Annotated in this window: 53 protein-coding genes (2 of these 53 running past the window's edge); 26 read left to right on the plus strand and 27 right to left on the minus strand. The window is 64.5% G+C overall.

Features of this window, described 5'->3' with window-relative positions:
* From ACM62G_RS21920 to ACM62G_RS21950, 7 genes are all read right to left on the minus strand, one after another.
* Window positions 1-370, minus strand: partial view of an acetyl/propionyl/methylcrotonyl-CoA carboxylase subunit alpha gene (locus ACM62G_RS21920; protein WP_419735547.1) — the 5' end (the start) only. It extends 1,574 nt beyond the left edge of the window; 370 of the gene's 1,944 nt are visible here — the first part of the coding sequence; it begins with the start codon at window positions 368-370; the stop codon falls past the left edge of the window.
* Window positions 370-1,182, minus strand: a complete 813-nt coding sequence (locus ACM62G_RS21925) for a gamma-carboxygeranoyl-CoA hydratase (RefSeq protein ID WP_054060331.1) — start codon at window positions 1,180-1,182, stop codon at window positions 370-372. The genes ACM62G_RS21920 and ACM62G_RS21925 overlap by 1 nt, the downstream gene beginning before the upstream one ends.
* A gap of 185 nt (window positions 1,183-1,367) precedes the next feature.
* The gene (locus tag ACM62G_RS21930) at window positions 1,368-2,975 is read right to left on the minus strand and encodes a carboxyl transferase domain-containing protein (protein WP_054060330.1); all 1,608 of its coding nucleotides are present in this window, start codon (window positions 2,973-2,975) and stop codon (window positions 1,368-1,370) included.
* A gap of 11 nt (window positions 2,976-2,986) precedes the next feature.
* Window positions 2,987-4,150: an isovaleryl-CoA dehydrogenase gene (locus ACM62G_RS21935; protein ID WP_054060329.1), complete on the minus strand. Its 1,164-nt coding sequence runs from the start codon at window positions 4,148-4,150 to the stop codon at window positions 2,987-2,989.
* A gap of 671 nt (window positions 4,151-4,821) precedes the next feature.
* Window positions 4,822-5,721 carry a hydroxymethylglutaryl-CoA lyase gene (locus tag ACM62G_RS21940; protein WP_054060328.1) on the minus strand — a complete coding sequence of 300 codons (900 nt, stop codon included), beginning with the start codon at window positions 5,719-5,721 and terminating at the stop codon, window positions 4,822-4,824.
* Between the two features lie 56 nt (window positions 5,722-5,777).
* Window positions 5,778-6,161, minus strand: a complete 384-nt coding sequence (locus tag ACM62G_RS21945; RefSeq protein WP_419735548.1) for a MerR family transcriptional regulator — start codon at window positions 6,159-6,161, stop codon at window positions 5,778-5,780.
* A 117-nt stretch (window positions 6,162-6,278) separates the two neighbouring features.
* Window positions 6,279-7,208: a LysR family transcriptional regulator gene (locus tag ACM62G_RS21950; RefSeq protein WP_054060326.1), complete on the minus strand. Its 930-nt coding sequence runs from the start codon at window positions 7,206-7,208 to the stop codon at window positions 6,279-6,281.
* Between the two features lie 152 nt (window positions 7,209-7,360).
* On the opposite strand from ACM62G_RS21950, the gene ACM62G_RS21955 reads away from it, so the two are divergent.
* The gene (locus ACM62G_RS21955; RefSeq protein ID WP_054060325.1) at window positions 7,361-8,590 is read left to right on the plus strand and encodes an acyl-CoA dehydrogenase; all 1,230 of its coding nucleotides are present in this window, start codon (window positions 7,361-7,363) and stop codon (window positions 8,588-8,590) included.
* 94 nt (window positions 8,591-8,684) lie between these two features.
* Here the strand turns inward: ACM62G_RS21955 and ACM62G_RS21960 are convergent, their stop codons facing one another.
* Both ACM62G_RS21960 and xthA read right to left on the minus strand, forming a co-directional pair.
* A complete protein-coding gene (locus tag ACM62G_RS21960; protein WP_054062822.1) occupies window positions 8,685-10,019 on the minus strand; it encodes a substrate-binding domain-containing protein in 1,335 nt (444 codons plus the stop codon).
* A gap of 135 nt (window positions 10,020-10,154) precedes the next feature.
* Window positions 10,155-10,967 carry an exodeoxyribonuclease III gene (gene xthA, locus ACM62G_RS21965; RefSeq protein WP_419735549.1) on the minus strand — a complete coding sequence of 271 codons (813 nt, stop codon included), beginning with the start codon at window positions 10,965-10,967 and terminating at the stop codon, window positions 10,155-10,157.
* Between the two features lie 192 nt (window positions 10,968-11,159).
* Here xthA and ACM62G_RS21970 point away from each other — a divergent pair, with 192 nt between their 5' ends.
* The 3 genes from ACM62G_RS21970 (at window position 11,160) to ACM62G_RS21980 (ending at window position 17,278) form a co-directional block, all read left to right on the plus strand.
* Entirely contained in the window at window positions 11,160-11,810 is a 651-nt protein-coding gene (locus ACM62G_RS21970; RefSeq protein ID WP_054060322.1) for a GNAT family N-acetyltransferase, read from the plus strand.
* Between the two features lie 66 nt (window positions 11,811-11,876).
* Window positions 11,877-13,604 carry an autotransporter assembly complex protein TamA gene (locus ACM62G_RS21975; RefSeq protein WP_419735550.1) on the plus strand — a complete coding sequence of 576 codons (1,728 nt, stop codon included), beginning with the start codon at window positions 11,877-11,879 and terminating at the stop codon, window positions 13,602-13,604.
* Window positions 13,601-17,278: a translocation/assembly module TamB domain-containing protein gene (locus ACM62G_RS21980; protein WP_419735551.1), complete on the plus strand. Its 3,678-nt coding sequence runs from the start codon at window positions 13,601-13,603 to the stop codon at window positions 17,276-17,278. Before ACM62G_RS21975 ends, ACM62G_RS21980 begins: the two co-directional genes overlap by 4 nt.
* Window positions 17,279-17,426: 148 nt before the next feature.
* Here the strand turns inward: ACM62G_RS21980 and ACM62G_RS21985 are convergent, their stop codons facing one another.
* A complete protein-coding gene (locus ACM62G_RS21985) occupies window positions 17,427-18,431 on the minus strand; it encodes an aldo/keto reductase (RefSeq protein ID WP_419735552.1) in 1,005 nt (334 codons plus the stop codon).
* Window positions 18,432-18,555: 124 nt separating this feature from the next.
* Between ACM62G_RS21985 and ACM62G_RS21990 the strand changes: the two genes are divergently transcribed.
* A complete protein-coding gene (locus tag ACM62G_RS21990; RefSeq protein ID WP_419735553.1) occupies window positions 18,556-19,467 on the plus strand; it encodes a LysR family transcriptional regulator in 912 nt (303 codons plus the stop codon).
* 54 nt (window positions 19,468-19,521) lie between these two features.
* Here ACM62G_RS21990 and ACM62G_RS21995 read toward each other — a convergent pair whose 3' ends face one another.
* Window positions 19,522-19,677 (minus strand): hypothetical protein, encoded by a 156-nt coding sequence (locus ACM62G_RS21995; protein ID WP_192842770.1) that lies wholly within the window; start codon window positions 19,675-19,677, stop codon window positions 19,522-19,524.
* Between the two features lie 177 nt (window positions 19,678-19,854).
* Between ACM62G_RS21995 and ACM62G_RS22000 the strand changes: the two genes are divergently transcribed.
* On the plus strand, window positions 19,855-20,043 hold the full coding sequence (locus ACM62G_RS22000) for a hypothetical protein (protein ID WP_054060316.1): 189 nt from the start codon (window positions 19,855-19,857) through the stop codon (window positions 20,041-20,043).
* A gap of 83 nt (window positions 20,044-20,126) precedes the next feature.
* Here the strand turns inward: ACM62G_RS22000 and ACM62G_RS22005 are convergent, their stop codons facing one another.
* Window positions 20,127-20,504, minus strand: a complete 378-nt coding sequence (locus ACM62G_RS22005; RefSeq protein ID WP_054060315.1) for a fe2+ zn2+ uptake regulation protein — start codon at window positions 20,502-20,504, stop codon at window positions 20,127-20,129.
* Window positions 20,505-20,805: 301 nt separating this feature from the next.
* Between ACM62G_RS22005 and ACM62G_RS22010 the strand changes: the two genes are divergently transcribed.
* The gene (locus tag ACM62G_RS22010; RefSeq protein ID WP_419735554.1) at window positions 20,806-23,133 is read left to right on the plus strand and encodes an acylase; all 2,328 of its coding nucleotides are present in this window, start codon (window positions 20,806-20,808) and stop codon (window positions 23,131-23,133) included.
* A 52-nt stretch (window positions 23,134-23,185) separates the two neighbouring features.
* Here ACM62G_RS22010 and ACM62G_RS22015 read toward each other — a convergent pair whose 3' ends face one another.
* Entirely contained in the window at window positions 23,186-24,181 is a 996-nt protein-coding gene (locus ACM62G_RS22015) for a FecR family protein (RefSeq protein WP_054060313.1), read from the minus strand.
* Between the two features lie 140 nt (window positions 24,182-24,321).
* Window positions 24,322-25,236 (minus strand): LysR family transcriptional regulator, encoded by a 915-nt coding sequence (locus ACM62G_RS22020; protein WP_419735555.1) that lies wholly within the window; start codon window positions 25,234-25,236, stop codon window positions 24,322-24,324.
* Between the two features lie 86 nt (window positions 25,237-25,322).
* Here ACM62G_RS22020 and ACM62G_RS22025 point away from each other — a divergent pair, with 86 nt between their 5' ends.
* A complete protein-coding gene (locus ACM62G_RS22025) occupies window positions 25,323-26,249 on the plus strand; it encodes a carbon-nitrogen hydrolase family protein (RefSeq protein WP_054060311.1) in 927 nt (308 codons plus the stop codon).
* Here ACM62G_RS22025 and ACM62G_RS22030 read toward each other — a convergent pair.
* Both ACM62G_RS22030 and ACM62G_RS22035 read right to left on the minus strand, forming a co-directional pair.
* Window positions 26,240-26,797, minus strand: a complete 558-nt coding sequence (locus ACM62G_RS22030; RefSeq protein WP_054060310.1) for a GNAT family N-acetyltransferase — start codon at window positions 26,795-26,797, stop codon at window positions 26,240-26,242. The genes ACM62G_RS22025 and ACM62G_RS22030 overlap by 10 nt on opposite strands.
* A gap of 72 nt (window positions 26,798-26,869) precedes the next feature.
* Window positions 26,870-27,337, minus strand: coding sequence for an LEA type 2 family protein (locus tag ACM62G_RS22035; RefSeq protein ID WP_054060309.1), 468 nt, complete (start codon window positions 27,335-27,337; stop codon window positions 26,870-26,872).
* Window positions 27,338-27,465: 128 nt separating this feature from the next.
* Between ACM62G_RS22035 and ACM62G_RS22040 the strand changes: the two genes are divergently transcribed.
* The 4 genes from ACM62G_RS22040 (at window position 27,466) to ACM62G_RS22055 (ending at window position 30,322) form a co-directional block, all read left to right on the plus strand.
* Complete coding sequence (locus tag ACM62G_RS22040) at window positions 27,466-28,206, plus strand: helix-turn-helix transcriptional regulator (protein ID WP_419735556.1); 741 nt, start codon at window positions 27,466-27,468, stop codon at window positions 28,204-28,206.
* A gap of 31 nt (window positions 28,207-28,237) precedes the next feature.
* A complete protein-coding gene (locus tag ACM62G_RS22045) occupies window positions 28,238-28,573 on the plus strand; it encodes a nuclear transport factor 2 family protein (RefSeq protein WP_054060307.1) in 336 nt (111 codons plus the stop codon).
* Window positions 28,574-28,619: 46 nt separating this feature from the next.
* The gene (gene zapE / locus ACM62G_RS22050; RefSeq protein WP_054062814.1) at window positions 28,620-29,729 is read left to right on the plus strand and encodes a cell division protein ZapE; all 1,110 of its coding nucleotides are present in this window, start codon (window positions 28,620-28,622) and stop codon (window positions 29,727-29,729) included.
* Between the two features lie 101 nt (window positions 29,730-29,830).
* Window positions 29,831-30,322 (plus strand): GNAT family N-acetyltransferase, encoded by a 492-nt coding sequence (locus ACM62G_RS22055; RefSeq protein WP_054060337.1) that lies wholly within the window; start codon window positions 29,831-29,833, stop codon window positions 30,320-30,322.
* Between the two features lie 157 nt (window positions 30,323-30,479).
* Here ACM62G_RS22055 and ACM62G_RS22060 read toward each other — a convergent pair whose 3' ends face one another.
* The 3 genes from ACM62G_RS22060 to ACM62G_RS22070 all read right to left on the minus strand — a co-directional run bounded on the left by ACM62G_RS22060 (window position 30,480) and on the right by ACM62G_RS22070 (window position 33,112).
* Window positions 30,480-30,704, minus strand: coding sequence for a hypothetical protein (locus tag ACM62G_RS22060; RefSeq protein ID WP_273822478.1), 225 nt, complete (start codon window positions 30,702-30,704; stop codon window positions 30,480-30,482).
* A 303-nt stretch (window positions 30,705-31,007) separates the two neighbouring features.
* Window positions 31,008-32,744 (minus strand): phosphoethanolamine transferase CptA, encoded by a 1,737-nt coding sequence (locus tag ACM62G_RS22065; RefSeq protein WP_054060304.1) that lies wholly within the window; start codon window positions 32,742-32,744, stop codon window positions 31,008-31,010.
* Between the two features lie 188 nt (window positions 32,745-32,932).
* Window positions 32,933-33,112: a DUF6026 family protein gene (locus ACM62G_RS22070; RefSeq protein ID WP_054060303.1), complete on the minus strand. Its 180-nt coding sequence runs from the start codon at window positions 33,110-33,112 to the stop codon at window positions 32,933-32,935.
* Window positions 33,113-33,409: 297 nt separating this feature from the next.
* Here ACM62G_RS22070 and gnd point away from each other — a divergent pair, with 297 nt between their 5' ends.
* From gnd to nudC, 5 genes are all read left to right on the plus strand, one after another.
* Complete coding sequence (gene gnd, locus ACM62G_RS22075) at window positions 33,410-34,393, plus strand: phosphogluconate dehydrogenase (NAD(+)-dependent, decarboxylating) (RefSeq protein ID WP_273822476.1); 984 nt, start codon at window positions 33,410-33,412, stop codon at window positions 34,391-34,393.
* Complete coding sequence (zwf, locus tag ACM62G_RS22080) at window positions 34,390-35,913, plus strand: glucose-6-phosphate dehydrogenase (protein WP_054060301.1); 1,524 nt, start codon at window positions 34,390-34,392, stop codon at window positions 35,911-35,913. Before gnd ends, zwf begins: the two co-directional genes overlap by 4 nt.
* Window positions 35,910-36,734: a Cof-type HAD-IIB family hydrolase gene (locus tag ACM62G_RS22085; RefSeq protein WP_054060300.1), complete on the plus strand. Its 825-nt coding sequence runs from the start codon at window positions 35,910-35,912 to the stop codon at window positions 36,732-36,734. Before zwf ends, ACM62G_RS22085 begins: the two co-directional genes overlap by 4 nt.
* 237 nt (window positions 36,735-36,971) lie before the next feature.
* Entirely contained in the window at window positions 36,972-37,784 is an 813-nt protein-coding gene (locus ACM62G_RS22090) for a crotonase/enoyl-CoA hydratase family protein (protein WP_419735557.1), read from the plus strand.
* 31 nt (window positions 37,785-37,815) lie between these two features.
* Window positions 37,816-38,646: an NAD(+) diphosphatase gene (gene nudC / locus ACM62G_RS22095; protein WP_054060298.1), complete on the plus strand. Its 831-nt coding sequence runs from the start codon at window positions 37,816-37,818 to the stop codon at window positions 38,644-38,646.
* Here nudC and ACM62G_RS22100 read toward each other — a convergent pair.
* A complete protein-coding gene (locus ACM62G_RS22100; RefSeq protein WP_054062810.1) occupies window positions 38,614-39,393 on the minus strand; it encodes a TSUP family transporter in 780 nt (259 codons plus the stop codon). The two genes, nudC and ACM62G_RS22100, sit on opposite strands and share 33 nt — an antisense overlap.
* 224 nt (window positions 39,394-39,617) lie before the next feature.
* Window positions 39,618-40,856, minus strand: a complete 1,239-nt coding sequence (locus ACM62G_RS22105; protein ID WP_419735558.1) for an acyl-CoA dehydrogenase family protein — start codon at window positions 40,854-40,856, stop codon at window positions 39,618-39,620.
* 356 nt (window positions 40,857-41,212) lie between these two features.
* Here ACM62G_RS22105 and sfnG point away from each other — a divergent pair, with 356 nt between their 5' ends.
* From sfnG to ACM62G_RS22125, 4 genes are all read left to right on the plus strand, one after another.
* Window positions 41,213-42,313 (plus strand): dimethylsulfone monooxygenase SfnG, encoded by a 1,101-nt coding sequence (gene sfnG / locus ACM62G_RS22110; protein WP_054059916.1) that lies wholly within the window; start codon window positions 41,213-41,215, stop codon window positions 42,311-42,313.
* Between the two features lie 274 nt (window positions 42,314-42,587).
* Window positions 42,588-43,811, plus strand: a complete 1,224-nt coding sequence (locus ACM62G_RS22115) for an SfnB family sulfur acquisition oxidoreductase (RefSeq protein ID WP_054059915.1) — start codon at window positions 42,588-42,590, stop codon at window positions 43,809-43,811.
* 4 nt (window positions 43,812-43,815) lie between these two features.
* The gene (locus tag ACM62G_RS22120) at window positions 43,816-44,481 is read left to right on the plus strand and encodes a methionine ABC transporter permease (RefSeq protein ID WP_273826412.1); all 666 of its coding nucleotides are present in this window, start codon (window positions 43,816-43,818) and stop codon (window positions 44,479-44,481) included.
* Between the two features lie 79 nt (window positions 44,482-44,560).
* Window positions 44,561-45,331, plus strand: coding sequence for a MetQ/NlpA family ABC transporter substrate-binding protein (locus ACM62G_RS22125; protein ID WP_273826411.1), 771 nt, complete (start codon window positions 44,561-44,563; stop codon window positions 45,329-45,331).
* 20 nt (window positions 45,332-45,351) lie between these two features.
* Here the strand turns inward: ACM62G_RS22125 and soxR are convergent, their stop codons facing one another.
* Window positions 45,352-45,816: a redox-sensitive transcriptional activator SoxR gene (soxR, locus tag ACM62G_RS22130; protein ID WP_054064819.1), complete on the minus strand. Its 465-nt coding sequence runs from the start codon at window positions 45,814-45,816 to the stop codon at window positions 45,352-45,354.
* A gap of 92 nt (window positions 45,817-45,908) precedes the next feature.
* Between soxR and ACM62G_RS22135 the strand changes: the two genes are divergently transcribed.
* Window positions 45,909-46,274 carry an antibiotic biosynthesis monooxygenase gene (locus ACM62G_RS22135; protein WP_273826410.1) on the plus strand — a complete coding sequence of 122 codons (366 nt, stop codon included), beginning with the start codon at window positions 45,909-45,911 and terminating at the stop codon, window positions 46,272-46,274.
* 159 nt (window positions 46,275-46,433) lie between these two features.
* On the opposite strand, the gene ACM62G_RS22140 is transcribed toward ACM62G_RS22135, so the two are convergent.
* The 4 genes from ACM62G_RS22140 to msuE all read right to left on the minus strand — a co-directional run bounded on the left by ACM62G_RS22140 (window position 46,434) and on the right by msuE (window position 50,637).
* Window positions 46,434-47,537: a sigma-54 interaction domain-containing protein gene (locus ACM62G_RS22140; RefSeq protein ID WP_273826409.1), complete on the minus strand. Its 1,104-nt coding sequence runs from the start codon at window positions 47,535-47,537 to the stop codon at window positions 46,434-46,436.
* Between the two features lie 8 nt (window positions 47,538-47,545).
* Window positions 47,546-48,733, minus strand: coding sequence for an acyl-CoA dehydrogenase family protein (locus tag ACM62G_RS22145; protein WP_054059909.1), 1,188 nt, complete (start codon window positions 48,731-48,733; stop codon window positions 47,546-47,548).
* Window positions 48,734-48,918: 185 nt separating this feature from the next.
* Entirely contained in the window at window positions 48,919-50,064 is a 1,146-nt protein-coding gene (ssuD, locus tag ACM62G_RS22150) for an FMNH2-dependent alkanesulfonate monooxygenase (RefSeq protein WP_416769761.1), read from the minus strand.
* A gap of 9 nt (window positions 50,065-50,073) precedes the next feature.
* On the minus strand, window positions 50,074-50,637 hold the full coding sequence (msuE, locus tag ACM62G_RS22155; RefSeq protein WP_054056394.1) for an FMN reductase: 564 nt from the start codon (window positions 50,635-50,637) through the stop codon (window positions 50,074-50,076).
* 415 nt (window positions 50,638-51,052) lie between these two features.
* Between msuE and ACM62G_RS22160 the strand changes: the two genes are divergently transcribed.
* The 4 genes from ACM62G_RS22160 to ACM62G_RS22175 all read left to right on the plus strand — a co-directional run bounded on the left by ACM62G_RS22160 (window position 51,053) and on the right by ACM62G_RS22175 (window position 55,291).
* Complete coding sequence (locus ACM62G_RS22160) at window positions 51,053-51,322, plus strand: hypothetical protein (protein WP_054056393.1); 270 nt, start codon at window positions 51,053-51,055, stop codon at window positions 51,320-51,322.
* A gap of 105 nt (window positions 51,323-51,427) precedes the next feature.
* The gene (locus tag ACM62G_RS22165; RefSeq protein ID WP_416769758.1) at window positions 51,428-52,054 is read left to right on the plus strand and encodes a LysE family translocator; all 627 of its coding nucleotides are present in this window, start codon (window positions 51,428-51,430) and stop codon (window positions 52,052-52,054) included.
* Window positions 52,055-52,254: 200 nt separating this feature from the next.
* Complete coding sequence (locus ACM62G_RS22170) at window positions 52,255-53,424, plus strand: aminotransferase class V-fold PLP-dependent enzyme (RefSeq protein WP_419735559.1); 1,170 nt, start codon at window positions 52,255-52,257, stop codon at window positions 53,422-53,424.
* 58 nt (window positions 53,425-53,482) lie between these two features.
* Window positions 53,483-55,291, plus strand: coding sequence for an aminopeptidase P family protein (locus tag ACM62G_RS22175; RefSeq protein WP_419735560.1), 1,809 nt, complete (start codon window positions 53,483-53,485; stop codon window positions 55,289-55,291).
* A 149-nt stretch (window positions 55,292-55,440) separates the two neighbouring features.
* On the opposite strand, the gene ACM62G_RS22180 is transcribed toward ACM62G_RS22175, so the two are convergent.
* A protein-coding gene (locus tag ACM62G_RS22180; RefSeq protein WP_273826405.1) for a 2-hydroxychromene-2-carboxylate isomerase crosses the window boundary here: on the minus strand, window positions 55,441-55,529 show its end. Its footprint extends 502 nt past the window's final position; only the last 89 of its 591 coding nucleotides appear in the window; the start codon falls outside the window, past its right edge; it ends in the stop codon at window positions 55,441-55,443.

Here is a 55,529-nt window from a genome sequence, read left to right on the forward strand (position 1 = left end):
TGGCGGCGGACTTGCTGCCCATGGCGTCGATGGCCGTGGCAGGGGGGCCGAGCAAGACCAGCCCGGCGGCTTCGACGGCGCGGGCGAAGTCGGCGTTTTCCGAGAGGAAACCATAGCCGGGGTGAATCGCCTGGGCACCACTGGCCTGGGCGGCGGCGATCAACTTGTCGATCCGCAGGTAGCTTTCGGCGGCCTTGCTGCCGCCCAGGTCGACGCGGATATCGGCTTCGCGGCTGTGGCGGGCGTCACGGTCGATGGCACTGTGCACGGCGACGGTGGTCAGGCCCATGGCCTTGGCGGTACGCATCACCCGGCAGGCGATTTCGCCCCGGTTGGCGACCAGCAGGGTGGTGATCACGGGGGCACTCATCAATTGGACTCCTTGGTAGATCCGCTCTGCCAGGCCGGCGGGCGCTTTTGCAGAAAGGCGCGCAGGCCCTCCTGGCCCTCGGGGCTGACGCGGATGCGGGCAATCGCATTTTCGCAGTAGCGGCGCAGGGACGGGGTGAGGGCACCACTGCCGACTTCGCGCAGCAGGTCCTTGCTCACCCGCATCGCCTGCGGGCTGTTTTGCAGCAGGTTGTCGACCCAGGTCCCGACCTGCTGGTCCAGTTCGCCAGCCGGATAGCATTCGGCCAACAGACCGAGTTCGCGGGCGCGCAGGCCACTGAAGCGTTCGGCGGTGAGGGCGTAGCGGCGGGTGGCGCGTTCGCCGATGGCCTGGACCACGAACGGGCTGATCACCGCCGGGGCCAGGCCGATGCGCACTTCCGACAGGCAGAACTGCGCATCCTCGGCACCGATGGCCATGTCACAGCAACTGATCAGGCCCAGGGCGCCGCCATAGGCCGCGCCCTGCACCACGGCAAGGGTGGGGATTTTCAGGCGGGCGAGGTTGTACATCAGTTCCGCCAGTTCGCGGGCATCGTCGAGGTTGGTGTGGTAGTCCAGCTCGGCCGATTGCTGCATCCAGGCCAGGTCCGCGCCGGCGCTGAAGTGCCGACCGCGGGCCCGCAGCAGCAGGAAGCGCAGGCTGGCGTTGGCCTGGACCTGGTCCAGGGCGAGGATCAGTTCGCGGATCATTTCGGCGTTGAACGCATTGTTCCTGGCTTCGCGGTTGAGCCAGAGGGTGGCGAAGCCGCGGGGGTCGGTGTGCAGTTCCAGGGTGTTGAAGTCGGTCATGGTGATGGGTCCTGTGCTGCGTGGCTGCAGCCTTGTTTAGGGGGCGACTGCCGTCACACGCTTTTGTAGGAGCCGGGCTTGCCCGCGAATAGGCCCGGGAGATCGCTAAAAGCTTCGCGGGTAAGCCCGGCTCCTACCGGGTTGTGTCAAGTCTCCGGACATGTAGGGTTCGGAGGCATTCAGGCCTACATGCGGAACACACCGAACCGGCTCGGCTCGATCGGTGCATTGAGCGCCGCCGAGAGGGCCAGGCCGAGGATGTCGCGGGTCTGTGCCGGATCGATCACGCCGTCATCCCACAGGCGGGCGCTGGAGTAGTAGGGGTGGCCCTGGTGCTCGTACTGGTCGAGGATCGGTTGCCTGATCTCGGCCTCCTGCTGCGCCGTGAAGGCCTGGCCGCTGCGCTCGCTCTGTTCGCGCTTGACCTGTACCAGCACGCCCGCCGCCTGTTCGGCACCCATCACGCCGATTCGCGCGTTCGGCCACATCCACAGAAAGCGTGGGTCGTAGGCCCGGCCGCACATGCCATAGTTGCCGGCGCCGAAGCTGCCGCCGATGATCACGGTGAACTTCGGCACCCTGGCGCAGGCCACCGCGGTGACCAGCTTGGCGCCGTGCTTGGCGATGCCGCCGGCCTCGTATTTCTGGCCGACCATGAAGCCGGTGATGTTCTGCAGGAACAGCAGCGGGATGCCGCGCTGGCAGGCCAGTTCGATGAAGTGCGCGCCTTTCTGCGCGGCTTCGGCGAAGAGGATGCCGTTGTTCGCCAGGATCGCCACCGGGTAGCCGTGCAGGTGGGCGAAGCCGCAGACCAGGGTGGTGCCGAACAGCGCCTTGAACTCGTCGAGCACCGAGCCGTCCACCAGCCGGGCGATCACCTCGCGCACGTCGAACGGTTGCTTGGCATCGGCCGGAATCACCCCGTACAGCTCGTCGGCCGGGTAGTTCGGCGCGATCGGCGCGCGCTGCTGCAGTTCGCCGAGCTTGCGCCAGTTGAGGTTGGCGACGCTGCGCCGGGCCAGGGCCAGGGCATGTTCGTCGCTGTCGGCATAGTGGTCGGCCACACCGGAGACCTTGCAGTGCACGTCGGCGCCGCCAAGGTCCTCGGCGCTCACCACCTCACCGGTGGCGGCCTTCACCAGTGGCGGGCCGGCGAGAAAGATGGTCGCCTGCTGGCGGACCATGATGGTTTCGTCCGCCATCGCTGGCACGTAGGCGCCGCCGGCGGTGCAGGAACCCATGACCACGGCGATCTGCGGGATGCCCAGGGCACTCATGTTGGCCTGGTTGAAGAAGATTCGCCCGAAGTGTTCGCGGTCCGGGAACACTTCGTCCTGGCGTGGCAGGTTGGCACCGCCGGAGTCCACCAGGTAGATGCATGGCAGACGGTTCTGCTGGGCGATGGCCTGGGCACGCAGGTGTTTCTTCACCGTCAGCGGGTAATAGGAGCCGCCTTTGACCGTGGCATCGTTGGCCACGATCATGCACTCTACCCCTTCGACACGGCCGATGCCGGCGATCACTCCGGCGGCCGGGACGTCTTCGCCATACACCTCGTGGGCCGCCAGTTGGCTGATTTCCAGAAACGGCGAGCCGGGGTCGAGCAGGCGGTTGATCCGCTCGCGGGGCAGCAGTTTGCCGCGTGAGGTGTGCCGTTCCTGGGCCTTCGGCCCGCCACCCTGGCGGACCTGGGCGAGTAGCGTGCGCAGGGCGTCGACCTGTTCGAGCATGACCGCGCGGTTATCGGCGAACTCGGCCGAGCGCGGGTTGAGTTGCGTGTGCAGGATTGCCATGTGCGCGCCCCTCAGCGGGTTTCGTTGAACAGTTCGCGGCCGATCAGCATCCGGCGGATTTCGCTGGTGCCGGCGCCGATTTCATAGAGTTTGGCGTCACGCAGCAGGCGGCCGGCAGGGAATTCGTTGATGTAGCCGTTGCCACCGAGGATCTGGATCGCCTCGAGGGCCATCTGGGTTGCCCGTTCGGCGGTGTAGAGGATCACCCCGGCGGCGTCCTTGCGTGCGGTCTCGCCGCGCTCGCAGGCGCGGGCCACGGCATACAGGTAGGCGCGGCTGGCATTGAGCTGGGTGTACATGTCGGCGACCTTGCCCTGGATCAGCTGGAACTCACCGATGCTCTGGCCGAACTGCTTGCGGTCGTGGATGTAGGGCAGCACCAGGTCCATGCAGGCCTGCATGATCCCGGTCGGGCCGCCGGCCAGTACCACGCGCTCGTAGTCCAGGCCGCTCATCAGCACCTTCACGCCGCCGTTGAGGGTACCGAGGATGTTTTCCTCGGGGACTTCGACATCATCGAAGAACAGCTCGCAGGTGTTGGAGCCACGCATGCCCAGCTTGTCGAACTTGTTGCTGCGGCTGAAGCCCTTCCAGTCGCGTTCGACGATGAACGCGGTGATGCCGTGGGGACCCTTTTCCAGGTCGGTCTTGGCGTAGATCACGTAGGTGTTGGCGTCGGGACCGTTGGTGATCCAGGTCTTGCTGCCGTTGAGCACGAAATGGTCGCCGCGCCTGTCGGCGCGCAGTTTCATCGATACCACGTCGGAACCGGCGTTGGGCTCGCTCATGGCCAGGGCGCCGACATGTTCGCCGCTGATCAGCTTGGGCAGGTACCTGGTTTTCTGCGCGTGATTGCCGTTGCGGTTGATCTGGTTGACACACAGGTTGGAGTGGGCGCCGTAGGAGAGGGCGACCGAGGCCGAACCGCGGCTGATTTCTTCCATCGCCACCACGTGGGCCAGGTAACCCAGGCCGGCACCGCCGTATTCCTCTGCTACGGTGATACCCAGCAGCCCCATATCGCCGAACTTGCGCCACATGTCGACGGGAAACAGGTTGTCCGTGTCGATCTGCGCGGCCCGCGGCGCCAGTTCCTGGGCGACGAAGCCCTGCACCTGATCACGGAGCATGTCGAGGGTTTCGCCGAGGTCGAAGTTCAGGGTCGGATAGCTCATGGGGTCGCCTTTTGTTATGGGGAGTTGTGCGTTTTGCTTACCTTTACGTTAACGTAAACCTGATGGCGTTGACTGTCAATCGAGCCAGGATGACGAGCGGGGAGTGGGCAGGCGGGAGTGGGTTGCGGGCAGGGGGGGCAAATGGCAGAAACACGAAGGGGAGCCGAAGCTCCCCTTGAATGCGTTTGCGTGCTCTTTTCTTGTTATTGAGGGGCGGCCTGTTGTTGTTTTTGTCGACCGTGGCCCTGGACCGCTGTTTTTGGCGACCCCCATCCGGGGTCAAAGAGCAAACATATTTTTTTGAGCGCTGATCTGCCTTATCAGGAGATCCAACCAGTTCGGGCGCTACCTTGAGGTAGTTTTATTGTTCTCTGCCCGGTTGCGGGTGACCCGGAGGTTCCCTGAAAGCACACCGACTTCAAAAGAATCTGTTAGCTGCGTCTCTGCCGTGTTGTTCTTGTTATGTCAGAGCCGATACGTCTTATTTTTATGGGTTCGCTGCTTTTTTGTTCTTGTTGTGCCAGAGATATAGCAGGTGGCGTGCCAACTTTTTAAAATCCTTTAAAATCAATGGTTTGATTGTTTTGTAGGACAATCGTCCGTCGGCAAAATCGCCGAATCTGTTTCCGTGTTACTCGTTTGTGTTTCCAGCCGGTAACACCCAGACACACTCAGCCCGCCTGCCGCGCCCTGGCGACCCGCGAACCGGTCGCACGGCCCAGTACCGCGCAGATCTCCTGGCCGGCCAGCAGCAGCCGGTCGAGGTCGACCCCGGTGCCGATACCCAGGCCGTCGAGCATGTAGAGCACGTCTTCGGTGGCGACGTTACCGCTGGCGCCTTTGGCATAGGGGCAACCGCCGAGGCCGGCGATGGAGCTGTCGAACACCTGGATGCCTTCGAGCAGGCTGGCGTAGAGGTTGGCCATGGCCTGACCGTAGGTGTCGTGGAAATGTCCGGCGAGCTTTTCCCGCGGGACGCTGGCGGACACCACTTCGAACATCCGTCGGGTCGCGCCGGGTGTGCCGGTGCCGATGGTGTCGCCCAGGGACACTTCGTAGCAGCCCATGGCATACAGCTCGCGGGCGACCGCGGCGACCTGCTCGGCGGCCACCGCGCCTTCGTACGGGCAGCCCAGCACGCAGGAGACGTAGCCGCGCACGGTCACGCCGTGCTGGCGGGCGGCGTCCATGATCGGCGTGAAGCGCTCAAGGCTTTCGCTGATGGAGCAGTTGATGTTGCGCTGGGAGAAGGCCTCGGATGCGGCGGCGAACACGGCCACCTCTTTGACCCCGGCGGCCACGGCATCCTCGAAACCGCGCAGGTTCGGCGCCAGGGCGGCATAGGTGACGCCGGGCTTGCGCTGGATGCCGGCGAAGACCTCGGCGGAGCCGGCCATCTGTGGTACCCATTTGGGCGAGACGAAACTGCCGACTTCGATGTAGTCCAGGCCGGCATCGGTGAGGCGGTCGACCAGGCGCACCTTGTCGGCGACGCTGATGGGCTGGGCTTCGTTCTGCAGGCCGTCGCGGGGACCGACTTCGACCAGGCGTACGTGGGTGGGTAGGGACATGGGCGGGTACCTTCTGGAATGTGGTGGGCCGGTGCCCCCACAGGGTAGGGGGCGATCTATTCGACGGTCTGGACCAGCGCCTGGATGCAGCGTTCTTCGGCGGTGTCGAGCTCCAGTTGCATCTGTTCGATGTCCAGCAGTTGCTGTTCCAGTTGCGCGCGGCGTTCGGCGATTTTCGCCAGCATGCTGTTGAGCTGTTTCTGGTTGCCGCCGCAAGGGTCGTACAACTCGATCAGTTCGCGGCACTCGGCGAGGGAAAAGCCGATGCGCTTGCCGCGCAGGATCAGTTTCAGGGTCACCTTGTCACGGGCCGAGTAGACGCGCTCCAGGCCGCGGCGCTCGGGGGCGAGCATGCCCTGTTCCTCGTAGAAGCGGATGGCCCGGGTGGTGATGTCGAGCTCGCGGGCGAGGTCGGAGATGCTGTAGGTCTGGCTGCTCATGAAAGCGCTCGGAGAAGATCATGTGGCCCTAAGCTAAAGGCGGCTTGACGTATACGTCAAGCTGAAGGCGGGCAAGCCCGTTCGCCATGGGCCTGCCCGTCGCGCGGCGATGGTCGCTCAGGCCTTGTCGAGCTTCTTCTCGTGGGCGGTGACCTGCTGGCAGAGTTCGATGATCTGCTCGCGCATCCAGCGGTTGGCCGGGTCCTGGTCGGTGCTTTCGTGCCAGTAGAGGTGGGTTTCCACCGGTGGCACGTCGTTGACCGGCAGCGTGAAGTAGTGCAGTTCGTGTCGGCGGGCGAAACGCTCCGGCACGGTCATGACCATGTCGGTCTGCTGCAGGACCTGCGAGGCCATCAGGTAATGCTGCGAGCGCAGGGCGATCTTGCGCTGGATGCCCATCTTGCCCAGGGCCAGGTCGACGTAGCCGAGGCCGTTGCGGCGGCTGGAAATATGGATGTGGGTCAGCCCCAGGTAATCGTCCAGGGCCAGCCTGTCCTTGCCCGCCAGCGGGTGGCCCTTGCGCATGGCGCACACGTAGTGGTCTTCCATCAGGCGTACGTGACGCACCTGCGGGTCGGTGTTGAGCGGGGCGTCGACGGCGAAGTCGATGCGGCCGGCGGCCAGTTCCTTGGTGGTCTCGCGGCGCTTGGACAGGAAACTCTCGATCGCCACGGTCGGCGCCAGGCGGCGCAGGCGCTGGAACAGCGGCGGCAGGATCACCGCCTCGGTGAGGTCGGTCATGCTGATGCGGTAGGTCTTGTTCGCCTGCAGCGGGTTGAAGATGCGGCTTTCCTGGACCGACGTGCGCAGCAGCGACAGGGCGTTGCGGACCGGACCGATGATGTTCTGTGCCATCGGCGTGGGCACCATGCCCTGGGCGGTACGCACGAACAGCGGATCGTTGAAGGTTTCCCGCAGGCGCGCCAGGGCGTTGGACACCGCCGGCTGGGTGATGCCGACGATCTGCCCGGCACGGGTCAGGTTGGCTTCGGTGTAGATGGCGTCGAAGACGATGAAAAGATTGAGGTCGACCTTGCTCAGATTCATTTCGCGGCGCTCTTATTGTCAGTATTCGATCAGCCGATCATATATCGGTGATGAATGTTAATACACGCCGAGAATAGCTTTGGTAAATTTTCGTAGCCGGTACTAGCATCGATCCCATGTCTCCAACCACCTGTTCAAGAAGGTAGCTGCCCATGGATTTCGCCTATTCGCCCAAGGTCCAGGAACTGCGTGAGCGTGTCACCGCGTTCATGGACACCTATGTCTATCCGGCCGAACCGGTGTTCGAGCGTCAGGTCGCCGAGGGCGATCGCTGGCAGCCTACCGCGATCATGGAGGAGCTCAAGGCCAAGGCCCGTGCCGAGGGCCTGTGGAACCTGTTCCTGCCGGAGTCCGAACTGGGCGCGGGGCTGACCAACCTGGAGTACGCGCCGCTGGCGGAAATCATGGGCCGCTCGCTCCTGGGGCCGGAGCCGTTCAACTGCTCGGCGCCGGATACCGGCAACATGGAAGTGTTGGTGCGTTACGCCAATGAGGAGCAGAAGCAGCGCTGGCTGGAGCCGCTGCTGCGGGGCGAGATCCGCTCGGCGTTCGCCATGACCGAACCCGACGTGGCTTCCTCCGATGCCACCAACATGGCCGCCCGTGCGGTACGCGACGGCGACCAATGGGTGATCAACGGCAAGAAATGGTGGACGTCGGGTGCCTGCGACCCGCGCTGCAAGATTTTGATCTTCATGGGCCTGAGCAACCCGGATGCGCCGCGCCATCAGCAGCATTCGATGATTCTGGTGCCGGTCGATACCCCCGGCGTGAAGATTGTCCGGCCGCTGCCGGTGTTCGGTTACGACGATGCGCCGCATGGCCATGCCGAAGTGCTGTTCGAGAATGTGCGGGTGCCTTACGAAAACGTGCTGCTGGGTGAGGGCCGTGGCTTCGAGATTGCCCAGGGGCGCCTGGGCCCGGGGCGGATTCACCACTGCATGCGTTCGATCGGCATGGCCGAGCGCGCGCTGGAGCTGATGTGCAGGCGTTCGGTCAACCGTACCGCGTTCGGCAAACCGCTGGCGCGACTGGGCGGCAATATCGACAAGATCGCCGATTCGCGGATGGAGATCGACATGGCCCGCCTGCTGACCCTGAAGGCGGCGTACATGATGGATACCGTGGGCAACAAGGTGGCGAAAAGCGAGATTGCCCAGATCAAGGTGGTGGCGCCGAACGTGGCCTTGAAGGTCATCGACCGGGCGATCCAGATCCATGGCGGGGCGGGGGTCTCGAATGATTTCCCGCTGGCCTACATGTATGCGATGCAGCGCACCCTGCGCCTGGCCGACGGGCCGGATGAGGTGCACCGGGCGGCGATAGGCAAGTATGAGATCGGCAAGTATGTGCCGCGGGAGATGATGCGCAGCGGGCATTGAGACCGCGTCGCCTTTTTCGCGGATGAGTCCGGCTCTCCAGGGGACGCGTTGCGCCCAGGTGCAGGATTGATCCGCGAACCGGGCCCCGAGGTCTTCAGTAGACCCACACCTCCACCCGGCGGTTCTTGATCCGGCCTTCATCGGCGGTATTGGCCGCCACCGGCATCTGTTCGCCGAAGCCGAGGATGTCGCGCAACACCACGCCACCCTTGAGCAGTTCCCGGCGCACCGCCATTGCCCGCAGCCTTGAGAGCAGTTGTGCCCGCTGCGGGTCGCTCTTGGCGTCGCCGAATCCCACCAGGGTCACCCGGTCGTTCAACTTGCCGCGCTCGCGCAGGTAATCGAGTACCCGCTGCAGATCCTGGCGGGCCTTGTTGTCCAGGCTGGCGCTGCCCTCCTCGAAGCGAAAATTCACCGACAGGCGCTGGGCCCGTTTCGCCAGCGCCTGGTAGTCGGCGGGCATCTGCGCGCCGGCCTGCACTGACATGGCCTGTACCTTCTGCGCGATGAAACCGTTGCGGGCGACGATCGCCTGGCCGGCCCGGCTCTGGGCGAATTGCACCAGCGACTGGGCCCAGGGATTGGCGCTGTCCGGCGGCAGGTAGAAGAACAGTCGGCGCGACAGCGGATAGTCCTCGGTAGCGATCAGGCTGGCCAGCGGCAGCATCGGCTGCGAGTCGCCATCCACGATCGCCACGGCCTTGGCCTGGCGCACATAGGGCAGGCCGATGAAACCGATGCCGGCACGGTCCTGGCTCACCGCATCGGACAACTGCTCGCTGGACTCGAAGCGCCTGGCCGCACTGGCCAGGGCCTTGCCGTGTCGCGCCAGGACCAGTTCGCGGAAGGTGTCCCAGGTACCTGACCGGTCATCGCGGACATACAGATGAATCGGGCCGCCGATGCCGCCCAGTTCCTCCCAGGTTTTCACTTCGCCGCTGAAGATCCGCGCCAGCGTCGCGGTATCGAGCCGGGTCAGCGGGTTCTGCGGGTGCAGGATGATTGCCACGCCATCGATGGCGATCACCTGTTCGGCGTCTGGGCTTTTCAGGTCGCCGAGGTTTTCCAGGGCCTGGCGTTCGCTGTCCTTGATCGGCCGGGACGACGCGACAAGGTCGGCGGTGCCGGCCTTGAGGGCGGCAAAACCGGTGCTGGAACCATGGGCGGCGACTTCCACGCGCACCCGTCGCCCCTGCTCGGTGGTGGCCAGGACCCGCTGTTCGTTGTCCTTGCCGGTGGCGGCGTCATGCACGCCGTGCAGGCCCTGTTCCAGCAGCCAGCCCTTGACCAGAGCGGGGCCGAGGCTGGCGCCGATGGTGTTGGAGCCCTGGATGCGCAGCACCAGACCGTCCTCGGGGGGCGCGGGGAGGGTGGCCTGGGCCAGGGGCGCCAGGGTCCAGAGAAGCAGCAGGGAGAGCGCACGCAACATGGCGGCGGCACCTTCAGAAAACACAAGTGCGGCAAGAATGAGTCAGGGAGGTTGCAGAAAGATGACGAAGCGGTTGGCGCGCTGCGGGAGCCAGGCTTGCCCGCGCGCGGACAAGCCCGTGCTGGAAGGAGCGGATCAGCTCAGTTCCAGCCAGATCGGCGCATGATCGGACGGCTTTTCCATGCCGCGCAGTTCATAGTCGACCCCGCCGGCCTTGACCCGCGACAGCAGACCGTTGGAGGCCAGGATCACGTCGATGCGCAGCCCGCGCTTGGGCTCGTCCTCGAAGCCGCGGCTGCGGTAGTCGAACCAGCTGAAGCGGTCGTTCACCTCGGGGTGCAGGTGGCGGAAGCTGTCCACCAGCCCCCAGTTCTTCAGGCGCCCCAGCCATTCGCGTTCTTCCGGCAGGAAGCTGCACTTGCCGGTCTTCAGCCAGCGCTTGGCATTGTCGGCACCGATGCCGATGTCGCTGTCCTCGGGGGAAATGTTGATGTCGCCCATCACCACCAGCGGCGCGTCGTTGCGGAAGCGGCTCTCCAGCAACTGTTGCAGGTCCTGGTAGAACTTGGCCTTGGCCGGGAACTTGGTCGGGTGGTCGCGGCTTTCGCCCTGGGGGAAGTAGCCGTTCATGATGGTCACCGGGTTGCCGTTCTCGTCGGCGAAGGTGCCCCAGATGAAGCGGCGCTGGGCTTGCTCGTCGTCGCTCTCGAAGCCCTTGTGCAGGCTCAGTGGCGCCTGGCGCGAGAGCAGGGCGACGCCGTAATGGCCCTTCTGCCCGTGGAAGCTGACGTGGTAGCCCAGGGCCTCGATTTCCGCCTGGGGAAACTGGTCGTCGGAGACCTTGGTTTCCTGCAGGCCGATCACGTCCGGCTGGTACTTTTCGATCAGCGCCGCCAGCTGATGGGGTCGGGCGCGCAGGCCGTTGATGTTGAACGAGACGATCTTCATGGGCGGCAGTCCTGGCAAAACAGCGATGCTAGCCGACAAGTCGGATCCGGGCCAGCGTGGCGGCAGGACAAATGCGCTGCTAACGTTTTCTATCAAGCATGGCCGGTTAGGTGATTTGAACTGTCGGACGGCTTCAGCATTCGTAAACGACAGCAAGCCATGCCCACGCAGCGTCCAGGGAGAGTGACCCCAATGCCCGACATTCCAGAAACCACGGCCGCCATTCACCTGCTCGACAGCGGTTATTCGCGCGAAGCCCGCTCCTTGCTGTATCACGCCTATCGCCACGAACCGACCTTCGGCTACCTGTTCGAGTCCGAGCGCGCCGGTTACGAACAGCGCGTGCGGGCCACCGTGCGGGAGCTGGTCAAGCAGCATTTTTTCCAGGAACTGCCGGCTATCGGCCTGCTGGTCAACGACCGGCTGATCGGTATCGCCCTGATCGCGCCGCCGCTACGGCGCCTGGGCATTACCGAAAGCTGGGCCTGGCGCATGCGCATGCTGCTCAGCACCGGTTTCAAGTGCACCCGGCGGTACCTGGACTATCACCAGGCGGTGCTGGCCTGCATCCCTTCGACGGCTGTGCACGTGCTGCCGCTGCTGGGGATTCATCCGCAGTTCCAGGGTCAGCACTATGGCGAGCAACTGTTGACGGCGGTGCACAACTGGTGCGCCGAGGACGAGCATTCCCAGGGGGTGGTCCTCGATACGGGCAACCCGCGTTATCTGGCGTTCTACAAGCGCCAGGGTTATGAGGAAATTGGCGAGGTCGCTGTAGGACCTATCCTTGAGCACGTGTTCTATCACGCCAATCCACAGGTGTTACAAACAGCAACGGCTTGAGTGTCGAACTTTTAAACGCTGTCGGGGTTCTATGACGGTCCCCAGCCCGTGGTAGCATCCGCGCCTATGACGTTTTCAGGAAGAGTTACCAGCGGCCTGCTCCTGCTTCTGTGCAGTATGGCAGCGCTGGCACAGAGTGAACTCGATGTTCGGGTCAAACCGGCCAACGATGAGTTGAAGTCCAATGTGGAAGGTTACATCGGCAGCCTCGGCGATCGTGGCGAGCGTGCGCTCGAACGCTTCAGCCGGGGGGCCGAGGAGCAGGCGCGCAAAGCGGCCCAGGCCCTCGGCTACTACCAGCCGCGCATAGACAGCGAGGTCGAGGGTGGCAAGACGCCGCGGTTGATCCTCAACATCGATCCCGGCGAGCCAGTGCACCTGCGCAATGTCACGGTGCGGATCGACGGGCCCGCCGCCAGTCTCAAGGCCTTCCGTGTTCCCAAAAGCGATGCGCTGCGTCCTGGCGCCGTGCTCAATCACGGTCATTACGAGGACGCCAAGCGGCTGATCCAGAACCAGGCCTCGCGCTACGGTTTCTTCAGCGGGCGTTTCACCTCGCAGAAACTGCTGGTGGACCCGCAGGCCGGCGTAGCCGATATCGAGCTGGTCTACGACAGCGGCCCGCGTTATGTCCTGGGCAAGGTGCAGTTCTCCGGCGACACGCCGTTCGACGAGGACCTGCTGCAACGCATGGTGCCGTTCAAGCCCAATACCCCGTACGACTCCGAGCTGATCGCCGAACTCAACCAGGCCCTGCAATCGAGCGGCTACTTCGAGGGCGTGCGGGTCGACGCCGTGCCGACCGCCGCCACTGCCCAGGTGATTCCGGTGGATGTCCACCTGGACACCCGCAAGCCACGCACGCTCGGCCTCGGCCTCGGCTTCTCGACCGACGTCGGACCGCGCGGCAAGGCCAACTGGACGCGGCACTGGGTCAACGGCGAAGGCGACAGCTACGGCATCGAAAGCGAGATTTCCGCGCCGCGGCAGAACATCGGCGTGTGGTACGACCATCCGCTGGACCCGCCGCTGACCGACAAGCTGCGCTGGGCGGCCGGTTACCAGTATGAAGAGCTGGCCAACACCGACAGCCTGAGCAAGCTGCTCACCGTCGGCCCGGAGTGGCACAGCAAGCTGCCCAACGGCTGGCAGCGGGTGATCTCGTTGAAATGGCAGCGCGAGGAATATCGCCTGGGCGACGACTCGGGCCTCAGTACCCTGCTGATGCCCGGCGTCAGCTACTCGTACCTGCGCAGTGACAACCGTATCGACCCGCACAACGGCTACCGCCTGCAGTTCGATGCCAAGGTTGCCAAGGAAGGGCTGGGTTCGGACAACAATCTGTTGTACGGCACCGCCTTGCTCAAGGGCCTGACCACGGTCTGGGACAGGCACCGGTTTCTCGGTCGGGTGCAGTTCGGCGGCAGTGCCACCAACGGCTACAAGTCGGTGCCGCCGTCATTGCGCTTCTTCGCCGGTGGCGACCAGAGCGTACGTGGCTACGAGTACCAGACCCTGTCCCCGGAGAACTCCGAGGGTGACCGGATCGGTGGTCGCTACATGGTCGCCGGCAGCCTCGAGTATCAGTACTCGATTGCCGACAAGTGGCGGGTCGCAACCTTCGTCGACCAGGGCAACTCGTTCAACACCCTGGACTTTCCCAGCCTGAAGACCGGCGTCGGTATCGGCGTGCGCTGGGTTTCGCCGGTCGGGCCGATCCGCCTCGACCTGGCCCATGCCCTGGATGATCCGGGCGGTATTCGTCTGCACTTTTCCATGGGGCCTGAGTTGTGACGCGTGGTTTGAAAATCTTCGGCCTGGTGCTGCTTGCGCTGGTCCTGCTCATGGTCGTGAGTGTGACGACCCTGTTGGGCACCCAGGGTGGCAGCCGTTGGCTGCTGGCGCAGGTGCCGGGGCTTACGGTGGACAACTTCCAGGGGCGCCTGGGCGGCCAGTGGAGTGCCGATCGGTTGCGCTGGGAGCAGGACGGCAGTCGCGTCGAACTGAGCCAGCCACGCTTCGACTGGTCGCTGCCGTGCCTGGCGCAACTGAGCCTGTGTATCGATCAACTGGAGGTCGAGCGGGTCGAGCTGCAGTTTCCACCGGGCGGGCAGGCGGCCGATAGCGGGCCGCTGACCCTGCCGGATCTGCACCTGCCGCTGAGCGTCCGTCTCGGCCAGATACGGGTCGGCAGCCTGCTGCTCGATGGCAGCGAGCAGTTCCGTGAGCTGCAACTGGCGGCCCACTGGACCGCGGCCGGCCTGCAGATCGACACCCTGCATGTACGCCGCGACGATCTGAGCCTGGAACTGTCCGGCTTGCTGCAACCGGTGGCCCAGTGGCCGCTGACGTTGCAGGGCCGGCTGATATTGCCGGCACCCGGCGATACGCCCTGGGCGCTGGCCCTGGCTATCCAGGGCGACCTGCTCAAGACCCTGAACCTCAAGGCCGACAGCAGCGGCTATCTGCAGGGGCAATTGACCGGCCAGTTGCAGGCCCTGGCGCAGAACCTGCCGGCCCAGGTGAAGATCACCGCCGACGGCTTCAAGGCCAGTGTCGACCTGCCGGATACCCTGCAACTCAACCAGTTGGAACTGACCGGTAATGGCGACCTGAAGAACGGCTACCAGTTGCAGGGCAAGGCCAGCCTGCCGGCCGAGCAGGGGGCGGTCGGCCTGCTGCTGAACGGCCGGGTCGATGCCAAGGGCGCGCAGATCGATGCACTGGAGCTGGATGCCGGCGCCGACCAGCACCTGAAGGTCAGCGGGCAACTGGACTGGCAGAAGGGCTTCAGCGCCGATGGCACGGTCGACTGGCTGGACTTTCCCTGGCATCGCCTCTATCCGCTGGTCGACGAACCGGCGGTCAAGGCGCGGACCTTCGTCGGCGAGGTGCACTACACCGATGGCAACTACCTGGGCAACTTCAAGGCCGACCTCGATGGCCCGGCCGGGCGTTTCAGCCTGCTCAGCCCGTTCAGTGGCGACCTGCAGCAGATCGCCCTGCCCCAGCTCGAACTGACGGCGGGGCAGGGCAAGGCCAGCGGCTCGCTCAAGCTGCAGTTTGCCGACGGGGTGGCCTGGGACACGGCGCTGGACCTCAGCGCGCTCAACCCCGCCTACTGGGTGGCGCAGTTGCCCGGTAGCCTGGCCGGCCCATTGCGCAGCAAGGGCGAGTTCAGGAATGAACGGCTCGAGCTGAGCGCCGATATCGACCTCAAGGGCAAGTTGCGCGGGCAGCCGGCGGTGCTCCAGGCCAAGGCTGGCGGCAGCGGCGAACAATGGACCCTCGGTGCCCTGGATGTTCGCCTGGGGGACAACCGCATCACCGGCAATGGCCGCCTGCAGCAGCAACTGGCCGGCCAGCTCGACCTCAATCTGCCGCGTCTGGGCCAGCTGTGGCCGCAACTGCGGGGCCAGCTCAAGGGCCGCGTCGACCTCGCCGGCAGCCTCAAGGCGCCCCAGGGCAAGCTCAGCCTGCAGGGGCAGCAACTGGCATTCGCCGATAACCGCCTGCAGAGCCTCAGCCTCGATGCCAACCTCGACCAGGCCCAGCGCGCCCGCCTTGAGCTCAAGGGCAACGCGATCCAGCTCGGCGAAACCGATTTGGGAAACCTGCACGTCAGCGGCAACGGTGATCTCAAGCGCCAGCAGGTGCAACTGGACCTGCAAGGCCCCCTGTTGAAGTTGGCGCTGGGTGTCGACGGTACGCTGGACCGGGGCAACTGGCGCGGGCGGCTGGCTTCGGGCGATATCCGCACCGGCGGGCAGGATTGGACGTTGCAGGGGCCGGCGAAGCTTGAGCGCCTGGCCGACGGTCGCCTGACATTCGGTGCCCACTGCTGGGCCTCCGGCGAAGCCAGCCTGTGTGGCGAGGACCAGCGACTGCTGCCCGAACCCAGGTTGCGCATGCACCTCAAGCAGTTCCCGCTGGAAAGCCTGGCGCAGTGGATGCCTCGGGATTTCGCCTGGCAGGGCCGGCTCAATGCCGACCTGCAACTGGACCTGCCGGCCAGCGGCCCGAAAGGCCGGATCCTGGTCGATGCCAGCGGCGGCACCTTGCGCGTGCGCGAGAAGCGTCGCCAGTGGCTGGAGTTCCCTTATGAAACCCTCAGGCTGACCAGCGACCTGGCGCCACGGCGGGTCGACACCAGCCTGGATTTTCGCGGTGGCAGGCTGGGCGAACTGACCCTGCAGGCGCAGATCAATCCGCTGGCGAGGAACAAACCGTTGAGCGGCGATTTTCGTCTCAGCGGCCTCGATATCGCGGTGATCCGGCCGTTCGTGCCGATGGTCGAGAAGCTGGCCGGGCGCCTGGATGGCAGCGGGCGGCTGTCCGGCGGGCTGCTGGCGCCGCAGGTCAACGGCAACCTGCTGCTCAGCGATGGCGCGGTGTCGGGGCCGGAGTTGCCGACCACCCTCAGCGACCTGCGGGTCCAGGCGCAGATCGCCGGGGAAAATGTCCAGCTCAACGGTAGCTGGAAGGGCGGCGAGTCGGGCCAGGGCAGCCTGAACGGGCATATCGGCTGGGCCGAGGCCCTGGCGGTGGACATCGCGCTCAAGGGCGAGCAGTTGCCGGTGAACGTCGAGCCCTACGCGGCGTTGCAGGTGGCGCCGGACCTGCGCATCACGATGCACGGCGACAGGTTGGCGGTGGTCGGCAAGGTGCTGGTGCCCAAGGGCGAGATCACTGTACGCGAGCTGCCGCCATCGACGGTGAAGGTCTCGGACGACACGGTGATCGTCGGGCACCAGACCGAGGAGGGCAAGCCGCCACTGGCGATCGCCATGGACATCGATGTCGTGGTGGGCCAGGACAAGCTCAGTTTCAGCGGCTTCGGCCTGACCGCGACCTTGCAGGGGCAGGTGCACATCGGTGACAACCTCGACACCCGTGGCGAGCTGCGCCTGAACGATGGGCGGTACCGCGCCTACGGGCAGAAGCTGAGCATTCGCCGTGCGCGCCTCCTGTTCGCCGGCCCGGTCGACCAGCCGTACCTGGATATCGAGGCGATCCGCCAGACTGGCGACGTCATTGCCGGGATTCGCCTGAGCGGCAGCGCCGAGCAGCCGACCACGCAGGTCTTCTCGGAGCCGGCGATGAGCCAGGAACAGGCGCTGTCCTACCTGGTGCTGGGACGGCCGTTGAGCACCACCGGCGAAGACAACAACATGCTCGCCCAGGCGGCACTGGGGCTGGGGTTGATGGGCAGTTCGTCGGTGACCTCGGACTTGGCGAACAAACTTGGCGTGCAGGATTTCGAGCTGGATACCCAGGGCAGCGGCAACAAGACGGCGGTGGTGGCCAGCGGCAAGATCACCGAGAAGCTGAGCCTGCGCTACGGGGTCGGGGTGTTCGAACCGGCCAACACCATTGCCTTGCGTTACCTGTTGAGCAAGCGGGTGTACCTGGAGGCGGCGAGTGGCGTGGCCAGCTCGCTGGATATCTTCTACAAGCGCGATTTCTAGTGTTTGGCTGGGGGCCCATGTTGGATGCTTCGCGGGCAAGCCCTGCTCCTACAGCGGCGAGTCGCAAACAAACCTTGCGCACGCCTGCGCCCTGTAGGAGCCGGGCTTGCCCGCGAACGCGACCCCAGGACCGCATGCTGCTCCAGGCCTAGCGATTGAGCCCCTGCATCACCGCCTCCGCATAACGGCTACCGGCCGCCGCATCCACAGGAAACACTTCGTCCAGCGCCCGCAACTCGTCAGCGCTCAGCCGTACTTGCAGCGCCGCGACATTCTCTTCCAGGTACTTGCGCTGCCGGGTCCCGGGAATCGGAATCAGGTAGTCACCCTGGGCCAGCACCCAGGCCAGCGCCAACTGACCGGTCGTGACGCCTTTTTCTGCCGCCAACGCGCGGACCTGCTCGACCAGTTGCAGGTTTTTGGCGAAGTTATCGCCCTGGAAACGCGGGTTGTCGCGGCGGAAGTCGTCGGCGGCAAAGTCCTCCGGAGTTTTCAGCGCCCCGGTCAGAAAACCACGCCCCAGCGGGCTGTAGGGCACGAACGCGATTCCCAGCCGTTGGCAGGCCCGCAGGCAGCCGTTGTGCTCCGGATCGCGGCTCCATAACGAGTACTCGCTTTGCAGGGCGCTGATCGGATGGACCTTGTGCGCCCGCTCCAGGGTGCTCGCCGAGGCTTCGCTCAAGCCCAGATAGCGCACCTTGCCGGCCTTGACCAGCTCGGCCATGGCGCCGACGGTTTCCTCGATGGCCACCTGCGGGTCGACCCGGTGCAGGTAATACAGATCCAGGGTGTCGATCCCCAGACGCTGCAAGGTACCGTCGATGGAGCTGCGCACATACTCCGGCCGCCCGTTGACCCCGCGCAGCGCGGGGTTGGCCGGGTCGCGCAGGATGCCGAACTTGCTCGCCAGGAACACCTGGTCGCGCTTGCCGGCCATGGCCCGGCCGATCAGTTCCTCGTTGCGGTAGGGGCCGTACATGTCGGCGGTATCGAACAGGGTCACGCCCAGTTCGAGTGCCCGGTGCAGGGTGGCGATGGCTTCGCGGTTGTCGTTGTCAGTGTTGCCGGTGGTGTAGAAATCGCTCATGCCCATGCAGCCCAGGCCAATGGCGGAAATCTGTGGGCCGTTCTTGCCCAGTTGGCGAGTTTGCATCGCTGACGCTCCGTTGAGGTGAGGGTGGCCCATTCTGGTCCTCGACAAAAAGCCGATAAACCGGCTAAAAGTGTTATCACTGTTTGTATTTTCCAAATAATCTTTGCCAAAGAATGGATGGCCAATGGACCGCTTCAACGCCATGCGCGTGTTCACCCGGATCGTCGAACTGGGCGGTTTCGCCAAGGCCGCCGACAGCCTGCAACTGCCGCGGGCCTCGGTGACGATCCTGGTCAAGCAGTTGGAGGCGCACCTGGGCGTGCAACTGCTGCACCGCACCACCCGCCAGGTCAGCACCACCCTCGATGGCGAGGCCTACTACCGGCGTTGCCTGCAACTGCTGGCGGACCTGGAGGAGACCGAGGCGGTATTCCGTTCCGCGCGCCTGAATCCCCGTGGCACCCTGCGGGTCGATATGCCGGCGGCCATCGGCCGCTTGATCGTGATCCCGGCCCTGCCGGAGTTTACCGCGCGTTATCCGCTGATCGAGCTGGAGATCGGCCTGAACGATCGCCCCGTCGACCTGATTCGCGATGGGATCGATTGCGTGCTGCGCGGCGGCGCGGTGCTGGATGAGTCGCTGGTGGCGCGACCGCTGGTGACCATCGAGCAACTGCTCTGCGCCAGCCCGGCGTACCTGCGCGAGCAGGGCGTGCCGCAGTCGCTGGAGGCGCTGGCCGGGCATCGCATGGTCGAATACTTCTCCAGCGTCAGCGGCAGGCGTTATGGCCTGGACATTCTGCGCGACGGCCAGGTGGAGGAACTGCACCTGCCCAGGCAGCTCTCGGTGAGCAGTGCCGATGGCTACCTGGCGGCCTGCGAGGCCGGGTTCGGCCTGGTGCAGATTCCCTACTACCATGTGGTCGAGCAATTGCGTGACGGGCGGTTGTGCGAGGTGCTGCCGGGGCTTGCGCAACCCGGTTTGCCGCTGGCGGCGCTGTACCCGCCACACCGACAGTTGTCGCAACGGGTGCGGGTGTTCGTCGACTGGCTGGTGGAGGTGTGTGCCCGGCCGGGCATCGGCTTCAAGCGTTGAGGGCAATGGCGCAACAGAAATGAAACGGGTGAGCTGTCGGCTCACCCGTGAATGTCAGCGATGGTAGTAGCCTGGGCCGCCACCGTAATAGCCGGGGCCGCCGTAGTAGCGGTGGTCATGCCAGCCACCGTGGTCGCGCGGCATGATGATGCAGCCGCTCAGTGACAACAGGATCAACGCGGGAATCAGCAGTGTGATTCGACGAAACATGGACACATCCTCATGGTTGAAGGCGGGCAGCGAAAACTCCTGCTCGCCTGTATCATGAGACTGCGTTTTGGTCGGCTTATTCGTCGGGCACTGTAGGTGCTTGGCATGAGTACCGATACAAAGCGGATACATTTCACCCGAAGCCCGGCGTTCCGGGCTTCCTTCAGGATACATGCAATGACCCAGGCACAACGTTTGAAATACTCGATTCTGGTCGTCCTGGTAGTACTGGGGATCATGTTCGGCCTCACCTACCTGCAGAACATCGGCGTGATCAGCGAGAAGCTGTTCCAGTACATCGCGATTGGCGTGGCGGTGGTGGTGGTGATCATCAACGGCGTGATGCGCCGCAAGGTCAAGCCCTGAAGGTCGGCGCCGCCGGCCCGCAACGGGCGGCGTGCCGACGATGAACGATAACGCGGTATATCTCCATGCCGCGTTGTCGAGGTTCAGTCCTGTTGTTCCAGCGCCGTCAGGGCGTCGGGATGCAGGCTGTAGGTCTTGTCCGTGTTCAGCACCACCACGCCCTCGCTGCACAGGCGCTTGAGCACTTCGCGCACGCTGAGAAAGGACAGCGGAATGTCCAGTTCCAGCAGGTGGCCGTGAACGCCGCGTACGCCCAAGCGTCGCTGGCCGTCGCCGACATTGAGCAGGGCATCGATCACCTTCAGCCGGATCAGGCTGGTGCGCAGGCCAAAATGCTTGAGCAGTTGGCGAATGCGCTCGTTGCCATTGCGCTCGGCAGGTTTGGCAAACATGGCGCCCGAGCTGTAGGTTGGATCGCGTTGCAAGGAAATACCGTCCGTTGGCCTGTGCTGGTCGTACATGCGAAAAACTCCTTTTCAGAGCCTGATCAGGAAAGTGATGTCTGCTCTCTTTGGATAAAGACGAACGAGACGGATAAATCATGAAGCTTCGTATGTAGAAAATTTGTCGGCATCAGGTCACAGCCGTGTTGTCGGGCTGAACTGCAGCTGTCTGGCCGGCTAAATTTATGCAGTTCCGTTCGTTTCTAAGGGCAGGCATCGGCTGCCCCGTGCTTTGGCGTGGGTGCCGGTTTTTCCAGGCGTCCGAGAGGGGCGAGCCCCGCGCGCGGCCTGGTTTTCGACGGTCTTATCAGGAGTCTGCGTGATCATTTCCCGGCCATTTCCCAGGTGCTGTCTTGCAACGTTGTTGATCGGCCTGAGCCTGGGCGCCCATGCCCGTTCCCAGGGAGCCGATACCCAGGGGGCCCAACTGAGTGCCGATATCCGCCGCACCACCTTCGGTGTCCCGCATATCCGGGCCAGCGACGAGCGTAGCCTGGGCTACGGCATCGGTTACGCCTATGCCCAGGACAACCTGTGCCTGCTGGCCAATGAAATCGTCACGGTCAATGGCGAACGGTCGAAGTTTTTCGGCCCGCACGAGACCACGGTCGAACAGCGGGACAACCTCGCCAGCGACCTGTTCTTCAACTGGTTCAACACCCCGGCGGCGGTCTCCGCGTTCTGGCAGGCGCAGACCCCGCCGATGCAACAGCGGATCGAAGGGTATGTCGCCGGTTACAACCGCCTGTTGCGCGAGCGCCAGGCCGAGGGCCTGCCGGTGCAGTGCCAGGGGGGCTGGGTCCGACCGATCACCGTGTTCGACCAGGTCAAGCTGACCCGCCGTCTGCTGGTCGAAGGTGGCGTCGGGCAGTTCGTCGAGGCCCTGGCCGCGGCGGCGCCGCCGGAGCAGACCGCACAACGGCCGTCGGCGGCGTTCCAGGTGGCTGCCGAGCGCATGCAGCGGTTCGCCCTGGACCGTGGCAGTAACGCGGTGGCGATCGGTGGCGAGCGCTCGTTCAACGGTCGTGGCCTGCTGCTGGGCAACCCGCATTTCCCATGGGTCGGCGGCATGCGTTTCTACCAGATGCACCTGACCATTCCCGGCCAGCTCGATGTGATGGGCGCGGCGCTGCCGGGCCTGCCGTTGATCAACATCGGTTTCAGCCGACACCTGGCCTGGACCCATACCGTCGATACGTCCAGGCACTTCACCCTGTATCGCCTGCAGCTCGACCCCAAGGACCCGACCCGCTACCTGCTCGACGGCAAGTCCAGGGCCATGGACAAGCGCCAGGTGACCGTCCAGGTCAGGCAGGAGGACGGCAGCCTGAAGCCGGTCTCGCGGCTGGTCTACAGCTCGGTGTTCGGCCCGGTGGTGCAATGGCCCGGCAAGCTCGACTGGAATCGCGAGGTGGCGTTCAGCCTGCGTGATGCCAACCAGGACAACGATCGGGTGCTGCAGCAGTGGGCTGAAATGAATCGCGCCGACAACCTCAAGGCGTTCCAGGCGGCGGTACACCGGATCCAGGGGATTCCGTGGGTCAACACCCTGGCGGTGGATGATCGTGGACAGGCGTTGTACATGAACCTGTCGGTGGTGCCGTACGTGGATGCCGACAAGCTGCGCGAGTGCAGCGACCCGCGTGCTGGCTACGAGATGATCGTGCTCGACGGCTCGCGCCGTGTCTGTGCCTGGCGTGTCGTCGCGAATGCCCCCCAGAAGGGGATTTTCCCGGCGAGCCGCCTGCCGCAACTGGAGCGCGGCGACTATGTGCAGAACTCCAACGACTCGGCGTGGATGGTCAACCCGGCGGCGCCGCTCAAGGGGTTTTCGCCGCTGATCAGCCGCGAGGACCAGCCGTTGAGTCCGCGTGCACGTTTCGCCCTGGAGCGACTGGAGCGCCTGAAGCAGGACGGGCCGGTCAAGGTCGAGGACTTGCAGGCGATGGTGATGGACAACCAGGTCTATCTCGCCAGCCAGGTGCTGCCGGATCTGCTGCAGTTCTGCAGCGCCGACCTGGGGGCGGACGCCGCGACCCTGGCGCCACTGTGTGCCAGCCTCAAGAGCTGGGACCGGCAGGCCAATCTGCAAAGTGGCGTGGGGTTCGTGCACTTCCAGAACGTCATGGCGCAGTTGCTCGAACAGGAGGATATCTGGCGAATCGGATTCGACCCGGCCAACCCCCGGCATACGCCGCGTGGGCTGAACCTCGGGCAGGCGCAGGTGGCCAGTGCCGTGCGCGAGGCGATGCTGGCGTCGGTGGCGAGCGTGGACAAGGCGGGACTGACGGCTGACACGCAGTGGGGCGATGTCCAGCAGGTCGGCCTGGGCGGGCACCCGGTGCCGGTGCATGGCGGGCCGTCGACGCTGGGTGTGTATAACGCGATCCAGAGTGTGCCCACCGAGGGCGGCAAGCGGGAAGTGATCAGTGGCACCAGCTATCTGCAGGTGGTCAGCTTCGATGAGCAGGGGCCACGGGCGCTGGGGTTGCTGGCACCGTCATTGTCCAGCGATCCGGCGTCGGCGCACTTCCGTGACCAGACCGAGGCGTTCTCGCAGAAGGCCTGGAGTGTGCTGCCGTTTACCGAGGAGCAGATCAGGGCTGACAAGGAATATCGGCTGCAGGTGATTGGCGAGAAGTACTGAGGCAGGCCATTGCGATAATGGTGGGCTTCCACGGATGGCCTGAGCAGGCTGCTCAGGCCTTGGGCTTTTCCCGCGGGATGGCGTTGAGCACCGGATTGCCGTCCTTGTTCTGGGTCAGGTAGACCGGCAGGACCTTGGGCAGCGAGATGACCAGTTTCTTCACCTCGGCGGTGCTGTAGATCCCGCCGATGCGGATCCCGCCGGTGTCCGCATCGGCCAGCAGCACTGGCATGGCCAGGTAGCGGTTGATCAGCGGCAGGGCGTCGGCCAGGCTCAGGTTGTCGAGGATCAGCTTGCCGTTGCGCCAGGCCAGGGACGTGTCATTGGCATAGGTCTGGCTGATCTGCGGCTCATAGTCGCCGGCCTTGTAGCGCGCCTGCATGCCCGGATCGAGGCGGTAGCCGCCGGGCTGGCTGCTGTCGCTGTTGACCAGCACGGAACCTTGCAGCAAGGTCACCCGCACCTGGTCCTCATACATCCAGACGTTGAAGCGGGTACCGGTGACCCGGATCTGGCCCTTGGCGGCCTTCACCACGAAGGGGTGCTCGGCGTCATGGCTGACGTCGAAAAAGGCTTCGCCCTTCTTCAGCGTGACCCGCCGTTGATCCTTGTAGTTGCTGTAGGTCAGCTGGCTGCCCAGGTTCAGTTCCACCTGGCTGCCATCGGCGAGGGTGATGTGCTCGACCCGGTTGCCGGCTTCGAAGGTCTGGTAGGAGCTGGGTATCCAGCCCAGGCTCCAGCCGATGTAACCGGCCAGGGGAATGGCCAGCAGGCTGCTGGCCGCCACGCCATAACGCGACCAGTGGCGGCGCTTGACGGGCAGTGGAATGACTTCAGCCTGCGGCGGCCGCGGCAGGTGGTCGGCGACCTCCCAGATCTCCAGCATCGCCTCGTATTCGCTGGCATGCAGCGGGTCGGCCTCGAGCCAGGCGGCGAATTGCTCCCGTTCGGCATCCGTACAGTCCTGCTCATGCAGGCGCATGCACCAATGCGCGGCGGCATCGGTGATCGCGTCGTACTCGGCTTCTGAGAGGATCTGCTCTGTCATTGACTCTTCCCTATTTCCTACATTCTAACCTTCCCCGGCGCCTGCCGAGAACACTAGATGGCAAATGCATATCAGGTCAGATTGGATTTTTCCCCCGAAGTGTCCTGAAAACCGGCTACGGGTGGGGTGTCCATGATGACTCAGGCAATGTGAAAACATTGAAAAATGGCCGCCTGTACCTTCAACACCGCCGGGTCGAGGGACACGCTGGTGCGCCAGCCCAACTCGATCGGGTAGCGCGGCAGGGGCATGGGGCAGGGTAGCAGGCTCAGCCCGCCGAGTTCGGCGATGGCCTGGGCGGCATGGGCCGGAATGGTGGCGACGGCCTGGCTGCCCTTGAGCAGGTAGGGCAATGCCGCGAAATGGCTGGTGGAGGCGCTGACGTGCCGGCCCAATCCCAGGCCGGCCAGCGCTTCGTCGGTGATGCCGATGAAGCCGCCGGACGACACCAGGATATGTTCACGGGCGACGAACTGCTCCAGGCTCAGCCCGGTCTGGCCGGCCTCCAGGCTCTGCGGGTCGACCAGGCAAAGGTAGTCGCCTTCGCCCAGCACCCGGCGGCTGAGCAGGCGTTCGGCGAAGCCGCCAGCGGTGATGGCCAGGTCGAAATGGCGTTGCATCAGGCCTTCACCGACGATCTGGCTGTGGGTCTGGCGGAAGATCAGGCGCAGACGGGGTGCCTGGATAGCGATCAGTTCCAGCAGACGGCGACCGTAGGCAATCTCGAAATCGTCCGACAGCCCGATGATCACCGAGCGGCCCTCGTAGTGTTGGGCCTGCGGGTCGACCAGCGCCAGGCTCTGCCGGCACTTGTTCAGGGCTTCGCTGATCACCGGCTTGAGCTGGTTGGCGCACAGGGTCGGTGCCAGGCCGCGGCCGGTGCGCACGAACAGCGGATCGCCATAGACCTCACGCAACCGGCGCAGGGCGGCGCTGATGGCCGACTGGGTGACGCCCAGGCGCACGGCCGCGCGGCTGGCGCTGGACTCGTCGTGCAGGGCCTCGAAGGCCTTGAGCAGGTTCAGATCCAGGGTCTTGATATTCGTGTTGTTCATATCATTCAGTGATGAAGTGGTCTTTATTCATGATCGACTTCGCCGCGACAATCTGCAACACGAACTCACGTCATGGAGAACCGCTCATGTCCAAATCCATCGTTGCCGCCTTGCAGATCGGGTCCTTGCCGGGTGGCAAGGGCGAGACCCTGGAACAGATCCTGTCCTACGAACAGGCGATCATCGACTCCGGCGCCTGCCTGGTGGTGATGCCGGAAGCGCTGCTCGGCGGCTACCCGAAGGGCGAGACCTTCGGCACCCAGCTGGGCTACCGCCTGCCGGAAGGGCGTGAAGCGTTCGCCCGTTATCACGCCAATGCGATCGACGTTCCGGGCCCGGAAACCGAGGCACTGGCCGGGCTGTCGGCCCGCACCGGGGCCAACCTGGTACTCGGCGTGATCGAGCGCAACGGTCACAGCCTGTTCTGCACCGTGCTGTTCTTCGACCCGCAGGCAGGCCTGGTGGCCAGGCACCGCAAGCTGATGCCGACCGGTACCGAGCGGCTGATCTGGGGCAAGGGCGACGGTTCGACCCTGCCGGTGGTGGAAGGCAAGGCCGGGCGGATCGGTTCGGCGGTCTGCTGGGAGAACTACATGCCGCTGCTGCGTACCGCGATGTACGCCAAGGGCGTGGACGTCTGGTGTGCGCCGACGGTGGACGAACGGGAAATGTGGCGGGTGACCATGCGTCATGTCGCCTGCGAGGGCCGCTGCTTCGTGGTCACCGCCTGCCAGGTCCAGCCCTCGCCGGCGGCGCTGGGCGGCAGTGTCGAGAACTGGCCGGACGAGCGCCCGCTGATCAACGGTGGCAGCCTGATCGTCGGGCCGATGGGCGATGTGCTGGCCGGGCCGCTGGTGGGCGAAGCCGGTCTGCTGACCGCCGAGATCGATACCGACGAGCTGGTACGGGCCCGCTATGATTTCGACGTGACCGGCCACTATTCGCGTCCGGATGTGTTCGAACTGCGAGTGGACGAGCGGGCCAAGCCGGGCGTGCGTTTCATTCAGGACTGAGGCGTCAGGCCGCGCCGCCATTGCTCACGGGTGATTTCCCAGATATCACAGGGCAGTCGCCCGCTGACGAAGGCGCGCTCCTCGCTACGGATCAGGCGCATGCCCTCACGCTCCGAAACCCGTCGCGAGGCCAGGTTGGGCGCGGCCTTGGGGACGCGCAGCAGTGGCCGGTCGAGGACTTCGAACCAGTAACGGGTGACCACGCGGCTGGCCTCGCTCATCAGCCCCTGGCCCTGCCACTGCGGTGCGAGCCAGAAGCCGCGGTTGTTGTCGGTTTCGTTCATCAGGCTGATGGAGCCGATCATCTGTTCCGGTGCCGTCTTCAGGCGCATCGACCAGTGCCATTCCTCGCCGCGTTCGACGGCGGGCAGCGCGATATCACGCAGATAGCTCAAGGCGCCGTCGTCCGGATAGGGCCAGGGCACCAGGGCGTTGAGATAGCGCACCACTTCCCAGTGCGGGAACAGTTGCTGGACGGCGGGTGCGTCGGCCAGCGTCATCGGTTGCAGGATCAGCCGTTCGCTGTGCAGGGTGGGGTATCTGTCCATGATGCGTGCCGTCCCGGACGGAGTCGAAAGGCTCCTTATAACAGCCTTTCGTGTCGCCCAGCAGGTGCTGGTTCACCAGCGGCTGGTATTGGAACCCGGCAGGTCCAGGCGGCCCCGCTCGACGAAACGCATCGTGCCGAACGGTCCCCCGGCCAACTTGCCGCGCAGTACGTAGGGCAGGCCGTCCAGGCTGCGGGCCTGGCTCAGGCCGAAGGTCTGGCGCAGCATGGAAAAGGCCGAGACGCTGACCGGTACCGTCAGCGTTGTTTCGGAAAAGCGCTGCAGCGTGCCCTGCTGGTTGCTGACACCGGAGGCCAGCGGCTGGTCGTTCACCTCCAGGTCGAGGGCTACGCCGTTGTAGGCGATGGCCGTCTCGTTGGGATTCTGCAGGCGCAGGGTCACGGCGAAGCGCATCTCCATGTCCTGGCTGGGCAGTGGCTCGATCCCGACCACGTTGATATTCAACGGGTCGCGACCGGAGAACAGTGCGCAGGCACTGAGGGTCAGCAACAGCAGGCCCAGGCCGAGGAGTTTGCGCATGGTGGAATCCTCTGGATGAATGGCAGGCTCACGATACAGCAAAGCATGGACCCTGCGGCTCCTGACAGTTTCTGACAGGAGTCTCTGCTAGGCTGCGCGCATCCGCTTCTGTTCAGGTTGAATCCACCGTGTCCCGTACTTCCCGTCTATTGACGCTGCTGCAGGTGCTGCGGGCCCGTAGCCGCCCGGCCACAGCGGCGGCCCTGGCCCATGAGCTGGAGATTTCCGAGCGGACGGTCTATCGCGACATTGCCGAACTGATTGCCCTGGGCGCGCCGATCCAGGGCGAGGCGGGGATCGGCTACGTGTTGCGCAGCGGCCTGTTCCTGCCGCCGCTGATGCTCGATGCCGACGAGGCCGAGGCGATCATGCTCGGCCTGCAGTACGTCAACCAGCGGGCTGACGATGTGCTGGGCAAGGCCGCCTGTGGGGCCCTGGCGAAGATTTCCGCGGTGCTCGGGCCGGCGGCCCAGGAGGCCCTGCGCAACCCCACCGTGCTGGCCGGCCCCGCCGGTTACGGCTTCCCGGAGAACATCGTGCCACTGAGCGTGCTGCGTCAGGCGATCGGCCAGCAGACCAAGCTGTACATCGACTACGCCGATGCCAACCGAATCCCCAGCCAGCGCCTGATCTGGCCCCTGGCCCTGGGCTTTCTGAACGAGGTGCGGGTGATCGTCGCCTGGTGTGAGCTGCGCAACGACTACCGGACCTTTCGTACCGACCGCATCGCTGCCGCCTGCGAGCAGGGCGAACGGTATCCGGGACGGCGCAGCGACCTGTTGCGCGGCTGGCACCAGGCCTGCGAGCAACAACAGAAAACCCAGCCGTTCACTCCTGACAAAAACTGGCGCGGGCCTGGCATAGGATGAGGCCAGTCCCACCAGCAAGGAGCTGTACCCCATGAACACCTCATCCCTGGCCCCGGCTATCGAGGCCTATATTGCCGCCGCCAATGCCCGCGACACCTCGACGATCGACAGTTTCTTCGCCGCGGACGCGAATGTCTTCGATGAAGGCCGGCACCAGGTCGGTACCCTGGAGATTGCAAGGTGGATGGATGAAACCGGTCGCAAGTACCAGCCCCGGGTCGAAGTGCTCGACGTCGCCCAGCGCACCGGCAAGGTGCTGGTGCGCAAGCTCGTCTCGGGCAGCTTTCCCGGCAGCCCGGTGGAGTTGCGCTACACCTTCCGGCTGAACGAACAGGGCAAGATCGCCCGGCTGGATATTTCCCTCTGAGTCGAGCTGGCATACTGCGGGGCCCTGTTCAGCAATGGCCCCGCCCATGACCGTCGATTCCCCCCTGATTGCCTACCAGCGAGCCGTCGCCCAGGGCTTTGTCCACGACCCCGCGCAATGGCAGGCGGTGCAGGCGCTGCAACACTGCCAGGAGGCGCTGCACCAGGGGCAGGTCCCCCGCGGCGTCTACCTCTGGGGGCCGGTCGGGCGCGGCAAGACCTGGTTGATGGACCAATTCCACCAGACCCTGCGGGTGCCGTCCCGGCGCCAACATTTCCATCACTTCATGGGCTGGGTGCACCAGCGCTCCTTTCAATTGAGCGGGATTGCCGATCCGTTGCGGGCCCTGGCCCGTGAGCTGGCGGCCGAGGTGCGGGTGCTGTGTTTCGACGAGCTGTTCGTCAATGACATTGGTGACGCGATCATTCTCGGGCGGCTGTTCCAGGTGATGTTCGACGAGGGGGTGGTGATCGTCTGTACCTCCAACCAGCCGCCGAACCAGCTGTATGCCGAGGGTTTCAACCGCGAGCGCTTTCTGCCGGCGATTGCCGCGATCGAACGGCACATGACGGTAGTCGACGTCGATGGCGGCGAGGATCACCGTCTGCATCCGGGCGCGGGTTTGCAGCGTTACTGGGTGGTGCCGGTGGAAGGCTCGAGCGGTTTTGCCCAGGCGTTCGACGCGCTGACCGCCGGGCAGCCGGTGTCCAGCGAGCCGGTCGCCATGGGGCATCGCACCCTGGCGGTGGTGCGGGCTTCGCCGAGCGTGCTCTGGTGCCGTTATGCCGAGCTGTGTGAGCAGCCGTTGGCGGCGATGGACTTCATGGCACTGTGCGATCGTTACTCGGCGATCTTCCTCGACGAGGTGCCGAACCTCAGCGCCCGCCAACGGCCCGGTCGGATCGCCCGGGGCACCGAGGATGCCGCGCAACGGGTAGAGGCGGGGGATCGTCAGTTGCCACAACTGTCGATCCACGATGACAGCGTGCGTCGTTTCATCGCGCTGGTGGACGAGTGCTACGACCGCAAGGTGGCCTTGTACGTCGCGGCCCAGGTACCGCTGGACGAACTGTACAGCGAGGGTTACCTGGCGTTCGCGTTTCGTCGTACCCTCAGTCGCCTGCATGAGATGCAGTTGCAGCGGTTCGGGCAGTGAAGCCAAGTCTGGAGAATTTCCTTCGCCCGGCCCTGGCCCGGGCATACAATCGGCTGCCCTGAAGCGAGAACCGATTTTCAATGATGCCGTCGAGGATGAACATGGATGTTGCGGATGTACTGATACTGCAGGCGAGCTACACCAACCCGGTGCATGCCGAGGCGATCGCCCTGGTGCTGAACCACTATGCCGAAGACCCGATGGGCGGTGGTCAGTCGCTGGACCCTGACCTGCTGGCGCAACTGCCGGCCGAGCTGGCCAAGCGTGCCCATGCGTTCAGTGTGCTGGCGTTTGTCGGTGGCGAGCCGGCGGGGCTGGTGAACTGCTTCGAAGGCTTTTCGACCTTTGCCTGCCGGCCGCTGGTGAACGTGCATGACGTCGCGGTGCTGAGCCGGTTTCGGGGGTTGGGGTTGAGTCGCAGGATGTTGCAGAAGGTCGAGGATATCGCCCGTCAGCGGGGCTGCTGCAAGATTACCCTGGAGGTGCTGGAGGGGAACGCGGTGGCCCGGGCTGCGTACGAGAAGTTCGGTTTCAGTGGCGCCCAGCTGGATCCGAGTCACGGGCAGATGATGTTCTGGAACAAGTATCTGTAATGACTCCCCTCAAGTACCAGGGCGGATATCTTCACTGAACATCCGGTTGGCCGGCATTCAAATAAAAAAGCGCCCCATACAGGGCGCTGAAAGAAAACACCCCTCACAAGAAACTTGTGGAGCAACCAGAGGTGTTATCGGGAGCTCGATCGATGAATCAGGTGTCAGGTTGTTGCTCGGCCGTTTTCACTTCGTTCGAAGAGGCATCGTTCTTTTGCGCCTGAGCGGTCAGGGTCTTCTGTTCGGCCTGCTCGCGCGCCAGCTGCTGGCTGACCTGGAAGTTTTCCCAGCGCTCACGGGCGCGGTCGGAGCCGCCTTCGGCCAGGGCAGCGAAAGAAGTGGCGGACAATAGACCGGCAATCAGCAAGGTAGGCAGTTTCATGATTGATGTTTCCTGAGTTGTCTAAATGGATGTCGCCGTGGCGATCTGAAATTCGGAGCAACTTTAGGACGGGGGAATTAAGTGGCAATTAAGATGGATAAATGCCGGATGAGCGGTTGCAGGAATGTTTGATGAATGTCAGGAAGATTAAGTAAATATTATGAGCCTGTTTTAAGCGGATAATATTTTTCTGATTTTGCCCGTTGGTTCGCAGGCAGGCATGCCAGCCCGGATCGGCGCCATCGGGTAGGCGCCGAGAGAAATGGCCTGTTCCGCTGCGAGCCGCGAGAACAGGCCAGAAGCTCATTTCTTCGCCACGTCTCCCTGCGGCTTGGGCTTGATCAGGCTGAAATCGATCAGCGCCCTCTGTGGACGCGCGTAGGGATCGCCGATCAGCAACGGCCGAACCTTGAACTGATCGCTGACTACGCTCTTGCTCAGGTCCTGCTCATCGAAGCTCAAGCCGGCCAGGTCGGTCCAGGTGTGGATCAGGTGCGAGCTGCTGTAGGGGCGGCTCAGGTCCGAAGCGAAGCTCCAGTCATGGCTTTCGCGCCATTTCGGCGAGGCCCAGGCGATGAACGGTATGGTGTACATCGGCGCCGTCGGCTTGGCCTCGTTGCGGCCCAGGGTGGCATGGCCGGCGGAGTCGAAGACGTCTTCGCCGTGGTCCGACAGATACAGCAGGAAGCCGTTCGGGTCGGTCTTGGCGTAGTCCCTGATCAGGCTCGATACCACGAAATCGTTGTACAGCACGGCGTTGTCGTAGCTGTTGTAGGTCGGTATCTGGTCGTCGCTCAGACCGGGCGGGGCGCCGGTACGGTCGGTGAACTTCTCGAAGGCCGGCGGGTAACGGTACTGGTAGCTCATGTGCGTGCCCAGCAGGTGAACCACGATCAGCTTGCGCGGGGCGCTGTCGGCCAGGGCCTTGTTGAACGGTTCCAGCACATCGCCATCATACTGGCGGGCGTTCTGGTTGCGGTTGTTGTTCAGGTACACCTGCTCGTCGGCCTGCTCGGAGAAGGTCGTGAGCATGGTGTTGCGCTTGGTCATGGTCTGCTGGTTGGTGATCCACCAGGTCTTGTAGCCGGCCTGCTTCATGACGCTGACCAGCGACGGGGTCTTGAGGTACAGGTCGGGGTTTTCTTCGTCGGCGAAGGTCAGGACCTGCTGCAAGGCCTCGATGGTATAGGGACGCGGAGTCACCACGTTGTCGAAGACCGCCAGTTGTTCCCTGAGCTTGTCGAGGTTCGGCGTGGTTTCCCGGCGATAGCCGTACAGGCTCATGCGCTGACGGTTGGTCGACTCGCCGATGACCAGCACCAGGGTGGTCGGCAGGCCGGCCTGGCGGTCCTTGAGGTTATGCAGCGGTGGAATCCTGCTGACGCTGTCGAGCATGCCCTGCATGTTGTTCAGTTGTTGGCGATAGCTGCGATAAGCCACCACCATCTGCCACGGGACCGCCGGTTCGACACGGCTTTCGAAACGCTCCAGGCCTTCCTCCAGCGTCGAGCTGCGGTTGATCTGGCTGACCAGTGGATAGCCGATGATCGACACCAGCAGCAGCGTCGCCACCGCCAGGGCGCGACCGCGTGGCAGGTGAACCGGGCGTACGCGGGTCCAGAGCAGGAAGGCCACGACGCTGTGGGCGAGCAGCGCGAGCAGGATCCACCACTGGAAATACTGGGTCAGGTACTCGCTGGCCTCGGCCATGTTCGATTCGAACATGATGAAGATCACGCTCTGCGAGAATTCCTGCTGGTAGATGAAGAAGTAGCCCAGGCTGGCCAGGGAACAGGCCCACAGCATCAGGCCGATCAGGGCGCTGAGCAGGCGGGTGCGACGCGGGAACACCAGCAGCGGTGCCAGCCAGATGGCGCTGAGGAAGAATGCCTGGCGGAACCCGGAGAAGCCGGAAGTGCCGCTCAACTGGATCAGCAACTGGGTGATACCCGAGAAGTACCAGAAGAACAGGAACATCCAGCCGAGCCCGGCCCAATCAAAACCTTTCGCAGACTTGTTGCTGCGTTCGAACAACGCCATCGAGCACTCCAATCAATCGCCAACTGAACCATGGGGCTGGGAAAAAAGTCGCCATGGGGAATGGCCGCACGAATTGCGCACGGCTGGAAGGCCTGGAGTATCGGTAACGACGTGTGAAAAAAACGTTCAGGGCCAGGCACACCGGCGGCGCGCCTGGAGGGGATAGGGAATCAGCCGTGGGCCGGCGTTCAGTTGCCCAGTCGCGGCAGCGGGGCCTGGGCCGTCAGGGATTGCGCCTGCAGGGCCTCCTGCAAGAGCGCGACCTGCTGCAGCAGCGCGTTGCGCTCATCCTGCAACTGCCGCAACTCATCGCGGCGGATCGTGACGTACAGGGTTTGTGGGGGACGTACTGCGGCTACCGTACCCATTGCTCACCTCGCGAAGGGTCTGTTTCGGTGGAGCTGACCCGGCCTGATCAGGGGCAGGGTGCTCGTTCAAGACAATTTTGGATTCTTTTTCGGCGCATGGGAACTTTTTTATTTTTTGTTGTCGCCGTGTCCTGGGAGCGAGTTCGAGCGTAACAAGAGGGTCACGGGCGACACCGGCGAACCAATCATCGCCGTATTTGACTAACCTTTCGCAGGACACACGCCGTTGCGGTGGGCTAAGGTGTCGCCTTTATCTTTTTCGAGTTTTTTCGAACTCGTCGTCTGGAGTAACGCTACATGCAACTTGGAATCATCGGACTGGGCCGCATGGGCGGCAATATCGCACGGCGATTGATGCTCAAGGGCCATGAGACCGTGGTTTACGACCGCAACACCGACTTCGTTGCCGCCCTGGGCCAGGAAGGTTCCACCGGTGTCGCCGACCTGCCGGCACTGGTTGCCGGGCTGAGCGCGCCGCGAGCGGTCTGGGTGATGTTGCCGGCCGGGGCGCCCACCGAGGACACCATTGCCGAACTGGGCAAGCTGCTGCAGCCGGGGGATGTGATCATCGACGGCGGCAACACCTACTACAAGGATGATATCCGTCGTGGCCAGGAGCTGGCGCAAAAGGGCATCCACTATATCGACGTCGGTACTTCCGGCGGCGTCTGGGGCCTGGAGCGTGGCTATTGCATGATGATCGGCGGTGACGCCGAGGTGGTCCGCCGCCTTGATCCGCTGTTCGATGCGCTGGCCCCGGGCCTGGGCAACATTGCACGGACCCGCGATCGCAGCCCGACCGCCGACGACCGCGCCGAGCGCGGCTACATCCATGCCGGCCCGGCGGGTTCCGGGCACTTCGTCAAGATGATCCACAACGGCATCGAATACGGGATGATGCAGGCCTTCGCCGAGGGTTTCGACATCCTCAAGACCAAGAATTCCGAAAGCCTGCCGGCCGACCAGCGTTTCGACCTGAACCTGGGCGATATCGCCGAGGTCTGGCGCCGCGGCAGCGTGGTCTCCTCCTGGCTGCTGGACCTCACCGCCGACGCCCTGGCCACCGATCCCAAGCTGGACAACTACTCCGGCGCGGTGGCCGACAGCGGCGAAGGCCGCTGGACCATCGAGGCGGCGATCGAACAGGCGGTACCGGCACCGGTGCTGTCCAGCTCGCTGTTCGCCCGGTTCCGCTCACGCCAACAGAGCACCTATGGCGACAAGTTGCTGTCGGCGATGCGCTTCGGCTTCGGCGGCCACGTGGAGACGCCGAAAAAATGAAGGCCACCGGCAAGAAAAGCAAGGTTGAGGCCGCCCCGCCGACCACGCTGTTCCTGTTCGGTGCCCACGGTGACCTGGTCAAGCGCCTGCTGATGCCGGCGCTGTACAACCTGAGCCGTGACGGCCTGCTCGACGACGGCCTGCACATCGTCGGCGTCGACCACAACGCCGTCACCGACGCCGAGTTCGCCAAAAAACTGGAAGAGTTCAGCCGTACCGAGGTGGCCGCCAAGAGCGGGAAGACTGCGGAGCAGGCGCTGGATGCCGCGCTCTGGCGCAAGCTGGCGAAGAACATCAGTTACGTGCAGGGCGATTTCCTCGACGACTCCACCTACACCGCGCTGAACGCAAAGATTGCCGCCAGCGGCACCGGCAACGCGGTGTTCTACCTGGCTACCGCGCCGCGCTTCTTCAGTGAGGTGGCGCGGCGCCTGGGAGCGGCCGGGCTGCTCGAGGAAACGCCCGAGGCCTTTCGGCGGGTGGTGGTCGAGAAGCCGTTCGGCTCCGACCTGGCCACCGCCGAGGCGTTGAACGCCTGCCTGCTCAAGGTGATGAGCGAGAAGCAGATCTACCGGATCGACCATTACCTGGGCAAGGAAACCGTACAGAACATCCTGGTCAGCCGCTTCTCCAACGTGTTGTTCGAGGCGTTCTGGAACAACCACTACATCGACCATGTACAAATCACCGCGGCGGAAACCGTGGGCGTGGAAACCCGCGGCAGTTTCTACGAACACACCGGCGCCCTGCGCGATATGGTGCCCAACCACCTGTTCCAACTGCTGGCGATGGTTGCCATGGAGCCGCCAGCGGCCTTTGGTGCCGACGCCGTACGTGGCGAGAAGGCCAAGGTGGTCGGCGCGATTCGACCCTGGAGCATCGAGGAGGCACGGGCGAACTCGGTTCGCGGCCAGTACACCGCCGGTGAAGTGGCGGGCAAGGCCGTGGCCGGTTATCGCGAAGAAAACAACGTGGCGCCCGACAGCAACACCGAGACTTATGTCGCGCTCAAGGTGATGATCGACAACTGGCGCTGGGTCGGCGTGCCGTTCTACCTGCGTACCGGCAAGCGCATGAGCGTGCGCGATACGGAAATCGCCATCTGCTTCAAGCCGGCGCCGTATGCGCAGTTCCGCGATACCGAGGTCGAGCGCCTGCAGCCGACCTACCTGAAGATCCAGATCCAGCCGAACGAGGGCATGTGGTTCGACCTGCTGGCCAAGCGCCCGGGGCCGGCGCTGGACATGGCCAATATCGAGCTGGGGTTCGCCTACAAGGACTTCTTCGAGATGCAGCCGTCCACCGGCTACGAGACGCTGATCTACGACTGCCTGACCGGCGACCAGACGCTGTTCCAGCGTGCCGACAACATCGAGAACGGCTGGCGCGCGGTGCAGCCGTTCCTCGATGCCTGGCGCGAAGACAGCCAGGTGCAGTCGTACAAGGCCGGCGAGAATGGCCCGGCGGCCGCCGATGAACTGTTGGCGCGCGACGGCCGCGCCTGGCACGGCATCGGATGAGCGGCTCGGTGCAATACCCCATCCGCCTGCTGCTCAGCGACATGGACGGCACCCTGTTGCGCCCTGATCACAGCCTCAGCCCACGCACTGTCGAGGCGGTGCGGGCGCTGCGCAAGGCGGGGGTGTTCTTCAGCCTGGCCACCGGTCGGCCGCCACGGGCGATGCGCGAGCAGATCGAGGCGCTGGGTGTCGATTTACCCGTGGCCGCGTTCAACGGCGGCACGTTGATGCATCCCGATGGCCGCTACCTGGTGACTCATTACGTGCCGCGCGAGGCGGCGATCTGCACCCTGGAGTTGCTGTCGCGGCATGAGGAGGTGGAGATCTGGGTGTTTGCCGACAACGAATGGCTGCTGCGCAACCCCCACGGCACCATGGTCCCTCGGGAGCAGCATGCGCTGGGCTATCCGCCGAAGGTGGTGGAGAGTTTCGAGCCGTACCTGGACCGTATCGACAAGATCGTCGGGGCCAGCGGCAATGCGCAACTGCTGATCGAACTGGAGACGGTGCTGCAGCCGCTGGTGGCGGACCAGGCGCTGGCCAGTCGCTCGCAGCGGGCCTACCTGGACATCACCGCGATGCAGGCCAACAAGGGCGAGGCGCTGGTGACACTGGCGAAGTTCCTTGAGGTGCCGCTGGCGCAGACGGCGGCGATCGGCGATGGCGGCAATGACCCGGCGATGTTCCATCGGGCGGGGCTGGCGATTGCCATGGGCCAGGCTGAAGAGGTGGTCAAGCGGCAGGCGGATGTGGTGACCGGCAGCAACACCGAGGATGGAGCGGCGCAGGCCATCGAGCAATGGATCCTGGGGCCTCGCTAGGTGGTGGAGGCTGGCCGCCTCTGGCGGTTCGCGGGCAAGCCTCGCTCCTACAAGTGACCGGGCCGTACAAAAGATTTGAGTTCGACGCCGGTCGCTGTAGGAGCCGGGCTTGCCCGCGAACCGCCGCAGGCGGCCATCCCTCCCGAGTCCGGCTTTTGGCATATTCGCTACCTATGCCGGACAGGCCTGCTTGCTATATTCCCCCAATCTTCCACTGCCCGCCAAGGATGCCCCGTCATGTCCGAATACCAAGCCTTCCGTGTCGAACTGGCCGACAACATCGCCCATGTGCAGATCAACCGTCCGGAAAAGATCAATGCGATGAACGCCGCGTTCTGGAGCGAGATCATCGAGATCTTCCAGTGGGCCGACGACACCGATGAGGTCCGGGTGGTGGTGCTGAGCGGCGCGGGCAAGCATTTTTCCTCAGGCATCGACCTGATGCTGCTGGCCTCGGTCGGTAACGAACTGGGCAAGGACGTGGGCCGCAACGCCCGCCTGCTGCGGCGCAAGATCCTGCAACTGCAGGCCTCCTTCAACGCCGTCGACCACTGCCGCAAGCCGGTCCTGGCCGCCATCCAGGGCTACTGCCTGGGCGGGGCCATCGACCTGATCGCCGCCTGCGACATACGCTACTGTGCCGAAGACGCGCAGTTCTCGATCAAGGAAGTGGATATCGGCATGGCCGCCGATGTCGGCACTTTGCAACGTTTGCCACGTATCATCGGTGACGGCATGCTGCGCGAGCTGGCCTACACCGGCCGCCAGTTCGGTGCCGACGAGGCGCAGCGCATCGGTCTGGTCAATCGTGTCTATCCTGATCAGGCCGCGCTGCTCGACGGTGTGATGGGGTTGGCGCGGGAAATCGCCGGCAAGTCGCCGATCGCCGTGAGCGGCACCAAGGAAATGCTCAGTTACATGCGTGACCACCGGATCGACGACGGCCTGGAATACGTTGCCACCTGGAACGCCGCCATGTTGCAATCGAACGACCTGCGTGTGGCCATCGCGGCACACATGAGCAAGCAGAAACCTGAATTTCTGGACTGAGGAAGGTTTCCCGGTCCCCAAGGAACCCGCAATGACTCAAGGCTGGACAACCGCAGTACTGGATATCGAACAACCCGGTGGCTGGGCCGTGGCCCGTGGTCCCGAGGGGTTCCTGCTGGATGACAACGGCGTGCTGTTCCCCCGCGAGTGGCTCAAGCGCCAGGACCTGCCGGTACTCTGCGAGCATGGCATCGGCCATCGCGATGGCGAGCCGGTGTACCTGCTGGAACTCAAGGCCACGGCCGAGGTACCGGGTTGCCGCTGGCAGGGGCTGCGGCGCTTCATGCTCGAAGGTGACTTCACCACCTACCGTATGCTCGGCTATGCCGCGCAGATCGGCACCTGGGCCCGTGAGCACCGGTTCTGCGGCAGTTGCGGCCAGCCGACCCGCCAGGTCCCGGGCGAGCGGGCGATGTATTGCCAGCCGTGCGACCTGCGCGCCTACCCACGGATTTCGCCGAGCATGATCGTGCTGGTGACCCGCGGCGATGAAGTGCTGCTGGCCCGCTCGCCGCGTTTCGTGCCCGGGGTCTACAGTACCCTGGCCGGTTTCGCCGAGCCGGGCGAGTCGGCGGAGGATTGCCTGGTGCGTGAGGTCCGCGAGGAGGTGCAGGTCGAGGTCAGCAACATCCAGTATGTCGGCAGCCAGTGCTGGCCGTTCCCGCACTCGATGATGCTGGGCTTCCATGCCGAATATGCCGGCGGCGAGATCGTGCCGCAGGTCGACGAGATCGAGGATGCGCAGTGGTTCAACATCCGCGAACTGCCGCCGTTGCCGGCATCCCGGTCGATCGCCCGCTACCTGATCGACCTGTATGTGGCGCGTCGCCTAGGCCACGCTGAACCAGTGCTGCCAGGCTAGGCGCACGGTCAGCCCGAGGACCACGGTGATGAACACCGGGCGGATGAACTTCGCCCCGCCACTGATGGCGGTGCGGGCGCCGAAGAATGCCCCGAGCATCACCGAAACACCCATGGCCAGGCCGATGATCCAGTCGACCTGACCGGAAAACACGAACACCGACAGCGCGGCGATATTGCTGACGAAGTTCATGCTGCGCGCCACGCCGCTGGCCTTGACCAGGTCGATGGGGTAGAGCAGCAGGCTGCTGACGGTCCAGAACGCACCGGTGCCGGGCCCGGCCACGCCGTCGTAGAAACCCAGGCCGAAGCCCTGGGGGAACTGCCACTTCCTGCGGATCGGCGCGTCGCTGTCCAGCGGCGCCTTGGGCGTACCGCCGAACAGCAGGTACAGGCCACAGGCGAAGACGATCACCGGCAGCATCCTGTTCAGCCACTCGGCTGGCATGAAGTGCGCTGCCACTGCGCCGATCAGCGCACCGGCGAGGGTGCCGAAGATCGCCAGTTTCCACTGGCGCGGATGGAACAGCTTGCGCCGGTAGAAGGTGAAGCTGGCGGTGGCCGAGCCGAAGGTCGAACTGAGCTTGTTGGTGCCCAGCACCAGGTGCGGTGGCAGACCGGCGGTCAGCAGTGCCGGGGTGGTCAGCAGGCCGCCCCCGCCGGCGATGGCATCGATGAAACCGGCGACGAAGGCGACGACGGCGAGAATGGCGAGGGTGGTCAGGTCTACGCTGAGATCGAAAGGCATGGGGTCGGCTTAGGCTATGTATGAAATCGCTTGAAACTTGGTTATGCGGCGTTAAAAACCGGCTCGGAATGCTCATTGACAACCAGTCAACTGCGCTTCCTCGCCGGTTTTTGCCTTGCCTAACCTGCGTTTCAAACAATTTCGTACACAGCCTAGGTCGGCAGATGGCGCGCAAAGCGCCTGAAGGGGCGCCATCTTACCGAGTCGCGAGGGCCGCCGCGACCTCAGCCCTTGGCCGGCCCGTTGCCGATCTGCCAGACGAACGGTGGCTCGGTGCCGTTGATCGCCCAGTCGCCGATGATCCGGGCCTTGTAGATCACCGGGTTGTGTGACGACACCGTCCGCGCGTTGCGCCAATGGCGATCCAGCGCCTTGCCCTGGCGGACATCGGAGGCGCCTAGGGCATTGAACAGTTCGCTGGTGGCGCGCTGGATCAACTCCGAGACCACCACCTGCGCCGTGGCCGACTCGATTTCCGCGTCGACATTGGCCTGGCGTTCCACCTCATCATCACCGCCGAAGCGCGCGAGGTAGGCCCGCTGTGCCGGTTGCGCGGCGCGTACCGCCGAGGCCTCGGCGGCATACACCAGCGCGGCGACTTCGCCGACCACCTGCTGCACCTGCGCATCCTCGCTGACCCGCTGGGCATTGCCATGGCTGTAGATGCGCTTGCGCTCGCGCACCTGGCGTGCCACGTCCCTGAGCGCCGCACGACCGATGCCCGCCAGGGTCGCCAGCAGCACCAGTTGGTAGAACGCTGTCTGGTACTTGAAGCGGGTGGCGAAGTCGATGACATGGCCGCTTTCCACCACGGCATCGACGAACCGCGAGGTGCCGCTGCCGGTGGTGCGCTGGCCGAAACCGTCCCAGTCGTCGTTGTGTTCGACGCCCGGCTGGCGGGCGCGCACGGCGGCAATCACGTCGCCGCCGGTGTCGCTGCGGCGGGCGTAGACGTCGATCCAGTCGGCAAAGATGCTGCCGGTGCTGTAGAACTTCTCGCCATTGAGGCGCCACTGTTCACCGTCCGGCGAGACCCGGGTCACCACGTCGCCGATGACCACGTTGCCGATCTCGGTCCAGGCGCAGCCGACGATGTCGCCGTCGACGAAGCGTTTGAACCACAGGTCACGGCCGGGGCCCGGGGGGGCGTTCAGCCGGTCCTCGGCAAAGGCGAAATGCCCGCGCAGGGCCTGCGGGACATTGGAGTCGGCCTCGGCCAGTTCGATCAGCAACTGGAACAATTGCGGCAGGGAGGCGCCGACCCCACCATATTCCACCGGTACCCGTACAGCGCCGAAGCCGGCCTGCTTGAGCCACTGGATCGGCTCGTGGGGCAACTCGCGGGCCAGTTCCCGTTGCACGGCACCGGCGGCGATGCGCGCGAAGATCGGTCGGAAGCGTTCGGCCAGGGACTCGTAGTCGACGCCGAGGGACAGTGGGTTGATTACCTGGTGTTCGGTCATGGGACAGCTCCTTGTGGCAGGCAGAGAAAACTGCGGTTGCCGGGAGCGGTTGCAGGGTCCATGCCGTTGGCGATCACCCCGTGTTTACGGGCTTCTGTCTCGCCAGGCGAGGCGGCAACTGTTGTCTGGGCAACAGATCTTCAACAAATCGTCGTGTAGGCCACAGGTTTCCGGAGGCGAGAAGGTTCTGCGTGGGAGCGGGCCTGCCCGCGAACAGGCCCTTGAAACCGGCAGAAACTTTGCGGGCAAGCCCGCTCCCACAGGGTATCGTGCCGTGTTCGTGCGGTTGCCGGGTCGGACGCTGGCACGCTTGCTGCTCCAGTGACCTGACATTCCCTGGTCCGAGGTGCAGCACCATGAGTCAGCAAGCCGTGAAATTCGCCTACTGGGTACCCAATGTCAGTGGTGGCCTGGTGGTCAGCAAGATCGAGCAGCGTACCCGCTGGGACATCGACTACAACCGCAGACTGGCGCAACTGGCGGAGGAGGCCGGGTTCGAGTACGGCCTGACCCAGATTCGCTTTACCGCCGGTTATGGCGCCGAGTACCAGCACGAGTCGGTGGCGTTCAGTCATGCCCTGCTGGCCGCCACCACCCAACTGAAGGTGATCGCCGCGATCCTGCCCGGCCCCTGGCAGCCGGCGCTGGCGGCCAAGCAACTGGCGACCATCGACCAGCTGACCGGTGGGCGGATCGCCGTGAATATCGTCAGCGGCTGGTTCCGCGGCGAGTTCCACGCCATCGGCGAGCACTGGCTGGAGCACGACGAGCGTTATCGCCGCTCCGAAGAGTTCATCCGCGCGCTGAAGGGGATCTGGACCGAGGACGGGTTCACCTTCAAGGGCGACTTCTACCGGTTCAACGACTACACCCTCAAGCCCAAGCCGCTGAGCCAACCGCATCCGGAGATCTTCCAGGGCGGCAGCTCGCGGGCGGCACGGGACATGGCGGCGCGGGTTTCGGATTGGTACTTCACCAACGGCAACACGCCGGAAGGCATCAAGGCCCAGGTCGACGACATCCGTGCCAAGGCCGCGGCCAACGGTCACTCGGTAAAGATCGGGGTGAACGCCTTCATCATTGCCCGCGATACCGAGGAGGAGGCCCGCGCGGTGCTGGCGGAAATCATCGACAAGGCCGATCCCGAGGCGGTTGGCGCGTTTGGCGATGCGGCAAAGCAGGCCGGCAAGTCGTCGCCGGAAGGTGAGGGCAACTGGGCCAAGTCCGGTTTCGAAGACCTGGTGCAATACAACGACGGCTTCAAGACCAACCTGATCGGTACCCCGCAGCAGATCGCCGAGCGCATCGTGGCGTTGAAGGCGGTAGGGGTGGACCTGGTGCTGGCGGGGTTCCTGCATTTCCAGGAAGAGGTCGAATATTTCGGCAAGCGGGTGTTGCCGCTGGTGCGTGAACTGGAGGCGCAGAAGGCGGCGCGACCAGTGGCCGAGCTGGCCTGATTCTGCTGACGCCCCCGTAGGAGCCGGGCTTGCCCGCGAAGAACGATGACGCGTCATGACGGATACACCGCGTCGTCCCGTTCGCGGGCAAGCCCGGCTCCTGGGGGAGGGGGGCTGAGGTGTTCTTCCAGCAACAGTGAACTCACATTCTGTTCTGTACAGAAATCACGCCTGTGACCGCTGATAAATAGTAACTGCATGATTTGAAAGGAAAAATAACTTAGGCACAGAAGCTGCATTAGCCCACGCAACACCCTTCGCCCGAGAGCGCTCCATGTCTTCCCTGCCTGAATCCGCCAGCTACCCGATCCATTCCCCCGACGCCCACCTGATCCGTGACGAGGCCGAAGCCCTGGCCGTCGCTCGACGTGTCGCCGCCCGTTTGCTGGAGCAGGATGCCGAGCGCGATCGTACGCGCCAGGTGCCTGCCGAAGTGGTCGACCTGTATTCCAACAGCGGCCTGTGGGGCATCACCGTGCCCCGCGAGTTCGGGGGGGCTCAGGTGTCCTATGCGGTGCTGGCCGAAGTGATCGCGATCATCTCGGCAGCCGACCCGTCTCTGGGACAGATCCCGCAGAACCACTACTGCCTGCTGGAAGACATTCGCCTGCAGGGCACGCCCGAGCAGCAGGCGCATTTCTTCGACCTGGCGCTGCAGGGGCATCGTTTTGCCAATGCGCTGTCGGAAACCGGCGGCAAGAACGTCCAGGACATCCAGGCCACCGTTCGCCGTCACGGCGACGGCCATGTGATCAACGGGCGCAAGGGCTATTGCACCGGTTCGCTGTATGCCCACTGGCTGGCGGTGCTGGCCCTGGACGAAGAGGGCAGGGCCCAATTGGCGTTCGTCGAGCGTGGGACGCCGGGGCTGGTGATCGTCGATGACTGGGACAGCATCGGCCAGCGCACCACCTCCAGCGGTACGGTGCTGGCCCGGGACCTGAAGGTCCCGGCGTTCAACCTGTTCCCCACCTATCGCTCCTATGAGAACCCGACCCTGGCCGGCCCGTTCGCCCAGTTGACCACCGCCGCCATCGATGCCGGCATCGCCCGTGCGGCCTTGCGCGATACCGTGACCTTCGTCCGCGAGCAGGCCCGGCCCTGGATCGACGCCGGGGTCGACAAGGCCAGCGAAGACCCGCTGACCATCATCCAGGTCGGTGCCCTGGAGATTCGTCTCGAAGCCGCCGATGCCCTGCTCGAACGGGCCGGCAAGGCGCTGGATGCCGCCCGCCCCGCGCCCGACGAAGACAGCGTCGCCCGGGCTTCGCTGGCGGTGGCCAAGGCCAAGGTACTGACCACCGAAATTGCCATCGAGGCCAGCAACCGGCTGTTCGAGCTGGGTGGCACCCGCTCGACCCTGAAAAAGCACAATTTCGATCGCCACTGGCGCAATGCCCGGGTGCACACCCTGCATGACCCGGTGCGCTGGAAATACCACGTGATCGGCAACTGGCTGCTCAACGGCATCAAGCCGCCGCGGCACGACTGGTCCTGAAACCATGGGCGAGCTGCTGAAAAACATCTACTGGGCGGATATCGCCCAGGCCTGCCTCGACACCCTGAGCATGCTCACGGCGGCGCTGGCGTTCATCGTCCTGCTGGGCTTGCCGCTGGGGGTGCTGCTGTTCCTCACCGGCAAGCGCCAGTTGCACGAGACCCCGGGGTTGTATCGGGTGTTGTCGGTGGTGGTGAACGTGCTGCGCTCGCTGCCGTTCATCATCCTGCTGATCGTGCTGATTCCGCTGACCACGCTGCTGGTGGGGACCTCCCTTGGGGTACCGGGGACCATTCCACCCCTGGTAGTGGGCTGCACGCCGTTCTTCGCCCGGCTGGTGGAAACCGCCTTGCGTGAAGTGGATCGTGGCGTGGTGGAGGCAACCCAGGCGATGGGGGCCAGCACCTGGCAGACCATCCGCCACACCCTGCTGCCGGAAGCTCGTGGCGGGCTGCTGGCGGCGGTGACGGTGACCGCCATCGTGCTGGTGGACTACACGGCGATGGCCGGGGTGATCGGTGGCGGCGGGCTGGGCGACCTGGCGATCCGCTATGGCTACCAGCGCTTCCAGACCGATGTGATGGTGGTCACGGTGATCCTGCTGCTGCTCCTGGTACAGGCGCTGCAAATGACCGGTGACCGCCTGGTGGCCCGCTACAGCCGACGTTGACCCGCCGAACCGAACTTATAGAACAACCTGGCCCAACGACCACCCGACGCCGGCCCTTTCTGCCTCTCTGGAGCCTTGCATGAAAAAGACCCTGGCCGTATTGGCCGCCCTGATGTCCCTGGCTGCACACGCCAATGAAAAACTGACCGTCGGCGCCACACCGGTGCCCCACGCCGAGATCCTCGAATTCGTCAAGCCGACCCTGGCCAGGGAAGGCGTCGACCTGGAGATCAAGGTCTTCAACGATTTCATCCAGCCCAACCAGCAACTGGCGCTGAAGAACCTGGACGCCAACTACTATCAGTACCGGCCGTTCCTCGATGACTACAACAAGACCCGCCACACCAATCTGGTGCCGGTGGTCGGCGTGCATATCGAGCCGTTCGGCGCCTACTCGACAAAGATCAAGAGTCTGTCCGAACTCAAGGATGGCGCTTCGGTGTCGATTCCCAATGACCCGGTGAATACCGGTCGGGCCCTGGTGCTGCTGCACGAGGCCGGGCTGATCAAGCTAAAGGACCCGAGCAATACCCAGTCGACCCCGCGCGACATTGCCGAGAACCCGAAACACCTGAAGATTCGTGAACTGGAGGGAGCGATGCTGGCGCGTTCGGTTAGCCAGGTGGACCTGGCATTCGTGTTCGCCAACTATGCGCTGGAAGCAGGGATCGACACCAACAGTGCGCTGATCGTCGAGAAGGGCAAGGATCTGTACGTCGAGTTCCTGGTGGCGCGGCCGGACAACCTCAATGACCCGGGCATCCAGAAACTGGCCAAGGCGCTGAACTCCGATGAGGTGCGGCAGTTCATCCTGACCCGCTACAAGGGGCAGATCGCGCCGGGCTTCTAGCCCCGGCTTCTACAGGGCGATCAGCTTTCCGGCTCCAGCAGGTGGGGGCCGGGGCCCTGGTCGCCCAGCACGTCGCCCTGGTTGCGCAACGGGCAGGTTTCCATCGACAGGCAGCCGCAGCCGATGCAGCCGTTGAGCTTGTCCCGCAGCCGGGTCAGGCGGGCGATGCGCTCGTCCAGTTCGTCCTTCCAGCGTTCCGACATCCGCGCCCAGTCCGCCGCTGTAGGCGTGCGGCCTTCGGGCAACGCTTGCAGGGCCTGGTGGATCTCCGCCAGCGGAATCCCCAGGTTCTGCGCGACCTTGATCAGCGACACCCGACGCAGTACGTCGCGGGCATAGCGGCGCTGGTTGCCGGCATTGCGGCTGCTCCGGATCAGCCCCTTGGATTCGTAGAAGTGCAGGGCCGTGACCGATACGCCGCTGCGTGCGGCGACCTGGCCGACCGTGAGTGCCTTGTCGGTGGGCAGGGCCTTGTGTAATGCCATGGAAGAAATCCCTTGACCTCTAGTTAACTTGAGGTTTTACCCTGCATCACCTCGGATCTCAAGATCCTGTGCGACTTTCCGGGGAGTTTTCCATGCCAGCGACAGAGCAGAACCGCAGCTTCACCCAACTGATCCAGTTCGAGATCGAACCCCACCAGCAGGATGCCCTGGTCTGTGCCCTGGAGCGGCAGACCGAGCGCCTGGCCCAGGATTTCGCCGGCTTCATCAGCGGTAATGTGCAGGTCAGCGACGATGGTCGGCGCGTATTGAATGTGCTGCAGTGGCGATCGAAACAGGCCGGCGAGGCGGCGCTCGCCCGCTTCGAGAGTGGCGAGGAGGATTTCTGGCTGCTGATTCGCCAGCACCGGGCCAGGGCGGTGAGCTTCGGTTCGTTCCAGGTGCTGCGCAGCATCGAGCGCAGCCACGATAACGCGCTGCATTGTGCCCTGGTTGGCTAGGCTATGTACGAAATCGCTTGAAACTTGGTTATGCGGCGTTAAAAACCGGCTCGGAATGCTCATTGACAACCAGTCAACTGCGCTTCCTCGCCGGTTTTTGCCTTGCCTAACCTGCGTTTCAAACAATTTCGTACACAGCCTAATGGCGGTGCCAGACGCCTAGATCGATAGCTGCAGCATGCGGTCGCCCTGGACGTTCTCGCCGGGGCGGCGCTTGTTCACCGCCAGTTCGCCGATCCTGATCAGCCGGGTGCGGGTCACGTTGCGGCTCAGGCCCAGCAGGTTGGCGGTGTGCACCTGGTTGTAGTGGCTGAAGCGGTAGGCCGCGCGCAGCAGAGCATCCTCGACCTTTTCGTGGAGGGCGCCGGCCTGTTCCTCGAAGAGTTTCTGGAAGGCGCGGTCGAGCAGGGCTTCGGCCGAGTCGTCGGTGCCCGCGGCGTGGTCGTCCTGGCGCTCGATGCGCATGTTCGACAGGCGCAGGTCGTCGCGTTCGATCACGCCGTTACGGCAGATCAGCAGGGTGTGGTGGATGACGTTTTCCAGTTCGCGGATGTTGCCCGGCCAGCTGTAGCTCTTGAGCTTCTGCTCGGCCGCCGGGCTGATACGGATGTCGCCGTAGCCCAGACGCTGGCAGTAGGCATCGATGAAGTGCCGGGTCAGCGGCAGGATATCGCCGGGCCGTTCGCGCAGCGGGCTGAGTTCGAGGTTGACGACATCGAGGCGGTAGTAGAGGTCCTCGCGGAAATGCCCGGCGTTGATCGCCTTTTCCAGCTGGACGTTGGTCGCCGCCAGCACCCGCACGTTGATCGGGATGCTTTTGCGCGAGCCCAGGCGCACCACTTCGCGTTCCTGCAGGACCCGCAGCAGCTTGACCTGGATCGGCATCGGCAGGTCGCCGATCTCGTCGAGAAACAGCGTGCCACCGTCTGCTTCCTCGAACCAGCCCGCCTTGGCGCTGAGGGCGCCGGTAAAGGCGCCTTTTTCATGGCCGAACAGTTCGGCCTCGACCAGCGACTCGGAAAACGCCCCGCAGTTGACCGCGATGAACGGCCGGTTGCGACGGGCGCTGAGGTTGTGGATATGCCGGGCCACCAGTTCCTTGCCGGTGCCGGTTTCGCCAATGATCAGCACGCTGGCCTCACTGGGCGCGACCTGTTGCAGATGGGCGAGCAGGGCCTGGGACTTGGGGTCTTCGAAGACCTGGGCGGTGGCGCGGATCGAGGTTGCCAGAGCCGGCGAGGGCGGTAGGGTTAGCAGCTGCATGGGCGTCTCTACGAGTAGAAGGTGGGGATGGGAAGTGTCTGGTTCAGGGCCCAGTCGCCCAGTTCCTGGAGCTTGTAGTCCAGCGGGTCGTGCAGGGTCTGGGTACGCAGGTTGCGCCAGTGGCGGTCCAGCCGCAGAGAGGCGTGGGTGGAGCGTGCACCGGTCACTTCAAACAGCCTGCTGCACAGTTCCAGACCCTGGCGGCTGGCGGCAACCTTGGCCGTGGCGATGGCGGTCGCCAGTTCGCCACGTTCCTCGGCACTGAGCTGCGGGCCCTTTTCCCAGGCCCGGTCGAGCCCTTCGGCGGCACGTTCGACCAGCAGCCGTACACCTTCGAGCGCAACCCAGAAGTCGCCGTAGTGGCTGAGGATGTACGGGTCCTTGCGGATGTCCCCGGCCCCGGACTTGAACCACGGCCGGGTCTCGGTGAGGGTGTATTGCCGGGCTTCGGCGAAGGCGCCTTCGGCAATGCCGAGGAACATGTGGGTGAAGGTCAGTTGCGCGATCAGCGGCCGCAGGCAGGCGAAGGGCGTGCTCAGCGGGCCGGGTTCGAGCAGCAGTTCCGACTCTTCGACCCGCACCCGTTCGAAACTGGCGCTGCCGCTGTCGGTCTGGCGCTGGCCCATGTTGTGCCAGTCGTTGTGCAGGGTGATGCCGGAGCGGCCGCTGGGGATCGCGGCGATCAGCAGTTTGCCGCCGGCGCTTTCGTCGACGGCCGAGGCGATCAGCATTTCCGAGTCGCTGGCACCGGAGCAGAAGCTCTTCTTGCCGGAGAATTCGCGCCAGCCGCCGAGCTTGCGGACCACGGTGCGTGTGTCCAGCGGATTGAGGGCGTTGCCCCAGAACCAGTTCTTGCGGGCGGTCTGCTCGAACCACGGCTGCCATTGCTCGGGGCGCGAGAACAGCCGCACGGTGGCGAGCATCAGATGATGGAAACCGAAAACATGGGCGATGGAACTGTCGACCTTGGCGAATTCGCGCACCACATTGAGTGTTTCGCTCCAACTGGCGCCGAGGCCGCCGTATTGGGTGGGAATGCTCAGGGCCAGCAGGCCGCTGTTGCGCAGGGCGTCGCGCTGGGCTTTCGGCGTGCCGCCGCGCTCGTCGCGTTCGACGGCGGTTTCGGCAAACTCGGCGGCCAGCAGGCGGGCGGTCTGCAGGGGATCGGGAAGGAGGTTGTGTGGTTGAGCCGTCACGCGGTGTTCCTCTGTATAAGGCGGTGTCGAGGCTGTTGAGGGCGTGGCAGCGACCCTGTGGGAGCGGGCTTGCCCGCGAAGCCTTTGGCAGCCTCGAGGCCCAATTCGCGGGCACGCCCGCGCCCATGGATCACTGCCTTGCAGCCGTTGCCCCTCGTCAGGGCGATAGTCCCTTCTCCCGGCTGTCAGGCCCCGGCCTTGGCCGGCAACACATCGTTGGCGATCATTTCGCCGAAGGGCCCGGTCAGGTTGGTCACGCCACGGCCGGCCAGGCTGGCATAGGGCTCGGGCAGCAGCGGGAAAACCAGTTCGGCGAAGCGGTAGGCTTCCTCCAGGTGCGGGTAGCCGGAGAAGATGAAGCTCTCGATCCCCAGGTCCGCGTATTCCCTGATGCGCTCGGCTACCTGTTGCGCGTTGCCTACCAGTGCGGTACCGGCGCCACCGCGGACCAGGCCGACGCCGGCCCACAGGTTCGGCGAAATCTCCAGGTTGTCGCGGCGCCCGCCGTGCAGGGCGGCCATGCGCCGCTGGCCTTCGGAGTCGAAGCGGGCGAAGGATTGCTGCGCCGCGGCGATGGTCTCGTCGCTGATGTGTTCGATCAGCCGGTCGGCGGCTTTCCAGGCTTCTTCGGCGGTTTCGCGGACGATCACGTGCAGGCGGATGCCGAAGCGCACGGTGCGGCCCTTGCGTGCGGCACGCTCGCGGATGTCGGCCAGCTTGGCGGCCACGGCGGCCGGTGGTTCGCCCCAGGTCAGGTAGACGTCGACCTGGTCGGCGGCGAGATCGTGGGCCGCGTCCGAGGAGCCGCCGAAATACAGCGGTGGATAGGGCTTCTGCACCGGTGGGTAAAGTGCCTTGGCGTTCTGCACCTTCAGGTGCTTGCCTTCGAAGTCCACGGCTTCGCCCTGCAACACCCGCCGCCAGATTTTCAGGAATTCGTCGGTGACCTCGTAGCGTTCGCCGTGGCTGAGGAAACTGCCGTCGCCGCGGTTTTCGTCGGGGTCGCCACCGGTCACCACGTTGATCAGCAGGCGGCCGTTGGACAGCCGGTCGAGGGTCGCGGCCATGCGCGCCGAGACGGTCGGCGAGATGATGCCCGGGCGGATCGCCACCAGGTAGCGCAGGCGTTCCGTCAGTGGCACCAGCGCCGAGGCGATGACCCAGGAGTCTTCGCAGGAGCGGCCGGTGGGAATCAGCACGCCGTGGTAGCCGAGGCTGTCGGCGGCCTGGGCCACCTGTTTCAGGTAGTTGAGGGTGACCGGACGGGCGCCCTGGGTGGTGCCCAGGTAGTGACCGTCGCCGTGAGTGGGGAGAAACCAGAAGACATCCATGGCAAGTCCTTAAGCGGTTTTCAGCAGCTGCTTGGAATGGGCGCCGAACAATGGGACGGCGCGTTCTGCGGCAAGGCGGATGCGGGCCTTCAGGGGCTCGCTGGTGATCTGGTAGTTGGCGAAATCGGCTTCGCTGGCATAAACCCCGATGGGCAGGGTCAGGGCCTGGAAGAAGCTGAACAGCGGGCGCAACTGGTGATCGAGCACCAGGGCGTGGCGTTCGCTGCCGCCGGTGGCAGCCAGCAGCACCGGGGTGTCGATCAGGGCGTTGAGGTCCACCAGGTCGAACAGGTGCTTGAGCAGGCCCGGATAGGAACCGCGATAGACCGGCGAGGCGACGATCAGCAGGTCGGCGTTTTCGATGGCCTGCAACTGGGCTTCGACTTCGGCGCTCAGTTCGGCGCGCGACAGGGCCGAACCGAGGGGGCGGGCGATGTCGGTGAGTTCGATCAGGCGGCTTTCGATGTTCAGGTGCCGGGCCAGTTCGGCCAGCAGCGCCTGGGTCAGCACCAGGGTGCGCGAGGGACGATAGGGGCCGCCGGAGAGGGCAACGACTTTCAGTGTACGAGACATGGTCAGTTCCTTTTCAAACAGTTGCTTGGCGAGCAGGTTCGGTGCCCGGGCTTTTGGTGAGAGGGCTTGAGCAAGACCTGTACCAAGCGCCCGAGCCCCGAATCCACGGGCTTGCGCCTCGTCCGGCGATGGGTCGGGTGCTGGCTGGCGGGCTGTTTTGTTGATCGACTGTTGGCTGGCGAACAGTTGCCCAGGCAACATCGATCAAACGCTTGGAGCCGTTGTACGGGGTTTCTGATATTCCGTAAATGAACGTATTTCCATATTTATAGTTCTTTATGGAATATATGTGGTTTCGGTGGCAAGGGGGGGCGATCGATCGATAGCGACTATCGAGAGCGGTGATTTCTGCTGCCGGGGGGTGCCCCGGTAGCCTGTGTCCATCCACTCAAATCGGGCATTCGGGAGTCACCTCATGAAACACACACCTGCGGTTCTGCTGCTTCTGTTGCTGTCGGTCCTGGCCGGTTGCGCCAGCCATCCGTCCCCTGAACTGCGGCCCTATACCGCCGAGGAAACCCGGGAACTGGCGATGGAGGCGTTGAACCGTCGCGGGCTGTCCTTCGAGGAATACCAGCGCAAGAAAGCCGAGCTGCTGGGCCAGCCACAGCAGGTCTATGGTTTTGATGAGAAGGCCGAGATCAGTGCCGATCGCGGCAGTAACAGACAGGTCAACCGAGGATGAAGGTAAAAACTGTACGGGTCGAAGTTTTCGTCAGCTGTGCCTGAGCTTCTCCGGGTCGCTGGGATAGGGTGAGCGCCTGACTGATACGCTTGCCGGATGCCCGCCATGACCCTTTCGCTCGACCTCCTGCTGGGCTTTGCCCTGTTCGCCCTGGTGACTTCCGTGACGCCCGGTCCCAACAACACCATGTTGCTGGCCTCCGGGGTGAACTTCGGTTTCAACCGCTCCATTCCCCATATCCTGGGCATCTCCAGCGGTTTCTTCGTGCTGGTTCTGGCCGTGGGGCTCGGCCTGGGGGCGGTGTTCGAGGCCTATCCGGCGCTCTATACCGCCTTGCGCTACATCGGCGGTGCCTACCTGCTGTATCTCGCCTGGAAAATCGCCGGCTCGGGGCCGGTCTCCGAAACCGACCAGGGACAGGGCAGGCCGTTTGGCTTCTGGAATGCCGCGGCATTCCAGTGGGTCAACCCCAAGGCCTGGGTGATGGCAATCGGTGCGATCAGTACCTACACGCCGCTGCAGGGCTATTTCAGCAACGTGCTGGTGATCGCCGCCGTGTTCGCCTTGATCAATGCCCCCAGCGTCAGCCTCTGGGCCGCCTGCGGCAGTCTGCTGCGCAATGTGCTGCGCGAGCCCCGCTGGTTGCGGCTGTTCAACGTGGCCATGGCGCTGTTGCTGGTGATTTCCCTGTACCCGCTGGTGCATGAGAGTGTGCAGCAACTGTTGCACTGAGCCTTCGACGGAGCAGGGGCGACTGGTGCTCGCAACACCTTTCCCGGCCCTGTAAGCTGGATTCCAGGAGCGTTCCTACGCACTTTGCATGAAAGTCATCTTTCCTTGATCGTTTTCCATCGGGTACAGCTGTTCGTTCAACTCTCGGTTGACTGCAGTGAGAGATCGATCCGCGGGACACGCTTTATGAGTCTTTTGCCATGAATCAACTTCCCTTGTATTTCGACTACGCCGCCACGACACCGGTGGATGAGCGGGTCATTCAGGTCATGGTCGAGTGTCTGGGCTTCTCCGGCAACTTCGGCAACCCGGCCTCCAGCTCCCACGCCTTTGGCCAGCGCGCCCGGCAGACGGTCGAGCAGGCCCGGCAACAGGTGGCGACCCTGGTGGGCGCCAGCGCCGAGCAGATCGTCTGGACCTCCGGTGCCACCGAATCGAACAACCTGGCCCTCAAGGGTGTTGCCCAGGCCCGTGGCGCGAGCGGCGGGCACCTGGTCACCAGCCGGATCGAACACAAGGCGGTCCTCGACACCGCCCGCCAACTGGAGGAAAGCGGGGTCGAGGTGACCTGGCTGGAGCCGGACGCCGAAGGGCTGATCACCGTGCAGAGGGTCGCCGAAGCGCTGCGCGAGGACACCTTCCTGGTGTCGTTGATGCTGGTGAACAACGAACTGGGTACGCTCAACGACATCCGCGCCATCGGTCAGCAGGTTCGCGAACAGGGAGCGCTGTTCCATGTGGACGCCGCCCAGGGCGCCGGCAAGGTGGCCATCGACCTGGGCGAGTTGCCGGTGGACCTGATGTCGTTCTCGGCGCACAAGCTGTACGGACCCAAGGGCATCGGCGCGTTGTATGTCGGAGCGCGCGCCCGGCAGCGGCTGCATGCGCAGATCCATGGTGGCGGCCATGAAGGTGGCCTGCGCTCGGGGACCCTGGCGACCCACCAGATCGCCGGCATGGGCAGCGCCTTTGCCCTGGCGACCGGGGCCTTCGAAGAAGAGGCGGCGCTGATCCGTGCGCTGCGCCAGCGCCTGCTGGACCAGTTGGCGGATATCCCGGGCCTGCGCCTGAACGGCAGTGCGCAGCAGCGTATTCCCCATACCCTGAGCCTGACCTTCGCCGAGGGTCGGTTCAATGGCGCGCAACTCAGCCAGTCGCTGGCCTATTCGGCTACCTCGGCGTGCAATTCGGCGAGCAATGCGCCGTCCCATGTGTTGCTGGCGTTGGGGCACGATGCCGATTCCGCGGCGCGTACCATCCGGCTCAGCCTCGGACGTTTCACCACCGAGCAGGATATCGACCGGGCGGCCGCGGCAATCAAGGCCTGCGCCGGTGCCGCGGTGCCATTTTGGGCAGTTGCCCCGTCGTGACGGCTGATCCATCATCAGCGCCGCACAACAATCAAACCCGTGAGTAGCAGGAGACATGATGAGCACGCAGACCTCGAGTCAGGGAACCGTACCCCAGCGCCTGGCGCACACCCGCGAGCTGATGAAGCGCGAGGGTATCCACGCCTTGCTGGTGCCATCGGCCGATCCGCACCTGTCGGAGTACCTGCCGGCCTACTGGCAGGGGCGGCAGTGGTTGTCGGGCTTTCATGGCTCGGTCGGTACCCTGATCGTCACGGCGGAGTTTGCCGGGGTCTGGGCTGACAGCCGCTACTGGGAGCAGGCGACCAAGGAACTGGGCGGCAGCGGTATCGAGCTGGTCAAGCTGCAGCCTGGGCAACCCGGGCCGCTGGAGTGGCTGGCCGAGCAGACGCCGGCCGGCGGCGTGGTCGCGGTGGACGGCGCGGTGATGGCGCTGGCTTCGGCGCGTACCCTGGGAGAGAAGCTGCAAGCCCGTGGTGCGCGCCTGCGTACCGACATCGATCTGCTGCAACAGGTCTGGGAAGACCGTCCGGTGCTGCCGAGCCAGCCGGTCTACGAGCACCTGCCGCCGCAGGCGACGGTCAGCCGTGGCGAGAAACTGGCGCAACTGCGCGAAGAACTGAAGAGTCGCGGCGCCGACTGGCATTTCATCGCGACCCTGGACGACATCGCCTGGCTGTTCAACCTGCGTGGCGCCGATGTGTCGTTCAACCCGGTGTTCGTCTCCTTCGCCCTGGTCAACCAGCAGCAGGCCACGCTGTTCGTGGCGCTGGACAAGGTCAGCGCCGAGCTGGTGCAGATCCTCAAGCGCGATGGCGTGAGCCTGCGTGACTATGCCGAAATTGCCGCGGCCCTGGCGGCCGTGCCGGCCGGTGCGAGCCTGCTGGTCGATCCTGCCCGGGTCACCAGTGGCCTGCTGGACAACCTGGGCGCCGAAGTCAGGCTGGTGGAAGGGTTGAACCCGACCACCCTGGCCAAGTCGCGCAAGAGCCTGGAGGACGCGGTGCATATCCGCCAGGCGATGGAGCAGGATGGCGCGGCCCTGTGCGAGTTCTTCGCCTGGCTGGAAACCGCGCTGGGTCGCGAGCGGATCACCGAACTGACCATCGACGAGAAGCTGACGGCTGCCCGGGCCCGTCGTCCTGGTTATGTGTCCCTGAGCTTCAGCACCATCGCCGCCTTCAATGCCAATGGCGCGATGCCGCACTACCATGCGACCGAGCAGGAGCATGCAGTGATCGAAGGCGACGGCCTGTTGCTGATCGACTCCGGTGGCCAGTACCTGGGCGGCACCACCGACATCACCCGGATGGTCCCGGTGGGCACGCCGAGCGCCGAGCAGAAAGCCGACTGCACGCGAGTGCTCAAGGGTGTGATCGCCTTGTCCCGGGCACGTTTCCCCCGCGGCATTCTTTCGCCGTTGCTCGATGCCATCGCCCGCGCGCCGATCTGGGCGGACAACGTCAACTACGGGCATGGCACCGGCCATGGCGTGGGTTACTTCCTCAATGTTCACGAGGGGCCGCAGGTGATCGCCTACCAGGCGGTGGCGGCGCCACAGACGGCGATGCAGCCGGGGATGATCACCTCGATCGAACCGGGCACCTATCGCCCGGGTCGTTGGGGGGTGCGTATCGAGAACCTGGCGATGAACCGTGAGGCAGGCGAGAGCGAGTTCGGCGAGTTCCTGCGCTTCGAAACCCTGACCCTGTGTCCGATCGATACCCGTTGCCTGGAGCCGGCGTTGCTGACGCAGGAGGAGCGCGACTGGTTCAACGGCTACCATGCCGAGGTGCGTGAGCGGCTGAGTCCGCTGCTCAGCGGTGCGGCGCTGGAGTGGTTGAATACCCGTACTGCGGCAATCTGATCTTCAGGGCCCTTTCGCGGGCCAGCCCGCCCCTGCAGGGGAACAGCGCTATACGCAGAATCAGCATGCGATACGTCCCTGTAGGAGCCGGGCTTGCCGGCGAAAACGATCTGGCAGGTGGCATCTGTGCTGCCTGACACTCCTGCCGGTCAGGCCAACGCTTCCCGGACGAATTCCAGACGGTCCTGCCCGAAAAACAACTGTTCGCCGACAAACATGCTCGGCGCACCGAACACCC

This window comes from Pseudomonas sp. COR18 (genome assembly GCF_048568395.1).
GTDB classification, from domain to species: domain Bacteria; phylum Pseudomonadota; class Gammaproteobacteria; order Pseudomonadales; family Pseudomonadaceae; genus Aquipseudomonas; species Aquipseudomonas fuscovaginae_B.

Coding starts and splice junctions, on each gene's coding strand:
- ACM62G_RS21945 (WP_419735548.1), bottom strand. CDS start 6,161: ATGAGCAGCCAGACCTACAGCATCTCCGACCTCGCCCGCGAGCTCGAC.
- ACM62G_RS21925 (WP_054060331.1), bottom strand. CDS start 1,182: ATGACCGACTTCAACACCCTGGAACTGCACACCGACCCCCGCGGCTTC.
- ACM62G_RS22175 (WP_419735560.1), top strand. CDS start 53,483: ATGAGCACGCAGACCTCGAGTCAGGGAACCGTACCCCAGCGCCTGGCG.
- ACM62G_RS21935 (WP_054060329.1), bottom strand. CDS start 4,150: ATGAGCTATCCGACCCTGAACTTCGACCTCGGCGAAACCCTCGACATG.
- ACM62G_RS21995 (WP_192842770.1), bottom strand. CDS start 19,677: ATGTTTCGTCGAATCACACTGCTGATTCCCGCGTTGATCCTGTTGTCA.
- ACM62G_RS22015 (WP_054060313.1), bottom strand. CDS start 24,181: ATGACAGAGCAGATCCTCTCAGAAGCCGAGTACGACGCGATCACCGAT.
- ACM62G_RS22070 (WP_054060303.1), bottom strand. CDS start 33,112: ATGGGTACGGTAGCCGCAGTACGTCCCCCACAAACCCTGTACGTCACG.
- zwf (WP_054060301.1), top strand. CDS start 34,390: ATGAAGGCCACCGGCAAGAAAAGCAAGGTTGAGGCCGCCCCGCCGACC.
- ACM62G_RS22170 (WP_419735559.1), top strand. CDS start 52,255: ATGAATCAACTTCCCTTGTATTTCGACTACGCCGCCACGACACCGGTG.
- ACM62G_RS21990 (WP_419735553.1), top strand. CDS start 18,556: ATGGACCGCTTCAACGCCATGCGCGTGTTCACCCGGATCGTCGAACTG.
- ACM62G_RS21970 (WP_054060322.1), top strand. CDS start 11,160: ATGCCCGACATTCCAGAAACCACGGCCGCCATTCACCTGCTCGACAGC.
- ACM62G_RS22005 (WP_054060315.1), bottom strand. CDS start 20,504: ATGTACGACCAGCACAGGCCAACGGACGGTATTTCCTTGCAACGCGAT.
- ACM62G_RS21975 (WP_419735550.1), top strand. CDS start 11,877: ATGACGTTTTCAGGAAGAGTTACCAGCGGCCTGCTCCTGCTTCTGTGC.
- ACM62G_RS22045 (WP_054060307.1), top strand. CDS start 28,238: ATGAACACCTCATCCCTGGCCCCGGCTATCGAGGCCTATATTGCCGCC.
- ACM62G_RS22115 (WP_054059915.1), top strand. CDS start 42,588: ATGTCTTCCCTGCCTGAATCCGCCAGCTACCCGATCCATTCCCCCGAC.
- ACM62G_RS22165 (WP_416769758.1), top strand. CDS start 51,428: ATGACCCTTTCGCTCGACCTCCTGCTGGGCTTTGCCCTGTTCGCCCTG.
- ACM62G_RS22100 (WP_054062810.1), bottom strand. CDS start 39,393: ATGCCTTTCGATCTCAGCGTAGACCTGACCACCCTCGCCATTCTCGCC.
- msuE (WP_054056394.1), bottom strand. CDS start 50,637: ATGTCTCGTACACTGAAAGTCGTTGCCCTCTCCGGCGGCCCCTATCGT.
- ACM62G_RS22105 (WP_419735558.1), bottom strand. CDS start 40,856: ATGACCGAACACCAGGTAATCAACCCACTGTCCCTCGGCGTCGACTAC.
- zapE (WP_054062814.1), top strand. CDS start 28,620: ATGACCGTCGATTCCCCCCTGATTGCCTACCAGCGAGCCGTCGCCCAG.
- ACM62G_RS21955 (WP_054060325.1), top strand. CDS start 7,361: ATGGATTTCGCCTATTCGCCCAAGGTCCAGGAACTGCGTGAGCGTGTC.
- ACM62G_RS21985 (WP_419735552.1), bottom strand. CDS start 18,431: ATGCAAACTCGCCAACTGGGCAAGAACGGCCCACAGATTTCCGCCATT.
- ACM62G_RS22120 (WP_273826412.1), top strand. CDS start 43,816: ATGGGCGAGCTGCTGAAAAACATCTACTGGGCGGATATCGCCCAGGCC.
- ACM62G_RS22030 (WP_054060310.1), bottom strand. CDS start 26,797: ATGGACAGATACCCCACCCTGCACAGCGAACGGCTGATCCTGCAACCG.
- soxR (WP_054064819.1), bottom strand. CDS start 45,816: ATGGCATTACACAAGGCCCTGCCCACCGACAAGGCACTCACGGTCGGC.
- ACM62G_RS22090 (WP_419735557.1), top strand. CDS start 36,972: ATGTCCGAATACCAAGCCTTCCGTGTCGAACTGGCCGACAACATCGCC.
- ACM62G_RS22020 (WP_419735555.1), bottom strand. CDS start 25,236: ATGAACAACACGAATATCAAGACCCTGGATCTGAACCTGCTCAAGGCC.
- ACM62G_RS22135 (WP_273826410.1), top strand. CDS start 45,909: ATGCCAGCGACAGAGCAGAACCGCAGCTTCACCCAACTGATCCAGTTC.
- ACM62G_RS22000 (WP_054060316.1), top strand. CDS start 19,855: ATGACCCAGGCACAACGTTTGAAATACTCGATTCTGGTCGTCCTGGTA.
- ACM62G_RS22125 (WP_273826411.1), top strand. CDS start 44,561: ATGAAAAAGACCCTGGCCGTATTGGCCGCCCTGATGTCCCTGGCTGCA.
- ACM62G_RS22025 (WP_054060311.1), top strand. CDS start 25,323: ATGTCCAAATCCATCGTTGCCGCCTTGCAGATCGGGTCCTTGCCGGGT.
- ACM62G_RS22085 (WP_054060300.1), top strand. CDS start 35,910: ATGAGCGGCTCGGTGCAATACCCCATCCGCCTGCTGCTCAGCGACATG.
- ACM62G_RS21950 (WP_054060326.1), bottom strand. CDS start 7,208: ATGAATCTGAGCAAGGTCGACCTCAATCTTTTCATCGTCTTCGACGCC.
- ssuD (WP_416769761.1), bottom strand. CDS start 50,064: ATGGATGTCTTCTGGTTTCTCCCCACTCACGGCGACGGTCACTACCTG.
- ACM62G_RS22035 (WP_054060309.1), bottom strand. CDS start 27,337: ATGCGCAAACTCCTCGGCCTGGGCCTGCTGTTGCTGACCCTCAGTGCC.
- gnd (WP_273822476.1), top strand. CDS start 33,410: ATGCAACTTGGAATCATCGGACTGGGCCGCATGGGCGGCAATATCGCA.
- ACM62G_RS22160 (WP_054056393.1), top strand. CDS start 51,053: ATGAAACACACACCTGCGGTTCTGCTGCTTCTGTTGCTGTCGGTCCTG.
- xthA (WP_419735549.1), bottom strand. CDS start 10,967: ATGAAGATCGTCTCGTTCAACATCAACGGCCTGCGCGCCCGACCCCAT.
- ACM62G_RS21940 (WP_054060328.1), bottom strand. CDS start 5,721: ATGTCCCTACCCACCCACGTACGCCTGGTCGAAGTCGGTCCCCGCGAC.
- ACM62G_RS22060 (WP_273822478.1), bottom strand. CDS start 30,704: ATGAAACTGCCTACCTTGCTGATTGCCGGTCTATTGTCCGCCACTTCT.
- ACM62G_RS22055 (WP_054060337.1), top strand. CDS start 29,831: ATGGATGTTGCGGATGTACTGATACTGCAGGCGAGCTACACCAACCCG.
- ACM62G_RS22140 (WP_273826409.1), bottom strand. CDS start 47,537: ATGCAGCTGCTAACCCTACCGCCCTCGCCGGCTCTGGCAACCTCGATC.
- ACM62G_RS21930 (WP_054060330.1), bottom strand. CDS start 2,975: ATGGCAATCCTGCACACGCAACTCAACCCGCGCTCGGCCGAGTTCGCC.
- ACM62G_RS22065 (WP_054060304.1), bottom strand. CDS start 32,744: ATGGCGTTGTTCGAACGCAGCAACAAGTCTGCGAAAGGTTTTGATTGG.
- nudC (WP_054060298.1), top strand. CDS start 37,816: ATGACTCAAGGCTGGACAACCGCAGTACTGGATATCGAACAACCCGGT.
- ACM62G_RS21960 (WP_054062822.1), bottom strand. CDS start 10,019: ATGTTGCGTGCGCTCTCCCTGCTGCTTCTCTGGACCCTGGCGCCCCTG.
- sfnG (WP_054059916.1), top strand. CDS start 41,213: ATGAGTCAGCAAGCCGTGAAATTCGCCTACTGGGTACCCAATGTCAGT.